General features: G+C 61.8%; 48 protein-coding genes, 1 tRNA gene and 2 pseudogenes. 25 read left to right on the top strand and 26 right to left on the bottom strand.

Annotation, left to right across the window (positions count from 1 at the left end; genetic code table 11):
• Positions 1-615: 615 nt before the first annotated feature.
• From AC1D3C_RS28505 to AC1D3C_RS28570, 14 genes are all read right to left on the bottom strand, one after another.
• Positions 616-1,674 carry a dienelactone hydrolase family protein gene (locus AC1D3C_RS28505; RefSeq protein WP_477485232.1) on the bottom strand — a complete coding sequence of 353 codons (1,059 nt, stop codon included), beginning with the start codon at positions 1,672-1,674 and terminating at the stop codon, positions 616-618.
• On the bottom strand, positions 1,671-2,405 hold the full coding sequence (locus AC1D3C_RS28510) for a FadR/GntR family transcriptional regulator (protein WP_038546177.1): 735 nt from the start codon (positions 2,403-2,405) through the stop codon (positions 1,671-1,673). The genes AC1D3C_RS28505 and AC1D3C_RS28510 overlap by 4 nt, the downstream gene beginning before the upstream one ends.
• Positions 2,406-2,436: 31 nt before the next feature.
• Positions 2,437-3,195 (bottom strand): ABC transporter ATP-binding protein, encoded by a 759-nt coding sequence (locus AC1D3C_RS28515; protein ID WP_477485233.1) that lies wholly within the window; start codon positions 3,193-3,195, stop codon positions 2,437-2,439.
• Positions 3,192-4,049, bottom strand: coding sequence for an ABC transporter ATP-binding protein (locus AC1D3C_RS28520; RefSeq protein ID WP_477485234.1), 858 nt, complete (start codon positions 4,047-4,049; stop codon positions 3,192-3,194). Before AC1D3C_RS28520 ends, AC1D3C_RS28515 begins: the two co-directional genes overlap by 4 nt.
• 26 nt (positions 4,050-4,075) lie before the next feature.
• Positions 4,076-4,960 carry an ABC transporter permease gene (locus AC1D3C_RS28525; RefSeq protein WP_477485266.1) on the bottom strand — a complete coding sequence of 295 codons (885 nt, stop codon included), beginning with the start codon at positions 4,958-4,960 and terminating at the stop codon, positions 4,076-4,078.
• Positions 4,961-4,982: 22 nt separating this feature from the next.
• A complete protein-coding gene (locus AC1D3C_RS28530) occupies positions 4,983-5,999 on the bottom strand; it encodes an ABC transporter permease (RefSeq protein WP_477485235.1) in 1,017 nt (338 codons plus the stop codon).
• Positions 6,000-6,071: 72 nt separating this feature from the next.
• Positions 6,072-7,676, bottom strand: coding sequence for an ABC transporter substrate-binding protein (locus AC1D3C_RS28535; protein WP_477485236.1), 1,605 nt, complete (start codon positions 7,674-7,676; stop codon positions 6,072-6,074).
• A 378-nt stretch (positions 7,677-8,054) separates the two neighbouring features.
• Positions 8,055-9,167, bottom strand: coding sequence for a sialidase family protein (locus AC1D3C_RS28540; RefSeq protein WP_477485237.1), 1,113 nt, complete (start codon positions 9,165-9,167; stop codon positions 8,055-8,057).
• Between the two features lie 52 nt (positions 9,168-9,219).
• Positions 9,220-10,152, bottom strand: a complete 933-nt coding sequence (locus tag AC1D3C_RS28545) for a carbohydrate ABC transporter permease (RefSeq protein ID WP_477485238.1) — start codon at positions 10,150-10,152, stop codon at positions 9,220-9,222.
• Positions 10,149-11,051 (bottom strand): carbohydrate ABC transporter permease, encoded by a 903-nt coding sequence (locus AC1D3C_RS28550; RefSeq protein WP_477485239.1) that lies wholly within the window; start codon positions 11,049-11,051, stop codon positions 10,149-10,151. Before AC1D3C_RS28550 ends, AC1D3C_RS28545 begins: the two co-directional genes overlap by 4 nt.
• Before the next feature lie 10 nt (positions 11,052-11,061).
• The gene (locus tag AC1D3C_RS28555; protein ID WP_477485240.1) at positions 11,062-12,363 is read right to left on the bottom strand and encodes an extracellular solute-binding protein; all 1,302 of its coding nucleotides are present in this window, start codon (positions 12,361-12,363) and stop codon (positions 11,062-11,064) included.
• Between the two features lie 31 nt (positions 12,364-12,394).
• The gene (locus AC1D3C_RS28560) at positions 12,395-13,489 is read right to left on the bottom strand and encodes an ABC transporter ATP-binding protein (protein ID WP_038546201.1); all 1,095 of its coding nucleotides are present in this window, start codon (positions 13,487-13,489) and stop codon (positions 12,395-12,397) included.
• 214 nt (positions 13,490-13,703) lie between these two features.
• Positions 13,704-14,387 carry a GntR family transcriptional regulator gene (locus AC1D3C_RS28565; RefSeq protein ID WP_038546205.1) on the bottom strand — a complete coding sequence of 228 codons (684 nt, stop codon included), beginning with the start codon at positions 14,385-14,387 and terminating at the stop codon, positions 13,704-13,706.
• A gap of 31 nt (positions 14,388-14,418) precedes the next feature.
• The gene (locus AC1D3C_RS28570; RefSeq protein ID WP_477485241.1) at positions 14,419-15,318 is read right to left on the bottom strand and encodes a dihydrodipicolinate synthase family protein; all 900 of its coding nucleotides are present in this window, start codon (positions 15,316-15,318) and stop codon (positions 14,419-14,421) included.
• Between the two features lie 251 nt (positions 15,319-15,569).
• Here AC1D3C_RS28570 and AC1D3C_RS28575 point away from each other — a divergent pair, with 251 nt between their 5' ends.
• The 8 genes from AC1D3C_RS28575 (at position 15,570) to AC1D3C_RS28610 (ending at position 22,809) form a co-directional block, all read left to right on the top strand.
• A complete protein-coding gene (locus tag AC1D3C_RS28575; protein WP_477485242.1) occupies positions 15,570-16,319 on the top strand; it encodes a hypothetical protein in 750 nt (249 codons plus the stop codon).
• A 225-nt stretch (positions 16,320-16,544) separates the two neighbouring features.
• Positions 16,545-17,423 (top strand): dihydrodipicolinate synthase family protein, encoded by an 879-nt coding sequence (locus tag AC1D3C_RS28580; protein ID WP_477485243.1) that lies wholly within the window; start codon positions 16,545-16,547, stop codon positions 17,421-17,423.
• A gap of 4 nt (positions 17,424-17,427) precedes the next feature.
• Complete coding sequence (locus tag AC1D3C_RS28585) at positions 17,428-18,108, top strand: GntR family transcriptional regulator (RefSeq protein WP_477485244.1); 681 nt, start codon at positions 17,428-17,430, stop codon at positions 18,106-18,108.
• A gap of 50 nt (positions 18,109-18,158) precedes the next feature.
• Positions 18,159-19,490: an ABC transporter substrate-binding protein gene (locus AC1D3C_RS28590; protein ID WP_477485245.1), complete on the top strand. Its 1,332-nt coding sequence runs from the start codon at positions 18,159-18,161 to the stop codon at positions 19,488-19,490.
• Complete coding sequence (locus AC1D3C_RS28595) at positions 19,490-20,425, top strand: carbohydrate ABC transporter permease (protein WP_038546220.1); 936 nt, start codon at positions 19,490-19,492, stop codon at positions 20,423-20,425. Before AC1D3C_RS28590 ends, AC1D3C_RS28595 begins: the two co-directional genes overlap by 1 nt.
• A complete protein-coding gene (locus AC1D3C_RS28600) occupies positions 20,425-21,291 on the top strand; it encodes a carbohydrate ABC transporter permease (protein WP_247135400.1) in 867 nt (288 codons plus the stop codon). Before AC1D3C_RS28595 ends, AC1D3C_RS28600 begins: the two co-directional genes overlap by 1 nt.
• Before the next feature lie 27 nt (positions 21,292-21,318).
• Positions 21,319-22,377, top strand: a complete 1,059-nt coding sequence (locus tag AC1D3C_RS28605) for an ABC transporter ATP-binding protein (RefSeq protein ID WP_477485246.1) — start codon at positions 21,319-21,321, stop codon at positions 22,375-22,377.
• A gap of 156 nt (positions 22,378-22,533) precedes the next feature.
• Positions 22,534-22,809: a DUF6522 family protein gene (locus AC1D3C_RS28610; protein ID WP_247033570.1), complete on the top strand. Its 276-nt coding sequence runs from the start codon at positions 22,534-22,536 to the stop codon at positions 22,807-22,809.
• A 59-nt stretch (positions 22,810-22,868) separates the two neighbouring features.
• Here the strand turns inward: AC1D3C_RS28610 and AC1D3C_RS28615 are convergent, their stop codons facing one another.
• On the bottom strand, positions 22,869-23,024 hold the full coding sequence (locus AC1D3C_RS28615) for a hypothetical protein (RefSeq protein ID WP_167551678.1): 156 nt from the start codon (positions 23,022-23,024) through the stop codon (positions 22,869-22,871).
• 121 nt (positions 23,025-23,145) lie between these two features.
• Between AC1D3C_RS28615 and AC1D3C_RS28620 the strand changes: the two genes are divergently transcribed.
• From AC1D3C_RS28620 to AC1D3C_RS28645, 6 genes are all read left to right on the top strand, one after another.
• Positions 23,146-23,691 carry a cytochrome c oxidase subunit 3 gene (locus tag AC1D3C_RS28620; RefSeq protein ID WP_477485247.1) on the top strand — a complete coding sequence of 182 codons (546 nt, stop codon included), beginning with the start codon at positions 23,146-23,148 and terminating at the stop codon, positions 23,689-23,691.
• Between the two features lie 9 nt (positions 23,692-23,700).
• On the top strand, positions 23,701-23,973 hold the full coding sequence (locus AC1D3C_RS28625; RefSeq protein ID WP_247033566.1) for a cytochrome C oxidase subunit IV family protein: 273 nt from the start codon (positions 23,701-23,703) through the stop codon (positions 23,971-23,973).
• Between the two features lie 259 nt (positions 23,974-24,232).
• On the top strand, positions 24,233-24,685 hold the full coding sequence (locus AC1D3C_RS28630; protein ID WP_038546246.1) for a c-type cytochrome: 453 nt from the start codon (positions 24,233-24,235) through the stop codon (positions 24,683-24,685).
• A 22-nt stretch (positions 24,686-24,707) separates the two neighbouring features.
• Entirely contained in the window at positions 24,708-26,054 is a 1,347-nt protein-coding gene (locus AC1D3C_RS28635; RefSeq protein ID WP_477485248.1) for a cbb3-type cytochrome c oxidase subunit I, read from the top strand.
• A gap of 66 nt (positions 26,055-26,120) precedes the next feature.
• Positions 26,121-26,933 carry an AAA family ATPase gene (locus AC1D3C_RS28640; RefSeq protein ID WP_477485249.1) on the top strand — a complete coding sequence of 271 codons (813 nt, stop codon included), beginning with the start codon at positions 26,121-26,123 and terminating at the stop codon, positions 26,931-26,933.
• A 9-nt stretch (positions 26,934-26,942) separates the two neighbouring features.
• Positions 26,943-28,841: a nitric oxide reductase activation protein NorD gene (locus AC1D3C_RS28645; protein WP_477485267.1), complete on the top strand. Its 1,899-nt coding sequence runs from the start codon at positions 26,943-26,945 to the stop codon at positions 28,839-28,841.
• Positions 28,842-28,904: 63 nt separating this feature from the next.
• Here AC1D3C_RS28645 and hemN read toward each other — a convergent pair whose 3' ends face one another.
• Positions 28,905-30,257, bottom strand: coding sequence for an oxygen-independent coproporphyrinogen III oxidase (gene hemN, locus AC1D3C_RS28650; RefSeq protein ID WP_477485250.1), 1,353 nt, complete (start codon positions 30,255-30,257; stop codon positions 28,905-28,907).
• A 200-nt stretch (positions 30,258-30,457) separates the two neighbouring features.
• Here hemN and AC1D3C_RS28655 point away from each other — a divergent pair, with 200 nt between their 5' ends.
• From AC1D3C_RS28655 to AC1D3C_RS28675, 5 genes are read left to right on the top strand one after another with little or no spacing between them, the layout of a single operon-like run.
• Positions 30,458-30,727: a DUF2249 domain-containing protein gene (locus AC1D3C_RS28655; RefSeq protein ID WP_477485251.1), complete on the top strand. Its 270-nt coding sequence runs from the start codon at positions 30,458-30,460 to the stop codon at positions 30,725-30,727.
• 12 nt (positions 30,728-30,739) lie between these two features.
• Positions 30,740-32,098: a hypothetical protein gene (locus AC1D3C_RS28660; protein ID WP_477485252.1), complete on the top strand. Its 1,359-nt coding sequence runs from the start codon at positions 30,740-30,742 to the stop codon at positions 32,096-32,098.
• The gene (locus AC1D3C_RS28665) at positions 32,095-32,616 is read left to right on the top strand and encodes a DUF2249 domain-containing protein (protein ID WP_247135410.1); all 522 of its coding nucleotides are present in this window, start codon (positions 32,095-32,097) and stop codon (positions 32,614-32,616) included. Before AC1D3C_RS28660 ends, AC1D3C_RS28665 begins: the two co-directional genes overlap by 4 nt.
• Positions 32,609-32,905 (top strand): metal-sulfur cluster assembly factor, encoded by a 297-nt coding sequence (locus AC1D3C_RS28670; protein ID WP_477485253.1) that lies wholly within the window; start codon positions 32,609-32,611, stop codon positions 32,903-32,905. Before AC1D3C_RS28665 ends, AC1D3C_RS28670 begins: the two co-directional genes overlap by 8 nt.
• Complete coding sequence (locus AC1D3C_RS28675; protein ID WP_477485254.1) at positions 32,902-33,102, top strand: hypothetical protein; 201 nt, start codon at positions 32,902-32,904, stop codon at positions 33,100-33,102. Before AC1D3C_RS28670 ends, AC1D3C_RS28675 begins: the two co-directional genes overlap by 4 nt.
• Positions 33,103-33,154: 52 nt before the next feature.
• Here AC1D3C_RS28675 and AC1D3C_RS28680 read toward each other — a convergent pair whose 3' ends face one another.
• Entirely contained in the window at positions 33,155-33,850 is a 696-nt protein-coding gene (locus AC1D3C_RS28680) for a Crp/Fnr family transcriptional regulator (protein WP_038546264.1), read from the bottom strand.
• 166 nt (positions 33,851-34,016) lie between these two features.
• On the opposite strand from AC1D3C_RS28680, the gene AC1D3C_RS28685 reads away from it, so the two are divergent.
• The gene (locus tag AC1D3C_RS28685) at positions 34,017-35,234 is read left to right on the top strand and encodes an NnrS family protein (protein ID WP_477485255.1); all 1,218 of its coding nucleotides are present in this window, start codon (positions 34,017-34,019) and stop codon (positions 35,232-35,234) included.
• Positions 35,235-35,290: 56 nt separating this feature from the next.
• Here the strand turns inward: AC1D3C_RS28685 and AC1D3C_RS28690 are convergent, their stop codons facing one another.
• The 7 genes and pseudogenes from AC1D3C_RS28690 to AC1D3C_RS28720 all read right to left on the bottom strand — a co-directional run.
• Positions 35,291-36,907 (bottom strand): copper resistance CopC/CopD family protein, encoded by a 1,617-nt coding sequence (locus AC1D3C_RS28690; protein ID WP_477485256.1) that lies wholly within the window; start codon positions 36,905-36,907, stop codon positions 35,291-35,293.
• 30 nt (positions 36,908-36,937) lie between these two features.
• Positions 36,938-37,480, bottom strand: coding sequence for a YcnI family copper-binding membrane protein (locus AC1D3C_RS28695; protein WP_477485257.1), 543 nt, complete (start codon positions 37,478-37,480; stop codon positions 36,938-36,940).
• Between the two features lie 306 nt (positions 37,481-37,786).
• On the bottom strand, positions 37,787-38,173 hold the full coding sequence (locus AC1D3C_RS28700; protein ID WP_477485258.1) for a hypothetical protein: 387 nt from the start codon (positions 38,171-38,173) through the stop codon (positions 37,787-37,789).
• Positions 38,174-38,379: 206 nt separating this feature from the next.
• Positions 38,380-38,955 carry a DUF308 domain-containing protein gene (locus tag AC1D3C_RS28705; protein ID WP_477485259.1) on the bottom strand — a complete coding sequence of 192 codons (576 nt, stop codon included), beginning with the start codon at positions 38,953-38,955 and terminating at the stop codon, positions 38,380-38,382.
• 369 nt (positions 38,956-39,324) lie between these two features.
• A complete protein-coding gene (locus AC1D3C_RS28710; protein WP_477485260.1) occupies positions 39,325-39,954 on the bottom strand; it encodes a hypothetical protein in 630 nt (209 codons plus the stop codon).
• Between the two features lie 72 nt (positions 39,955-40,026).
• Positions 40,027-40,617, bottom strand: a complete 591-nt coding sequence (locus AC1D3C_RS28715) for a TetR/AcrR family transcriptional regulator (RefSeq protein WP_477485261.1) — start codon at positions 40,615-40,617, stop codon at positions 40,027-40,029.
• A gap of 47 nt (positions 40,618-40,664) precedes the next feature.
• Positions 40,665-40,976, bottom strand: a pseudogene (locus AC1D3C_RS28720) (Rossmann-fold NAD(P)-binding domain-containing protein); the annotation flags it as partial.
• Between the two features lie 156 nt (positions 40,977-41,132).
• Between AC1D3C_RS28720 and AC1D3C_RS28725 the strand changes: the two are divergent.
• Positions 41,133-41,507 (top strand): annotated as a pseudogene (locus tag AC1D3C_RS28725) (SDR family NAD(P)-dependent oxidoreductase); the annotation flags it as partial.
• Between the two features lie 189 nt (positions 41,508-41,696).
• Here AC1D3C_RS28725 and AC1D3C_RS28730 read toward each other — a convergent pair.
• On the bottom strand, positions 41,697-42,674 hold the full coding sequence (locus AC1D3C_RS28730; protein WP_477485268.1) for a LysR family transcriptional regulator: 978 nt from the start codon (positions 42,672-42,674) through the stop codon (positions 41,697-41,699).
• A 171-nt stretch (positions 42,675-42,845) separates the two neighbouring features.
• Between AC1D3C_RS28730 and AC1D3C_RS28735 the strand changes: the two genes are divergently transcribed.
• Genes AC1D3C_RS28735 through AC1D3C_RS28750 form a run of 4 tightly spaced genes read left to right on the top strand, consistent with a single transcriptional unit; the run spans position 42,846 to position 46,321 of the window.
• Positions 42,846-45,026 carry a xanthine dehydrogenase family protein molybdopterin-binding subunit gene (locus AC1D3C_RS28735; protein WP_477485262.1) on the top strand — a complete coding sequence of 727 codons (2,181 nt, stop codon included), beginning with the start codon at positions 42,846-42,848 and terminating at the stop codon, positions 45,024-45,026.
• Positions 45,027-45,039: 13 nt separating this feature from the next.
• Positions 45,040-45,489, top strand: a complete 450-nt coding sequence (locus AC1D3C_RS28740) for a (2Fe-2S)-binding protein (protein WP_477485263.1) — start codon at positions 45,040-45,042, stop codon at positions 45,487-45,489.
• Positions 45,489-46,085, top strand: coding sequence for a hypothetical protein (locus AC1D3C_RS28745; RefSeq protein WP_477485264.1), 597 nt, complete (start codon positions 45,489-45,491; stop codon positions 46,083-46,085). The genes AC1D3C_RS28740 and AC1D3C_RS28745 overlap by 1 nt, the downstream gene beginning before the upstream one ends.
• A complete protein-coding gene (locus tag AC1D3C_RS28750) occupies positions 46,073-46,321 on the top strand; it encodes a hypothetical protein (protein WP_477485265.1) in 249 nt (82 codons plus the stop codon). Before AC1D3C_RS28745 ends, AC1D3C_RS28750 begins: the two co-directional genes overlap by 13 nt.
• 57 nt (positions 46,322-46,378) lie before the next feature.
• Here the strand turns inward: AC1D3C_RS28750 and AC1D3C_RS28755 are convergent.
• Positions 46,379-46,455, bottom strand: a tRNA-Met gene (locus AC1D3C_RS28755).
• Positions 46,456-46,558 lie beyond the last annotated feature (103 nt).

Below are 46,558 nucleotides of genomic sequence, written 5' to 3' on the forward strand. Positions count from 1 at the left end.
CGGCTCAACCGAACCGGACATGGCTGTCCGGGGGAGGCTTGATAGGAATGGTCGTCTCGCGACGCACACTCCATGGCTTTCACCTCTTCCACCTTTCCCGCACGTTACGGTTCTGATGAAAGCGCCGGCCTCCGCCTGCCCGCGAACGTCTCGCGAAACACTCCGGCGGCGGAAGCGAGGGGATTGTAGACATTGTTTGGGAGGGCGGGGATGATGATGCGGTTAAGTCATTGGAGATGCTGGAGGGCGGCGATGAATTGTCCACGGGTAAAACGTAAAGACCGCATTGGACGGCGCTCCCCGCCATACCCCCCTCTGTCCTGCCGGACATCTCCCCCTCAAGGGGGGAGATCGAAGGAGGCGTCCTCAGTTGTCCCTCTCTGATTTGTGCGACGGCAGGAAGCTGGCAGGGAGTGGAATTCGGCAAGCTCAAGGTTTTTTGACTGGATAGGACCTTGCTTCTGGCCGATCTCCCCCCTTGAGGGGGAGATGCCCGGCAGGGCAGAGGGGGGTGCCTCGCGGCATTCTCGCGGCCATTCAGGAAACCTTTAGAAGGAAACAGGCCTCGACCGATCCAACCCCGCTTTTCGCGAGGGACTTACCTTCCAACCCACCTCACATCACCCGATCGAGCCAGTCCATCGCATGGTCCTGCTGGTCAACCGGGAATGCATGAGCTGCGCCGGGCCAGAGACGTGTCTCGACACGCTCTTCGGCCCCCGCCACGCTCCAGATATCGTGAATCTGCCGGTGAGCCGCCAAGGCGGCAGGCACCGGAAAATGCCGGTCTTCGGCGCCGCTGAAGATCAGCGTGGGTTTCGGCGCGGCGAGGCCTGCAAAATGCGGATAATCGATCTTTCCCGCGATCGGCGGATGCAGCATGGAAAAGGCCGACTGGCCGCGAAGCTGGTTGTTGCCCGGCTGCATGAGGCCCTGCAGCGTCCCCATCCAGCCGCCGGCGATACAGACCCTCGCGTCGTCCGACAGTGCGGCCACCTGCCACGCGCGCGAGCCGCCCATCGAATACCCGAAGCTCGCCACACGGTTTCCATCGACGCCGGGGAATGCGCGAAGCCAGGCCATCGCCTCGAGGTCCTCAAGCAGGATAACGGAGGCGTAGGAAACGCCGAACTGCATGAGATTGGCCGCCAGCGCCTGCTGCGCTTCGTAACCATTGCCTTTCCGGCTGCCCCAGCCGAGCGCGTCGGCGCAAAGCACGGTGTAACCGCGTCGGGCGAGCTCGTTGCCGACATGCCGACCGCCGTAAAGTTTCGCCGCCCATCGATCCATGTCCGCTGCGACCTCGCAAGCTTCGCCGGAGCGGCGGATCATCTTCTCCTTGCCGATCGAGAACAACGAGCCGTGGTCGTGCAGAAGCAGCACGGCAGGTGTGACGCTGTTGGTATCCGGACGAAGGAGATAGGCTTTCGTCGTTTCGCCGTTCGAAAAGCCAAGTTCGAGCTCCTGGCCCGTGCAGCCGTCTTCAGCCCACTCCGTGAGGACGGACGCGCTTGCTGGCGCGATCCGCCCGACGCCGAGTGCGTGGCGCACCTTGTTCCGTGTGCGGTCCTGCCAGTCGGAAAAACCTTCCGCCGCCGGGTGGAAATTCCAGTCGAACGAGAGGTTGTCGCGCAGCCTCGCCGCAAGGCTGGACATGTTCTCGCTGTCGATCATTGCTGTTGCCGCAGCCGTTCGAGCATCCGGTCGCGGCTGTCGCCCAGGTGTTTGCGCATCGCTCCGCGCGCGCCTTCCACATCACGAGCCTCGATCGCCTTGAGAATGGCACGATGTTCTTCATTGACGCGCGCCAGATGCACGGAGAGGCTCGCGTCATCGACGGCATGGGTCGAAAGCCGCATGCGCGGCATCAGGGTCTCGCCGAGATAGTTGAAGATACGGAAAAAATGCTCGTTATGGCTGGCCGTGGCAACGGCGCGGTGGAAATCGAAATCCGCCTGCGTGTCCCGGCTCGCACGGCGAACGGCGACATCCATCGCCTTGCAGGCCGCGGTCATGGCCTGGATATCCGCCTGGGTTCGCCGGTCGGCGGCAAGTGCTGCCGCTTCCGATTCGATGCCGATGCGCAGTTCGAGGCCCTTTACCAGGTTTTCGACCAGCATCAGGTTTTCGTCGCCAAGGCGGAAAGGCGTCACACCCGCGTCCTGGCGAACGAAGACGCCGATACCATGATGGATCGAGACGAGGCCGCTTGCCCGGAGATTGGCGATCGCCTCCCGGACGACCGTCCGGCTGACGCCCAGTTCATCGATCAGCGCCTTTTCCGTCGGAAGCTTCGACCCACGCGGATAGTCGCCGAGCTTGATACGCTCGGCGATCGTGCGAACCACCTGCGAACTCAGGGTCTCCCTGCGGCGCCAGGTAGAAGATGGGGCTTCGGCTGTCATCGGGCACTCCATGGCGTCTCAGATGTGAAACTTAGACAGCGTGGTCGTATTCGAGGCTCGCCTGGATCAGTTCCCGGGCATAGGGATCCTGGGCCTGGCCTGTCGCCAGCACGTCTCGGCTCATCACCTCGACCACGCGACCATGCTGCATGACCGCCAGCCGCTCGCACATATGATCGATCACCGCAAGATCATGGGAAACGAAGAGATAGGTCAAGTTGCGTTTTGCACGCAGATCGGCGAGCAGATTGAGCACTTCCGCCTGCACCGAGACGTCGAGCGCCGAGGTCGGCTCGTCGAGAAGCAGGATGCGCGGCTCGAGAATGAGTGCGCGCGCGATCGCCACGCGCTGGCGCTGGCCGCCGGAAAGTTCGTGCGGATAACGCGACAGGAAGGCCGGATCGAGGCCGACATCGATCAGAGCCCGCTCCATGCGTTCGACCTGGCGGTCCATGCGGTGGATGCGGAGCGGCTCCTGAAGCGCCGTGCGGATCGACTGGCGCGGATGGAGCGAACCGTAGGGATCCTGGAACACCATCTGAACCGTGCGGCAATATTCGACAAAGGGCATGTCGTTGACCGACCGTCCCTCGAGCTGGATATCGCCCTCCCAGACGTTCAGGAGACGGGCGATGCAGCGCAGGATGGTCGATTTGCCGGAACCGGACTCGCCGACAAGCCCGAAGGATTCGCCAGCTTCGACCGAAAAGCAGACGTCGCCGAGAATGCGCTTCTTTGCCGGACCGTAGCCGAGATCGATCGAGAGATTGCGGACGTCGATGGCGGTCATGCGCGCACCTCTTTGGTCTCCTGGGAGATGATTTCACGGTTCAGGACCGGGAGCGGCTTCCGGCTACCGCCGATATGCGGCTGCGCGGCAAGCAAGCCTTGGGTATAGGGATGCGTGCAGTTGCGCATGTCCCGGGCCGCCCGTTCCTCGACGACCTCGCCGTGGCGCATGACCAGAACGCGGTCGCAGAAATTGCGCACCAGATTGAGGTCGTGGCTGATCATGATGAGGCCGAGACCCTTGTTAGTCACCAATTCGTTGAGGATGTTGAGGACCTGCATGCGCACCGTGACGTCGAGCGCGGAGGTCGGCTCGTCGGCGATGATGATCTGCGGCTCGGGGATCAGCATCATGGCGATCATGATGCGCTGGCCCATGCCGCCCGAGACTTCATGCGGATAAAGGCCGAACACCCGTTCCGGATCGCGGATCTTCACCGCCTCCAGCATTTCCAGCGTCTTCTGCTTCGCCGCCTGGGCCGATGCCCTGCTGTGGACGCGGTAGGCCTCGGCGATCTGGTCGCCGACGCGGTGCACCGGGTTGAGCGAGAATTTCGGATCCTGGAGGATCATCGAAATGCGTCGGCCGCGGATCGTCAGCATCTGTTTTTCGCTGGCCGAGAGAAGGTCGATGCCGCCGAAATCCATGCGGTCGGCCTCGATCTTCGCAGTCGGCAGCAGCTTCAGCAGCGCCCGGCCGATCGTCGACTTGCCGGAGCCGGATTCGCCGACGATGCCAAGCCGCTCGCGGCCGAGATCGAAGGAAACGCCCTTGACGACGGTATTGTAGACCTTGCCGGCGCGATAGCTGACGCGGAGATTTTCGACCTTCAGGAGTGCTTGGCTGTTGTCCATGGCGGAATCCTAACGCTGTTTCGGGCCTATCTTTGCTTGGGATCCAGCGCGTCGCGCAGGCCGTCGCCGAGAAGGTTGAAGGCAAGGCTGACAAGCAGGATGGCGCCGCCGGGGAAGGCGACCAGCCACCAGTTGTCCAGCATGTAGCGCCGGCCGGTGGCGATCATCGCCCCCCATTCGGGCAGCGGCGGTTGGGCGCCGAGCCCCAGGAAGCCGAGGCCGGCCGCCGTCAGGATGACGGTCGCCATCGAAAGCGTGATGCGGACCAGAACCGAAGGCAGGCACATCGGCATGATCGACTTGATGATGATGCGCAGTGACGACGCGCCCTGCATGCGCGAGGCCGAGATATAATCGGCGCCGCGGAAGGTCAGCGTTTCGGCGCGTGCGAGGCGGGCAATCGGCGGCCAGGTGGTGAGCCCGATGGCGATGATCGCATTTTCGAGGCCGGCGCCGAGGGCGGCCACGAAGGCGAGCGACAGGATGAGGCTCGGGAAGGACAGGAAGATATCGGTGATCCGCATCATGATCGTGTCGTACCAGCCGCCGAAATAACCGGCCGTCGTGCCGACCAGCAGCCCGATCGGGCCGACGATGACCGATACGATGGTGATGATCGTCAGGCTGATGCGCGTGCCGTATATGATGCGGCTCATGATGTCGCGGCCGAGCTCGTCGGTTCCGAACCAATGCTCGGCGCTCGGCGGCTTCAGCGTGTTGCCGAGATCGATGACATTCGGGTCATAGGGCGCGATCAGCGGCGCGACGATCGCCGTCAGCACCAGAATGGTGATGACCACGAGGCCGAAGCCCGAAGACGGGTTGCCGAGAAGCTCGCGGATGACGGCGAGCAGCCGGCGGAAGGCCGAATTTGGGTTTGCGCGAGTACCGTTCATGGCCACGTCCTGCATGTCGAGAGATTGAGCTGCCATGTCACCGCGTCCTCGGATCGAAGATCTTGTAAAGCGCGTCGGAAAGCAGGTTGAGCGCAATGAAGATGATGCCGACCAGCAGCACGCAGGTCATCACCGCGTTCATGTCGCCGATCAGCATGTTGTTGGTGATATATTGGCCGAAGCCCGGCCAGGAGAACACGGTCTCGATGAGCACCGCCCCCTCCAGCAGGCTGCCATAGGCGAGCGCCACGATCGTCACCAGTTGCACCCGGATATTCGCGAACGCGTGGTGCCAGATGGTGCGGCCCTTCGACAGCCCCTTCACCCGCGCCGTGGTCACGTATTCCTGGTTCAGCTGGTCCAGCATGAAACTGCGGGTCATGCGGGTGATATAGGCCATCGACGAATAGCCGAGGATGCTCGCCGGCAGCAGCAGATGGTTGACGGCATCCCGGAAGACTTCCCAGTCGCCGGCGATGATCGCATCGATCAGCAGGAAGCCGGTCGTTTCCGGAACGAGGCCGATATAATAATCCGACAGGCGGCCGCCGCCGCCGACCAGATCCAGCGCCGCGTAAAAGATGATCAGGCCGATCATCCCGGTCCAGAAGATCGGCATGGAATGGCCGATCAGGGTGAGGAAGCGGATGACGTGGTCGACCGGCCGGTTGCGGCGCACGGCGGCCAGAATGCCGAGCGGAATGCCGAGGCCCGCCCCGACGATGATCGCGAAGGTCGCAAGCTCGATCGTCGCCGGCATGACATGCAGGATGTCGTTGATGACCGGCTGCCCGGTCCGGATCGACGTCCCGAAATCGCCATGAGCCAAGTCGCTCACATACCGGAAGAACTGCTGGTAGAGAGGAAGGTTGGCGCCGATCCGTTCCGCGACCATGTTGTATGTGGCCTGGTCGGCCTCTTCGCCGACAATGGCGCGCACCGGATCGACCGGCATCAGCCGTCCGATGCAGAAGGTCAGGATCAGCAAGCCGAGAAGGGTTGCCAATATGGTGCCGGCCTGCCGCGTGAAAGCGGTGAGACGCTCGTTGTTCATGGGCTTCCTCAACATCGATCCGGACGCCGCGGCGCTGCCGGGCCACAGGGCCCACGCCGCGGCAGCCGACGATTATCGTTCTTTCTTGACGGTGCGAAGCTGGGTCGACCAGGACGGGTTCAGTTCGAGACCCTTGATGTCGGCCCGGAAACCGACGCTGTCGACCACTTCCGAGAAGGGCTGGATCGCCGGCACCATCTCCGCGTAATAGGTCTGGATGTCCTGATATTCCTTGATCTGTTTGTCCTTGTTGCCTTCGACGAGCGCGTCATCGATCATCTTGTTGATCTTCTCATCATAAAAGGACGTGCGCCAGCCCTGGAAGTTCGTCAGCTTCGCCTCATCCGCATTGTTGGGATTGTAGACGATGGCGCGGAAGTTCGAGTCCGGATGCGGCAACTGGCCGCCACCGCCACGGCCGACGACAAGCTCATATTTGCGTTCGCGCATCGCACCGTAGATCTGGTCGCCGGAGCCGGTGACGATCTCGGCCTTGATGCCGGCCTGGGCCAGCGTCGCCTGGATGGCGGTCGCGAGGCTCATGAACGGCACGTCGGAAATGGCGCGCAGCGTGGTCGGGAAGCCGTTCGGATAACCCGCCTCGGCAAGCAGTGCCTTGGCCTTTGCGACATCGAGCTTGTAGCCCGCATTCGGCAAGGCGCCGAAAATGCCCGCCGGAACGGGACGATCGCGCAGCTTGCCGAAATAGGGCAGTACGCTGTCGTTGAGGCCCTGGTAGTCGATCAGATAACGCAGCGCCTCGCGAACCTTCGGCTTCTGGAACTTCTCGTCCTTCATGGAGACGGCGAGATAATAGAAGCCGCTGCCGCCATTCGTCTGGATCTTGACGTCCTTGTTGGCTTCCAGAGCCTTCAGGTCGGCTGCGGACATGGAAAAGGCGATGTCGATGTCGCCCTTTTCGAGCATCAGCCGCTGGCTCTGCGATTCCGCCAGATGGCGCATCATGATCCGGCGCATGGCCGGTTTCTCGCCCCAGTATTTCGGGTTCTGCTCGAGCGTGACGCGCTCGTTCGACTGCCACTGGCCGAGCGTGAACGGACCGGAGCCGGCGGAGTTGTTGGTGAGCCACGCGGCGCCCATATCGCCGTTCTTGTCGTGCTCCATCACCGCCTTCATGTCCAGGATGGAGCCTGGACCGACAATCCCAAGCGTCTGCACGATGATCTGCGGATCGACCTTCTTCGGCAGCTTGATGACGACCGTGCCGTCGTCCGGAGCGGTGAAACTTGCGTCGGCATTGGCCGCGGAGAAGCCATGGGTTTTGAGGAACGACGCCTGGGCCAGGTTGAGCTTCATCAACCGCTTGAAGGACCAGACCACATCCGCAGAAGTGACCGGGTTTCCGGAAGCGAAGGTCGCCCCCTTGCGCAGCTTGAAGGTGATCGAGCCGTTGTCGTCGGCGATCGTCCAGCTTTCCGCCAGCTGCGGATCGACCTGAGCGCGATTGACGGCATCGAGCGCCACCAGGTTATCATATATGTTTGTGAGAACCTGTACGGTCTCCTTGCCGGTGATGGCAGCGGGGTCGAGCGTCAGGATATTGGTCATCGAGAAGCCGACAACCAGCATATTCGGCGGGGTTTCGGCGTGGGCAGGCTGGAAAAGCAGGGTGGAACCGAGCAATACCGGTCCCACTATTCTCAATAGCGGCTTCATGGCCGTCCTCCCTTGGATTGCCGGTCTCCTCCCGGCAGATAGATAATAGCGACCCAAGAGATATGATGTCTTACGACAGGTGTCAATCCAAAATGCCGCCTTCACCGACTCCTTGCGAAGTCGCCGCGAACAAGCACCAGACATGTATCGGAACCTGATTTCTGAAGCACAGGAGGATAATCGCATATGAGGATGTATGGCGGCGCGTGGAGCCCCTCCCCCTTGTGGGGAGGGGTTGGGGAGGGGACTTCACTCCGGCTCAAAACCCCTCCCGCCTGCCGGCCACCCTCCCCACAAGGGGGAGGGTTAAGAATGCTGCGCCGCCGCACGTTCCATATGCGATCGTCTGCCGGACGCTGGGCTTAGCCGCGCGGCTGATCAGCCGGCTATGTCGAAAATCGAGGCGGCGATGAAGCGCTCCTGATCGCTGCCGTAGTTGTAATAATAGACGCTCAGCAGCTTCCCATCCGGCCTGACGACCGTTCGCGGATAACCGAGGTCGGACATGCCGCCGTCGTCGCGGATGATGATATCCTCGCTCCAGGTCTTGCCCTCGTCGGAACTCACCCGGGCGCGCAGGCCAAAAGGCGCGTCGCGATAACCGAACACAAGCACCAGCCGGCTATCCTTCAACCGGTTCAGCGTCGGCGGATTGCCGGCGTAACCCGTATTCGGCACCGGCCGGCCGATCAATCCCCAGGTCTTGCCCTCGTCGCCGGAGGTATAGGCATCGATCCAGGCCTTGCGGTCCAGGCCGCGGCTTGCCGTCGAGCAGCGCACCAGCGTCAGCACCTTGCCGTTCATCAGCCGGATCGACGCGGGCATGATCGCAAAGCCTTCCGGCTCGTCGCCGACAAAACTTTCGAATGTAAAACTCTTGCCACCGTCGCGGGTGCGGACGCAGAAGACCTGGCCTTCCTTGCCGTTCGGCTTGGCGGCGCTCAACAGGAAGAGCGCGTCATGCTTGCCGAGCGGCACGATGTCGGTGCGCGCCGATATGCCCGGCAGGCCGAAATCGCCGAGCCGGTAGGGACCGCGCCAGGTCCGCGCCCGGTCGTTCGAGACATAGAACCAGCTGATCGCCCCACCCAGCAGGCCGGTGCGGGCGCACATGACGATCGTTTCAGGATCGGTGAAATCGATCGGCTGGTCGAGCGGGCGAAGATCCCGGTCGATGTCGATCTTCGGCTGCGCTTCGAGTTCAGGCAGGACATGCTCGTCGCCGGAAAGCGTCTGGCTGCCGGGCACGAAGGCGTTGAACCGCTCGATCGTCCAGGTCTCGCCCCCATCCATGCTGCGGGCCTGCACCGGAATGAACGGCCGTGTCTTGTCGCGCGCATGCAGGTTTTCCACCTCGCCGCGGAAACCCTGGACAAAGATCGTCACCGCTTCCTCGCCCCAGAGCCACAGGCCGTAATTGGCCGGCCATGCGGCGAATTCGCCCGGTTTGCGGTAGACTTCGACATTCCTGATCGCATCTGGCTTGGTCACGCGGTTCCTCCTTGCCGCCGAAGCGGTCTCGTTCGGTCTGATGTGTTTTCGATCAACCCTTGACGCCGCTCGTCACTGCGCCGTCGATCACGTGCCGCTGCGCCAGCAGGTAGACGATGATGACCGGCAGGGTGATGAGCGTCGCCATCGCCATGACGACGTTCCAGCGCGCATCCGGTCCGCTCTGCAGAAGCTGCAGGCCGATCTGCAGGGTGGCCATCTCCCGGTGCGAGTTGAGGATGAGCGGCCAGACGAAGTCGTTCCAGGCGCTCTGAAAGCTCAAGACGCCGAGCACGGCGAGCGACGGCCGGGCCAGCGGCAGCAGGATGCGCCGGAAGATTGTGAACGGCGACGCACCGTCGAGCTTGGCGGATTCCTCATATTCCATCGGGATGCGGGTGAAGAACTGCCGCATCATGAAGATGCCGAAAGGCGTCGCCGCAGTTGGCAGGATCATGCCCCAATAGGTATTGAGAAGGCCGGTGCCGCCATTGCCGAGCCAGTCGTTGCCGCCGGCGAAGGGGATCTTCTGGACGATCAGGAAGACGGGAACGATCTGGCTCTGCGCCGGCACCATCAACAGGCCGACGACCAGCGCGAAGATCAGGTTGCGGCCGGAAAACTGCATGCGGGCAAGCGCGTAACCCGCCAGCGAGCAGAAGATGAGGTTCGAAACCGTCGAGCCCAACGCGTAGATCAGGCTGTTCACCAGCTGCCGGCCGGCATCCGGCGAGGCCATCGCATCAAGGTAGTTCTGCCATCGCAGCCCGTCCGGAACGAAACTCGGCGGAAACCGGAAGATTTCCTGGTCGCCCTTGAACGAGGTCGAGACCATCCAGAGGAAGGGCATCACGGTGGCAAGCGCTGCAAACAGCAGCAGCAGGTAACCGATGACATTCATCACGTCGAAGCGCGGGAACTCCCGGCCACGGCGGCGGGCCATGATCTGTCGTTCCATCGCGGCGGGCTGTGCAAGGTCGGTCATGTGTCTTTCCTCCGCATGATCCTGGTGCCGATGATCGAGAACACCAGGATGGTCAGGAAGAGTATGGTCGACATGGCCGCGCTATAACCGAACTCGGTATAACCGAAGGCCGTCTGGTACATCTGGTAAACGACGGTTTCCGTCGAGCCGAGCGGCCCGCCCTGGGTCATCACGTAGATCGCGCCGAACACCTGGAAGGTCTGCACGATCAGGATGATCAGCAGGTAGAAGGTGACGGAACTCAGCATCGGCACGGTGATGCGCAGGAAGATGTCCTTGCCCTTCGCCCCATCGAGGCGCGCAGCTTCGTAGAGGTCGTTCGGGATATCCTGAAGACCCGCCAGATAGATGATCATCGCGGTGCCGAAGTCGCGCCAGATCGCCATGATGATCAGCGCGTTCATCGCAAGGCTCGGGTTCTGCAACCATGGCTGGGGCGGCAGGCCGACCCGGGTCAGGACACCGTTGAGCGGCCCGGCATAGGGCTCGTAGACATAAGCCCAGACGACAGCGGCCGCGATCAGCGAGGTCAGAACCGGCAGGTAGAAGATCGTCCGGAAAGCCATGCGCCCCGGCACTTTTTGATTGAGCGCGACCGCTGCCAGCAGGCCGAGCAGCATGGTCGGGAAGGTCACGCCGATCGTATAGTGGATCGTGTTGCCGACCGCCTGCTGAAAGCGGGTGTCATTGAACAGCTTGGTATAGTTGTCGAAGCCGATGAAACTCGTCGGCTTCAGGAACGAGACGTCCGTGAAGCTCATCAACAGCGTCGCCACCGCCGGCAGCAGCAGCGACAGGAAGAGGATGACGAGCGCGGGTGCGAGGAATGCGTAGGCGCTCCAGTTCTGATGAAAACTGACCGTTTTGACCGGTCTGGATGTCGAATTCTGAAGCGCCATAACCTGCTCCTCAGCTCTTTTTGAGCAATGCCTGCACTTCGTCCGCGGCCGCCTTCAGCGCCTTGTCGGGCGTGTTCTTCTGGAAAATGACTTCCTGAACGCCACGCGCGACGAGCGTCATCATGCGGGGGAAGACCGGCGTTGCCGGCGCGGTCGGCGGGGCGTAGCTCGCGGTCTTGATGAACTTGGAAAGATAGGGGTCGGCCTGCACGTCCTTGTTCTGCTGGGCGGACTTCAGGGCCGGCACGTTCTTGCTGGCGACCGCGAAGGCGATCTGCTGTTCCGGCGACATCGCAAACTCGACGAGCTTGAGGGCCGCCTCCTGGTTCGGCGCGCCTGCCCGGACGGCGAAGCAGAAGGGATCGACAAGCGATGTGAACCCGCCGCTCTCCTTCGGGAAGGGAACGACGTCGAATTCGACGCCGGCCTTCAACGCGTTATTGGTGGAGTAGTTGCCCGCGATCAGCATCGCGGCGCGTCCCTGGTTGAACGGGTTCGCCATGCCGCCGGGGCCGACGCCGAAGCCCGCATCGGTGATCTTGTCCGTGACGACGAGGTCTTGCAGGAAGGTCAGTGCCTTGACGCCTTCCGGACCGGCAAAACCCGGCGCCGACAGATCCGCCGTCAGCAGCGAACCGCCCGCGCCCTGCAGCAGCAGCGTGAAGAGCTCGAAGGCCTCGAGGTCGTTCTGGTAGAGCTGGATGCCGGACACCTGCAGCATGCCGCCGCCGGGGCGCTTGGTGACGGCCTTTGCCCATTCGCGAAGTTCGGCCCAGTTCTGCGGCCCCTTGTCCGGGTTGAGGCCTGCTTCGCTGATGAGCTTGCGATTGATGCCAAGACCGCGCGAGGTGCCGTAGAGCGGCATGGAATACTGGCCGCCGTCGGCACGGCCGTAGGCGAGCAGCGAGGGGTCCAGATCGGCCGTCTTCACATTCGGAAGCGCCTTGCCGAGTTCGACAAGCTTCTTGCCGGAAGCATAGGTGAGATTGTAGTCCCAGTGCTGAACGATCAGGTCCGGGCCGGTATTGCCGTTGATCGCCGTCAGCATCTTTTCATTGAGCTGCGACGGCTCGGCATAAAGGCTGGACTGCAGCGCGACTTCCGCATGTGCGGTCTTGAAGGCGGCTTCGAGCGCTTCACCGGCGGCCTTCTTGCTGCCCGCGAGCTGGGACCAGAAAACCAGTTGCTGGTCGGCCGCAAGCGCGCGGCCGGACGCCGACATCAGGATCGGCAGACTGGCGAGACCGGCAGCGGTGCCTGACAGAAATGCGCGGCGTGTGGGCTTCATGGCATGCATGACATCATTCTTCATCGTAAACTCCTCCCGATTTATCGACGACGATTTAGTTTCTGCTGACCGTAATCCCCGCGGCGTCAAAGACGTGGATATTCGCCGCATCGCAATAAACGTTCAGCGCCCGGCCCGGCTCGACGACCTGGTCGCCGGCAAACACGCAGGTGAAATTCTGACCCTCGATCGCGCTGTGAACGATCGTCTGGGCACCCAGCCTCTCGACCGATCGCGGCACGACGCCGATCTTCACCAGCGGCTCGCTGCCGGCCGGATGCGGCGCCAGGAATTCCGGACGAATGCCGAGAACGACCTCCTCGCCGATCTTGAGGCGCTTTGCCAGTCCGTCGATCACGATCGTCCCGATGCCGTTGGCTTCGAAGGAATAATATTCGCTTTCGATCGCCTTCACCTTGCTGCGCAACATGTTCATCGGCGGGCTGCCGATGAAGCCCGCGACGAAACGATTGACCGGCTTGTGATAAAGGTCCATCGGCCTGCCGACCTGCTCGACGCGGCCGCCGTTCAACACCACGATCCGGTCGGCCATGGTCATCGCCTCCAGCTGGTCATGGGTGACGTAGACCATGGTGGCGCCGAGCTCCTTGTGGAGCTGGGTGAGCTCTGTGCGCATCTCAATGCGCAATGCCGCGTCGAGATTGGAAAGCGGCTCGTCCATCAGAAAGATTTTCGGCTTGCGGACGATCGCTCGGGCGATCGCGACGCGCTGTCGCTGGCCGCCCGAAAGCTTCGACGGTTTGTCCTTCAGCCGGGTGGAAAGCTGCACCGTGCCGGCAGCCTTCTCGACCTGCTGGCGGATGTCGCCCTTCGAGCGGCGCTCCATCTGCAGCGGAAAGGCGATGTTGTCGTAGACGCTCATATGCGGATAGAGCGCGTAGGACTGAAACACCATCGCAACGCTGCGCGTGCCAGCCGGCCGGCGGGTCACGTCGTCCGGACCGATTCTGATCGCGCCGTCGCTGATCGGATCGAGCCCCGCGATCAGGCGCAGAAGCGTGGACTTGCCGCAACCGGACGGGCCGACGAAAACCGCAAATTCTCCGTCCTCGATGGCAAGCGATACGTCCGTAATGGCGTCGAACGCCCCGTAGCTTTTCGAAACGTTGGATAACTCCAGCCGCGCCAAGCTCGGTCCTCCCTGAATTGCCTCTCCCAAAGCGTCAGAATGCCTGACAGCTTCACCATGCAACAAAAATTCGAACCTGTAAACATGTTGTTCGACAACTTCTATGAAAACTGATATGATCAGTTATACATTAAGAGGGGCGCACATATGGAGATCGGCCACCAAGATGTATGATGGCGAAGGCAAAACGCCGATAAAATAAAGCAGAAGCTGATCAGAACTCGATCGCCCGTTCGCGGGCATGCATGATGTGGCGGTCGATGGCATCGCCTGCCGCATGCGGATCGCGGGATTTGATGGCGTCGATGATCGCCAGATGATCGGCGAAGGCCGGCGGCAGGACCTGCTCGGAAAGACTGATCCTGTCGAGCTTGATAAGCCGCATGCGGATCGCGTTGACCGCGTAGGCCTGGATCAGCAGATCGTTCTGGGTCGAATCGACGAGAAGGTTGTGAAATCCGTCGTCGACCTTCTGTCCGCGCTCGAAGACATCCGGCGAGGGAGCGTTGCGGACCTCGTCGAGGATCGACTGGTGAAGCCTGGCCTGTTCATCGAGGATAACGTCGGGCATCCGCCTGACAGCCGTCAGCACGGCCTCGCGCTCCAGCGCCATGCGCACCTGGAAAGCCTGGCGGATGATCGAGAGGTCGATCTGCGTGATCTGGATGCCTCGCTGCGGCATGACCACCAGCAGGCCTTCATATTGCAGGCGCGGCAGGAGTTCGCGCAGGGCGCCGATCGAAAGGCCGAGAAGGGCGACGAGCTCCCGCTGGGACACGAACTGGCCGGGCCGCAGCCGGCCATCGAACAGCGCCTCGCGAAACCGCTCATAGGCGACCTGTTTGACCGAGCGAAGGTCTGGCTGTCCAGTGCCGGGCGGTGCAGTAAGTACGCTCATCTGTCTCCTATCGCCGGCGGCACCGGGCGGGTCAAGCAGCGGCGCGATAACCCGTCCGCTCGAATAATTCAATGAGCATAGCACGATCGCACTGGTTGAGAGCAACCAGAGGCGGCACCGCATATGCCAGACTTTCGTCGTTGCGATAATGGGCAAGAGCCGCCTTGAGGGCAACGAGCGACCCGTAAGCATCCACTGCCTCGATGCGCCGCGACTGCTTCTCCAGAAGGCGGGCATCGTCGGGATTGTCGTAAAGCGCTCTCAGATCGCGGGCAAAGACATTCGGCATGCCGCCGATCATGCCGGCGCCTCCAGCCTTGACGAGCGTCGGCAGAACCCGGTCGTCGCCCGTAAAGACGGCAAGCTCCGGGAATGATTTCACCAGCATCAGTCCATTGTCGAGATCCCCGGTCGAATCCTTGATCCCGGCGATACGGCTGCCGTGCTTGCGCATCAGAGCCGCAATCAGCGGCTGCGTGAAGCGGACCCGGCTGAGCTGCGGGATGTTGTAGAGCACGAGAGCGATTTCCGTATGCGCCTTGGTCCGCTCGATCAGTGCATCGAAGAACGCCGCAACGCCGTCCTCGCTCGCTCCGTAATAGAAGGGCGGCAGGACGAGCGCGGCGCGACAGCCGAGCTCTCCATAGGCAATCAGCGAGGTTACCGCATCGTCGAAACTCGGCGTCATGATCGCCGGCAGCTGACGGCCCATCTCCACCCCGTCCGCCTTTAGTGCCTTGAGAGCTTCGACCTTCTGAGCGGTCGAAAAAGATGCGCCCTCGCCCGTGGTGCCGAACGTCGAGATGAAGCTGCAGCCATTTGCCAGGAGATGATCGATATGCGCCTTCAGACGGACGGTATCGATACGGAAATCGGCCGTCACCGGTGTGACGGAAGCGGCAACAATGCCCTTCAGCGCAGCATTCGACATAAATTGGCTCCTCGTTATAGAACTGATATAATCAGTGTAGGTATCAGTCGTCAAATATATATTTACATCAGTCACCGGCTGCGGCATGTTGCGAGCGGGCCTGGCGATGGAGGAGCGAATGCACGACTGCCGTCGGCATAATTTGAAGCGTGCAAAATCCATTGATTTTATTGGGATGCTTGAAAGCTCGGCTATTGGTACTAATTGCGAATGCCCCTGGGCTTCCACCTCAAACCAAGGAAACTGAACCTATGCCGGACATGCCTGCCGACACCCTCCCCGCCCGCCTCGCGAGTGCCATTCGCAATGCCATCCTGTCGAGGACCGTGCTTGATCCGGAGCCCTTTCTCGGGCTGCCGCTGGCGGATGCCTATGCCGTGCAGACGGACGTGTTTCGGGCGCTCGGCCAGCCGTTCAAGGGCGCCAAGCTGACCCTGAAGGGCGATTTCTGCCAGAGCGCACCGCTTCTGTTCGTCAACGAAGAAACCAGCCATGACCATCAGCCGGGCATCTCGCTGGAGGTGGAACTGGCCTTCGTGCTCGACAAGGATGTCGTGGCCCGCAACGGCGATGTGACGCGCCAGGATATCGTCGACGCGATCGGCTCAGTGCGGATCGGCGTGGAGCTTCTCCGCAGCCGTTACCAGGGCGGCTCCCGGGGCGATCCGGCCCTCGCCGCGGCCGACATGATGAGCAATGTCGGTTATGTCCTCGGCCCGCCGCTGGACCGGAGCCTGCTGGACGAAGGCGCGTCGATCGGTCAGCTGTCGGTTTTCATCGACGGTCAGTCCGGCTTCGACAAGCCCGCGGCGCATTCCGACGGCGATCCGCTGAAGACCATGGTCGTGCTGGCGAATCAGGACCAGCTCTCCTCCTTCTCCATGCTCAAGGCGGGACAGGTGATGACGACGGGCACATTGTGCGGACTGATCCCGGTCGCGGAACCGGGCAGGATCGAAGTCAACATGGGCGGACAGCGGTTCGTCCTCGACCTGCGCTGACGCCAATTTCGGCCTTTTTCGATCAAAAGCAGCTCTCGCGCGCAAGCTCGGTATCAAGGTCAACATCTGCGGCATAGGCCAAGTGCAGCTCGCGTGATCGCGCTCGGTAGTGCCGTTCGATCTACGCAAGCGCGCGCACTTCAATTTCAATCAAATTGCCTGATTGACTTCTAACATGTTAGTGTGCGAGCGTCGCGACAACACTGGGAGGATAAATAGTCTAACATGCGTTTCGGGCTCTCTGTCGCACTCGCGACCCCTTTTGACAAAGACGGCAAGATCGTGCTCGACGCGATGGTCGCCCAAGCTCGCCGCAGCCTCGATGCCGGTTGCGACAGCGTTACGGTTTTCGGCACGACCGGCGAAGGCGCCTCGATCGGCAACGGCGAACGGGAAAAGGTCCTCGCCGCCATGATTTCGAGCGGCATCGCGCCGCGCCAGATGGTAGCGGGTGTTCTCGTAGACGCGGCGGCGGACGCCGCGGAACAGGCCGCACACGCCCTATCGGCAGGTGCGCGCAACATTCTTCTGGCCCCGCCCTCCTATTTCAAGAATGTCAGCGACGAAGGCCTGTTCGGCTGGTTCTCCGCCGTATTCGCCCTGCTGGGCGACAAGGCCCGTGACATCATCGTCTACCACATTCCATCGGTCACGATGGTGCCGCTGAGCCACGCGCTGATTGGCCGGCTTCGCCAGGCGTTTCCCGGCATTGTCACCGGGGTGAAGGATTCCGGCGGAGAATGGGCCTTTACCGAAAAGCTGCTCAAGGACCATGGCGACCTCATCATCCTGATCGGTGACGAGCGGCATCTGGCCCAGGGCGTACGTCTCGGCGGGCAGGGTGCGATATCCGGCGTCGCGAATTTCGCCCCACGCGAAGTTCGGCGCATGGCCGTGGATGGCGAGGACGATCAGCGGGTCGTCGATCTCGTCGTGGAATTGCTGAAATATCCCGTCATTCCGGCGGTGAAGGTGATGATCGCCCATCTTTCGAACGACCCGTCGTGGCTGACGGTGCGGCCGCCGCTTCTTCGGATCGCTGATGAAGGCCAGCGCCTGTTGGCATCGGCCTTCGACGCTCTGTTCCGTTCGGAGGCGGCCTGAAGCCATGGATCAGGCGCGCCCCACGGAAAATCCGGTCGAGGAACAGCCGACGCTGAGGGAGAAGGCCTACGAGAGCTTCACGCGCCACCTTCTGGCCCGTGACGTACGCCCGGGCCAGTTCGTCTCGCAGCGCCGGCTGGTGGAACTGACCGGCCTGACGCTTGGCGCCATCCGTGAACTCGTTCCGCGGCTGGAGGCCGAGGGACTGATCAAGACCGTGCCGCAACGCGGGCTGCAGATCGCCCATATCGACCTCAACCTCATCCGTGAAGCCTTCCAGCTTCGCGTCTTCCTGGAAAAGGAAGCCGTTGCACTGTTCACCCAATCGGCCCCGGACCAGGCAATCGCCAGGCTTTTGAAGGAGCATCGTGAAATCCTCGAGGCGATCCAGGGCGGCAACGACAGCCGTGAGCTGGAGCTGCATGCGCAGGCGGTCGACTGGGGCATGCACGACGCCTTCATCGATGCGCTCGGCAACACCATCATTTCAAACGTCTACCGGGTGAATTCCATCAAGATGCGGCTGATCAGGCAGGAGCGGTTCCGCATCGACGGCCGGGTCGGCCCCGTCATGAGCGAGCATCTGAAAGTGCTCGAAGCGATCGAGCGGCGCTCCGTGGAGGAAGCGGTCGCGGCACTCGTCGCCCATATCAATCACGCGAGGGATCGCGCGATCAGACTTTAGAAAAAGAAGCCGGAGACAAGGGTATCCGGCGCATTAGGAGGAGGAATAGCATGTCATCTTCGTTCTGGAATCCCACCCGCCGCAGCTTCCTGGCCGGCTCGGCGGCGCTTGGTGCCGCCGGACTGGTCGGTTCGCGCCCGGCATCGGCCGCCGTCGAATGGAAGCGCTTCGCCGGCACCACGCTGGAAGTGAACCTCGTCAAAAGCCCGCGCAGCGACACCATCATCAAGTACCTGGCCGAGTTCGAAACGCTGACCGGCATCAAGGTCAATGCCGAAGCCACCCCGGAACAGCAGCAGCGCCAGAAGGCGACGATCGAGCTCTCGTCCGGCAAGCCGAGCTTCGACGTCATCCACCTGAGCTACCATGTCCAGAAGCGCCAGTTCGAAAAGGGCGGCTGGCTTGCCGATATCAGCGGCTTCCTGAAGGATCCGACGCTCACCGACCCGTCGCTCGCCGAAAGCGATTTCGCCGAAGCCGGCCTCACCTTTGCCAAGGACAAGGACGGCAAGCTGCGCTCCCTGCCCTTCTCGGTCGACTACTGGATCGTCTACTGGAACAAGGAACTCTTCGAGAAGAAGGGTCTCGCCTACCCGAAGACCTTCGATGAGATGGCGGCGGCGGCCGAAGCGCTGACCGACAAGACCACCAATACCTACGGCTTCGTCGCCCGCGGCCTGAAGAACGCCAACGTTCCGGTATGGACGGCGCTGATGCTGGGCTATGGCGCGACGGCGCTTGGGCCTGACGGCAAGCTGCGCACGACCTCCGACGAGGCGGTCGAGGCCGCCAAACTCTACCAGCGCCTGATGACCAAGTCGGCCCCGGCCGGCATCTCCGGCTTCAACTGGGCGGAAGCCCAGTCTGCCTTCCTGCAGGGCAAGATCGGCATGTGGCTGGACGGCGTCGGCTTCGCTCCGCCGCTCGAAGACCCGCAGAAGTCCCGTGTCGTCGGCAAGGTCGGCTACGGCGTTATGCCGAAGGGGCCGAAGGCGCAGGCAGCCGCCACCTTCGGCGACGGCATCGGCGTCACCGCAGCCAGCCAGAAGAAGGAAGCGGCCTATCTGTTCTGCCAGTGGGTCATCTCGAAGGAGATGGGCGCACGCCTGCTGCAGGCCGGCGCCGGCGTTCCCTTCCGCCAGTCGATCCTTGCCGATGCGGAAGTCCGCAAGGGCGTCACCATGCCCAGCGCATGGGTTGATGCAGTTGCCGCTTCCGGCAAGGTCTCGCAGCTTGCGCTGCCGGTCATCATTCCGGTCACCGAATTCCGCGACATCTACGGTGTCGGCCTGACCAACATGATCGGCGGCGCCGACCCGGCAACCGAACTCAAGACGGCAACGGCGCAGTTCGAACCGGTGCTTGCCAAGAGCGAGGGATAATGGCCTCCGTGAGCATCGAAACAGCACGGACGGAAACCGGTAACAAGAGGAGCAAGCCGAGCCGGCTTGCTCCCAACTACTGGCCTTTCGTCGTTCCCGCCCTGGTCGTCATCGGCGCGGTCATCGTCTTCCCCTGGGTTTTCACCCTCTGGATGAGCGTCAACAGCTGGACGCTGGGACAGGCGCAGACCTTCGCCGGACTGGACAACTACATCCGGCTTGCGACCGATTTCCGCTTCTGGGAATCGCTCTGGCACACGCTGATCTTCACGGTGCTGGCGGTCGTGGCGCCGCTTTTCCTCGGCACGCTCGCGGCGCTGATCTTCGATGCTCAATTTCCGGGGAGGGGCTTCCTGCGCGGCGTCTTCGTCATGCCGATGATGGCGACCCCGGTCGCCATCGCCCTCGTCTGGACCATGATGTTCCATCCGCAGCTGGGCGTCCTCAACTATCTGCTGTCGCTGGTGGGCATCGGCCCGCAGGAATGGATCTATAACCGCTACAGCGTCATTCCTTCGCTGGTCCTCGTCGAAACCTGGCAATGGACGCCGCTGATCATGCTGATCGTGCTCGGCGGCCTCGCCTCTCTTCCGCGCGAACCCTATGAAAGCGCGGAGATCGACGGCGCCAACGCCTGGCAGAAATTCCGCTACCTGACGCTTCCGATGATCGCGCCTTTCCTGATGATCGGCGTCATCATCCGTAGCATCGATGCGATCAAGAGCTTCGACATCATCTACGCGATGACGCAAGGGGGGCCGGGCACGGCGTCCGAGACGATCAACATCTACCTCTACAACACCGCCTTCTCCTATTACGACATCGGCTACGGCTCGGCCATGGCGGTCGTCTTCTTCGTCATCATCATCGCGCTCTCTTTCGCGCTGATGATGGTGCGCGCACGGGCAAACTGGTCGGACATGGAGACGCGCTGATGGAACACGCCCTCGTCGAACGCCCCCTCAACAAACGCCCACTCGTCAGACGCAAGACGCTCGATCGCATCGGCCTTCTGTTCGCAGCCCTCGTCATGGTGTCGCCGGTGGTGCTGTTCTTCCTCTGGATGATCTCGCTGTCGCTCAAATACGAAATCGACAACGGTGCCTATCCGCCGATCCTGATCCCGGAAAACTTCGCCTGGTCGAATTATGTGCAGGTGTTCCGCGAGAACAATTTCTTCCTGTATTTCTGGAACTCCGTGCTGGTGACGGGGGCCGCGACGCTGCTGGCGCTCATCATTGGCGTGCCGGCGGGATACGGTATCGCCCGGTTGAAGGCTGAGAAGGCAGCGATCGTCATCATGATCGCCCGCATGACGCCCGGCCTTTCCTTCCTCATTCCGCTCTTCCTCCTGTTCCAGTGGCTGAACCTGCTCGGCACGCTCTTGCCCCAGATCATCATCCATCTGGTCGTCACCGTGCCGATCGTCGTGTGGATCATGATCGGTTATTTCGAGACGACGCCGATGGAGCTCGAGGAGGCCGCCAGCATCGACGGCGCGACGCCCTGGCAGGTGTTCCGCCTCGTGGCGCTGCCGATCGCCAAGCCCGGTATCGTCGTCGCCTTCATCCTGGCGCTCATCTTCTCCTGGAACAACTTCGTCTTCGGCATCGTGCTCGCAAGCCGCACCACGCGGACGCTGCCCGTCGCCGTCTACAACATGCTTTCCTTCGAACAGGTCAGCTGGGGACCGCTCGCCGCGGCCGCGCTGATCGTCACCCTCCCCGTGCTGGTACTCACCCTGTTCGCCCAGAAGCAGATCGTCGCAGGCCTGACGGCCGGCGCGGTCAAGGGCGGCTGAGCAGGCTCACAAACAGGATCGAATTTCATGGCAACCGTCACCCTTCACAACATCCAGAAGCGCTTCGGCGCGGTCAACGTCATCCAGGACCTGAGCGTCGATATCGCCGACGGGGAATTCGTGGTTCTCGTCGGCCCGTCGGGCTGCGGCAAGTCCACGCTGCTGCGCATGGTCGCCGGCCTCGAAGAGGTCAGCGGCGGCGAGATCCGCATCGGCGCCCGCGAGGTCAGCAACCTGCCGGCCCGCGACCGCGACATTGCCATGGTGTTCCAGAACTATGCGCTCTATCCGCATATGACGGTGGAAGACAACATGGGCTTCGCGTTGAAGCTCAAGCGGGCGAACCCCGCCGACACCGCAGAGCGGGTCAAGAAGGCGGCCGCGATCCTCGGCCTGGAAAACCTGCTTCAACGCTACCCCCGCCAGCTTTCCGGCGGCCAGCGCCAGCGCGTCGCCATGGGCCGGGCAATCGTCCGCAATCCGCAGGTGTTTCTTTTCGACGAGCCCCTCTCGAACCTCGACGCCAAACTGCGCGTGGTGATGCGGAGCGAGATCAAGGCCATGCACCAGCGCATCGGCACGACGACGATCTACGTGACGCACGACCAGATCGAAGCCATGACCATGGCCGACAAGATCGTCGTCTTGCATGACGGCAATATCGAGCAGGTCGGCGCGCCGCTGGAACTCTACGACCGACCGGCCAACCTCTTCGTCGCCGGCTTCATCGGTTCGCCGGCCATGAACTTTCTGGACGGCAAGATCGAGGAAGGCGTTTTCCGTACAGAAAAAGGGCTGATCCTGCCTCTTCCGGCAGAAGGCTCGCCGGCGAAGGCTGGCGGCCGCCCGCTCGTCTACGGCATCAGGCCGGAACACATCCGCGCCAGCGACCAGGGCATCCAGGGCCGCGCGGCGATCGTCGAAGGCACCGGCTCGGAAATCTTCGCCAAGCTCGATTGCGGCGGCGAGCAACTCTCCTGCCTTTTCCGCGAGCGCATCGATGTCAGGTTCGGCGACACGGTCGGTATCTCGATCGACGCGAAGCAGGTTCATCTCTTCGACAAGGCGACGGGCCACAGGCTCTGAGTGAGAGCTGGCGCGTTTTGTCCTTTTTCGCGAGCGCAAAGATATGCATCTCGAAACCGAAGGACCGTTTCCGCGCTTTCAATCGATGTCGTAGAACGTAGATGAGGCGCTGAATCGGTAAACCCCGCCTCCGCCTCATCGGCCTGAGGAAGAGCAATGTATATCGAACGGGATCCGAACGGCGACTTTATCCTGGAATCCGGTGAGATCGCTGATCGGTTCGGGCTGTCGCGCGAAGATTTCCGGCGGAGAATTCGCCAGGGTCTCGTAACAAGCACAGTCGAGCGTGGCGAAGCTGAGGATATTGGAACTTGCCGCCTGAGCGTTCGTCTGGGAAACCGCATGTGGCGCGCCGTCCTGAATAACGAAGGCGAGGTTCAGAACGAAGCCGTGACCTTCGTTCGAGGAAGAGGTCATACTCCCAGATCTTGACGCCGATACGGCTGATCGGCCACGTGATTTCCGCAAAAAACCGCAGCATGGCAAGGCCGCTACTGTTGCCAGAAGAGGACGCCCGCGATGGCGACGGAAAAGACAACCGCCGCCAGCGAGCTGTAGCCCTGCAGGACACCCATCCGTTTCAGGGCGATGGCGAATATGACAATGATCGGGGCGGCCATCAGAAGGCCGACTTGTGCATCAGACATGGCAAATCCTTGGTTTGCCGTCATCCTAATCTCTCTATCTGCCGTTTCTTTGCGATATGACAAAGAGCCGGATCTGTATTGCCTCCATTTTCCGCGGCGGAAGAATACCGGAGGTTTCGGAATGGCGGCAATCTCGACCAGCGAAGAGAGGGATGAAGGCGGCGACCTTCTTCTCTGGGTGCTCGTCTGGGGCGAGCTTGCGGCGTTCGGCATCCTGCTGACCGGCTATGTCGTTACGTCCATGCTGCATCCGGAAATCTTTGCGCTCGCCAAGCTCCATCTTGCGCCACGGCTGGCGGGGCTCAATACTGTGGTGCTGCTGGCGAGCAGCTGGCAAGCGGCGCTTGCCGCCAACTCCCAGGGAAAACCTCGCCGGCAGCGCCTCTTCCTGCTCGGCGCAGCATTCCTGGGTTTGCTCTTCATCGCTCTCAAATTGACCGAATACAGTTCCGAATGGGCGGCGGCAGGGGACGAGAACCTGCAGAGCTTTTTCGAACTCTACTTTCTCATCACCGGCTTCCACCTCGCCCATGTCGCGTTCGTTGCCGTCCTCTTCGTATTGGCGGCGATTAGGCTGGAACGTTCGACGATCGTCACGCTGGCGACCATCTGGCACGTCATCGACATCGTCTGGCTGGTGATGTTTCCCCTGATCTACCTGAGCTAGGAGGCCGGAATGGACGGTTCGAAACTCTTCGGCAGCGCCAATTGGGTGATGATGCTCGGCATCGTCGGTGCATTGATCGCCGCACAATGGAAGCATGAGGTGATACCGGCAGCGGCACTTGCCGTCATCCTCGTCATGGCCATTGCAAAGATACGGCTCATCGTGCTCGACTTCATGGACCTGCGGGGGATGCGACCCAATCTGGCCCGTGCGCTGATGATCTGGCCTATCTTCTTCTCCGCCCTGTCGCTCGGCAAGGTCGTACTGATGGCCATCCTTTAAGTTCGGTTCTCACCTGCACTTTCCCCTCCGGCACCTGCCTGATCTCAGGCCGGTCCATGGTTGCCCGCGCGCCATCGGGAAAGCTAACGCTTACCTTTCAAAAAATAGCGGACCCCGCAGGGCAACGCTTTTTTGTTTGGTAAATCGCAAAGAGCGGCTCCGGAAAACCCCTCATAGAAGCTTCATGGGTCGTCGTCCGCTTTTCGCGGATTTGGCCCCGCAGCAACCCGCTAGGCATCCGCACAAAGGGGACATGAGGATGGCAGAACGCCTCACAAAGACCGGGGCACGTAACGTCTTTTACGGCGGCTCCGCGTTCTTCTTCGTAATCTTTCTCGGGCTTACCGCCCACAGCCACTACTACATGCGAACCACGTCCACGGACGAGAGCACACTCACGGATTCCGTCGCGCGCGGCAAACATGTCTGGGAAAAGAACGCCTGTATCAACTGCCATACGATCCTCGGGGAAGGCGCCTATTTCGCCCCCGAGCTCGGCAATGTGTGGAAACGCTGGGGCGGCGATACCGACCCGGACACGGCCCGCGCGACGCTGAAGGCCTGGATGGCCGCGCAGCCGAGCGGCATCGAAGGCAGGCGGCAGATGCCGCAGTTCAACCTCACGGAACGTGAACTCGACGACCTGGCCAACTTCCTCGAATGGACGAGCAGGATCAAGACCCAGAACTGGCCGCCGAACGACGCCGGCTGATCTCACGGGAAGGGAAAAACACATGAAATATCAAACCCAAAAGGTCGCCATGCTGTATTTTTACGGCGCGCTCGGCCTGTTCATTGCCCAGATCCTGTTCGGTGTTCTGGCGGGAACGATCTACGTCCTGCCGAACACGCTTTCGGAACTGCTGCCCTTCAACATCGTGCGGATGATCCACACCAATGCGCTCATCGTCTGGCTGCTGATGGGTTTCATGGGATCGACCTACTACCTGCTGCCCGAGGAGTCCGAAACCGAGCTGTTCAGCACCAGGATCGCGGTTGCGCAGTTCTGGCTTTTCCTCGTCGCGGCGGCGATCGCCGTGGTCGGTTATCTGTTCCACTATCATGAAGGCCGCGAATTTCTGGAACAGCCGTTCCTCATCAAGGTCGGTATCGTCATCGTCGCGCTGATGTTCCTGTTCAACGTGACGCTCACGGTGCTCAAGGGCCGCAAGACCGTCGTCACCAACATCCTGATCTTCGGCCTCTGGGGCGTCGCGATCTTCTTCCTGTTCGCCTTCTACAACCCGGCCAATCTCGCGCTCGACAAGATGTACTGGTGGTATGTTGTCCATCTCTGGGTCGAGGGCGTCTGGGAACTGATCATGGCCTCGGTGCTGGCCTTCCTGATGATCAAGCTGAACGGCATCGACCGCGAAGTGGTCGAAAAATGGCTCTACGTGATCGTCGGCCTTGCCCTCTTCTCCGGCATTCTCGGCACCGGCCACCACTTCTACTGGATCGGCGCCCCCGGCTACTGGCAGTGGATCGGCTCGCTCTTTTCGACGCTCGAAGTGGCTCCCTTCTTCACCATGGTCGTCTTCACTTTCGTGATGACCTGGAAGGCGGGGCGCAAACACCCGAACCGGGCCGCACTTCTCTGGTCGATCGGTTGCTCGGTCATGGCCTTCTTCGGCGCCGGTGTCTGGGGCTTCCTCCACACGCTGTCTTCGGTCAACTATTATACCCACGGCACCCAGCTCACCGCCGCCCATGGCCACCTCGCCTTCTTCGGCGCCTATGTGATGCTGAACCTTGCCGTCATGGCCTATGCGGTGCCGGAGCTTCGGGGCCGCAGCCCTTATAACCAGTGGCTTTCGATGGCCAGCTTCTGGATCATGTGCATAGCCATGTCCGTCATGACCTTCGCGCTGACCTTTGCCGGCGTCCTTCAGGTGCACCTGCAGCGCGTCCTCGGCGAAAGCTTCATGGATGTTCAGGACCAGCTGGCGATCTTCTATTGGGTCCGGCTCGGATCGGGCGCATTCGTGCTCATCTCGGCGCTGATGTTCCTCTGGGCCCTGTTCGTCCCGGGCCGCGAACGGCGTCCCGCCGGCATCGCGAGAATCCAACCGGCCGAATGATGCAGCGCGGCTCCGTTTCAACGACGGAGCCGCCTTTCTCGGTCCCTCCAAGATCAGGACATTCCAATGACCATGATTTCTCCGATAAAGCCGGCCCAGGCCGCACCGATTTCCCACTACATTCCCGCCGGCAACGAATGCGAGCTGTTCGAAACGGCCTGGAAGCGGCAGCTTCCGCTTCTCCTGAAAGGCCCGACCGGATGCGGAAAGACCCGCTTCGTTTGCCATATGGCCGAGCGTCTCGGACTGCCGCTTGCGACCGTCTCCTGCCATGACGATCTGGCCGCCGCCGATCTCACAGGCCGGTTCCTCCTGAAGGGCGGCGAAACCATCTGGGTGGACGGCCCCCTGACGAAGGCGGTACGCGGTGGCGGCATCTGCTATCTCGACGAAATCGTCGAAGCGCGGAAGGATGTCGCGGTCGTCATCCACCCCTTGACCGACGACCGCCGCATCCTGCCGCTCGAAAGAACCGGTGAGGTGCTGGAGGCGCCGCCGGAGTTCATGCTGGTCGTCTCCTACAATCCCGGCTACCAGAACATCCTCAAGGCATTGAAGCCTTCGACCAAACAGCGCTTCGTCGCCATAGAGTTCGACTTCCTTCCCCGGGAACAGGAAGTGGCGATCGTTGCCGCCGAAAGTGGCCTTTCCGAACGGCACGTCGTGCCGCTGGTAAACCTTGCCCATCGCCTGCGCGCCTTGAAGGGACACGACCTGGAGGAGGGCGTTTCGACGCGCCTGCTCGTCTACTGCGCCACGCTGATCGAAAGCGGGCTCGACCCGCGCCATGCTATTCGGGCTGCCATGATCGAGCCGTTGACCGACGATCCGGATGTGCGTGCGGCGCTGATCGAAGTGGCGAATGCCGTGGTTGCCTGAGGTGCTATGATGCTGGATTTTCTCGAGCTGGAAGAAACCGTCGGCAAGGTCTGGCATCGCCTGGTCGGCCAGACACGAAGCCTGCCGCGTTATCCCGAGCATGCAGTGGCGCTGGACGAGGTAAAACCCGTCCTCGCCTCCTGCTTCCGCGGCTTCGGGGGCCATCACGCGGCCCAGCTCGTGGCGGCCCATCAGCGCACCTCGAAACACCGCCTGAAGCTTCGCCAGCTTGTGGGGCTCGGCGAGGAGCGGATTGCCCAGTCGGGCCGGGATTTCGCCCGCGCGATGCTGCCTGATGTCATCGACTTCTTTCCGGACCGCAGCCTGAACCGAGCGCTCTACATCTGGCTGACGGCCGCCATCGCCACGCTGCCCGAAGCCCCGCTGACCGCCATGGATCCCCTCGCACGGGATCTCGAGCGGCTGCATATGGCGATCTCCAATGTGGACGAAACGCTTGCCGCATTTCCCGGCCTGCGCCAGGTCTATCGAAATTTATGTCAGGCAACACTTACCGAACGCCACCGCGGCAGGCTTCCCTCGGTGGAACGGCTGCTGGAAAGCAGGATCATCAGCCTGCTGCGGGCAGGCGCCGGCCTGCCAGACGACACGCCGAGCGCGATCTTCCCCCGCCATGCCCCACCGGGCTACCAGCCGATGATGGACGTGCCGCTCTGGCCGGAATTTTTGTCCCAGGAGGAAAGCCGTTCTTCGGCGGAGGACTCGGAAAACCCGCTCGGCGATCCGCAGGGTTCGGCTGGCAAGAGAAGGTTCAGCGCGAAGCGCGAGCGGGAAGACGAAAAGCGCTCCGAACGGAGCCCTTTTATCCTCAACCGCTTCGAGAAAATCCTGGCGATGACGGAAATGGTCAATGTCGACCGGCCGACCGACGACAAGCCCGAAGAAGACGGCAAGGCCGCCGAGGATCTCGACGAGATGGTTCTCGGGCGCCGCAAGGAACGCCCCTCCTCGCGTTTCCACTTCGATCTCGACCTTCCGCCGGAAATGGTCGACCTCCAGGAAATCGCTGCCGAACTCACCTATCCCGAATGGGATTACCGAAAGACCACCTATCTGAAGAACCATTGCCGGGTCCTTGCCGTCCCGACGTCGGCCAGCGGCGACCGCCTCGAGATATCGGAGGATACGAAGGCGCTGGCGAGGAAGGTGCGCAAGCAGTTCGAGATCCTGCGGCCGCGCCAGGAAATGCTCAAATCGCAGCTCGACGGCGTGGAGCTCGATCTCGACGCCGTCGTCCGGCGCCGGACCGATCTCTTGGCGGGAGGGCAGGCAACCGACCGTATCCATGTGGCAAGCCGGCCGCGCACGCCCGATCTTGCCGTCACCATTCTCGTCGATGTCTCCCTTTCGACCGACGCCTGGATCGACAACAGGCGGGTTCTGGATGTCGAGAAGGAAGCGCTGCTCGTCCTCGCGCAGGGCCTGGCCGCCTGCGGCACGGATCACTCGATCCTCACCTTCACCTCCCGGCGCCGCTCCTGGGTACGGGTCGAGACCGTGAAAGGCTTCGACGAGCGGCTTTCTCCGGTTGTCGAGGATCGGATCGCCGGCCTGAAACCCGGATATTACACTCGCCTCGGAGCCGCCCTGCGGCACGCCACCGCGGACCTCGCAAAACGTCCCAACCGGACCCGGCTGCTTCTCGTGCTGACCGATGGCAAGCCCAACGACATCGACCACTACGAGGGGCGTTTCGCGATGGAAGACAGCCGCCGCGCCGCGCAGGAAGCAAGGCGCCTCGGCGTTAACATCTTCGCCGTGACGGTGGACAAGGATGCGAAATCCTATCTTCCGACGATGTTCGGACGCAACGGTTATGCGGTTGTCGGAGATATCTCAAAACTTCCGGCGGCGTTGCCCGCCATCTATCGCGGCCTGACGGGATAGGGAGCCCGGCCGCATGGAGGTCCGGCTGGGCGGATTGCCGGACCTCCATTTTCCGTCTGAACCCTATGCCGCCTTGCTGAATGACCTGCCGCTCCTGTTCAGATAGGCATCGAACGCCGAGGCCGCGGCCCTGACGATAAACCGGTGATCCTCCGAGACGCGGATGATGCCGTCCCGGCGTTCGATCAGGCCGTCTCGTTCAAGCTCATCGAGCCGATCGTTGCCCCGCAGCAGAAGCTCGGCATCGAAGCCACGCGCTGCCGCAAGGGCCGCAACATCCACCGTAAAGTCACACATCAGCCTTTCGATCACCTCACTGCGCAGGCGATCTTCCGGCGTGAGGCGGTATCCCTTGGCGACCGGCAGCTCGCCTTTCGACACCCGGGTCGCATAGAGGCCGGGCGGAACCTCGTTCTGGATATACCCTTGCGGCAACCGGCCGATCGACGACGCCCCGAGCCCGATCAGGGCGTCGCAGGCGTCCGTCGTGTACCCTTGGAAATTCCGGTGCAGCCGGCCTTCGGTCTGCGCCAGCGAGAGGTCGTCGCCCGGCAGGGCGAAATGGTCGAGACCGATCCTGATATATCCTGCCGCCATTAAGGCCTCGGCGATCGCCGATGCCTGAAGCGCCCGCTCCCGTGCATCCGGAAGCGCCGCCTCGTCGATGAGCCGCTGGTGCTTCTTGAAGCTCGGGATATGCGCATAACCGAAGACGGCAAGACGATCCGGCCGCATGCTGACGGCCGCTTCGACGGTCTCGACGCAGGATTCGACCGTCTGAAACGGCAGCCCATAGATGAGGTCGAAATTGATCGCGTTGATGTTGTTATGGCGAAGATGCGCGACGGCATCCATCGTCGTCTCGACGCTCTGAACGCGGTTGATCGCCTTCTGGACCTTCGGATCGAAGCTCTGGACGCCAAGGCTTGCGCGGGTGACGCCCGACTGGCCGAGCGCAACTGCCATCTCCTCGGTCAAGGTTCGCGGATCGATTTCGACCGCGGCATTGACGGCGCCCGCAAAACCGAGACGGTCGCGAAACGCGTCCATCAGCGCGATGAACTCCTCTGGCCTGATAATGGTCGGCGTACCGCCACCGAAGTGGATTTCCCCGACGCTGAAGCTGTCGTTTCTGACGGATGCCAGAAGCTCGATCTCCCGGTGCAATGTCTCGATATAGTCGAGAATGGGCCTGTCGCGCTCGGTGATCGTCGTGTGACAGCCGCAATACCAGCACATCGACCGACAGAAGGGGATGTGGATGTAGAGCGAGGTTGGCTGTCCTTGGGGCAACGCCTTCAGCCAGGCCGGATAGTCGAGGGCGTCGAAATCCGAGCTGAAGTTCGGAGCCGTCGGATAGCTCGTGTAGCGCGGCAGCCGTGCATCGCCATATTTCTCGATTATCGCTGCGGACATGTCGGGCTCCTTTCAGTTTTCTTCAAAGAGCATTTAGCTGCCCGGCGCCTGCCTCTCTTTGTGCAAAATCAACGACAGCGTCCTCTTTCTGCAAAATATTTGTCCCGACGCAAATTCCGCCGATCGCGCCGCTGCTAAGCCATCGAGGCGGCCGGGATCGGCCAGGCCGCTGCACCAGCTCGAAAGGCCCAGAACAAACCATGTCGGATATTGAGATCCCCTCCATCGACGTCAGGACGCTCGCGCCCGCCGAACGTCACCCGAAGATTTTTGGCGTGCTGACGTCCCTCATTCCCGGCGGCGTCATGCATGTCACGAGCGACCATGATCCCCGGCCGCTGCACTACCAGATCGAGAGCCGGTATCCGGAAGAGTTCGACTGGCAATATCTCGAACAGGGTCCGGATGTCTGGCGCGTCGGAATCCAGCGGGCGCAAAGCTCCGGCTGCGATTGCTGCTGCGGACATTGAAAGACGAAAGCCATGCCCGGCGCCACTCTCTCCCCCTGGACGATGTCCTATTTCGCGACGGCGCTGGTCTGCCTGGTCGCCGGGCTGGCCTTGACGATATCGGGCTTCGGATATCCATCCGCTCCCATCAACGATCCGGCCTCGCTGGTGATCGTCCACCTGATCGCGGTCGGCTGGCTCGGTCTCCTGTTTGCCGGATCGCTGCTTCAGTTCGTGCCGGTGATCGCCTCGCAGCAGCTGCAATCTCCCCATCTCGCCTTGCCCGCGCTGCTGCTGACCATGATCGGGCTTCCCCTGCTGCTGACCGGCTTTCTGGGCCTGGCCGATATCGTGCCCCTCTGGATTTGGATGCTGCCGGCCGGAAGCCTCCTCCTGACGCTGGCATTTACAGGCCTCTGCTGGATGGTCGTAAGCACTCTCGCGGCAGCCCGGCCGTACTCGCTGCCGGCAAAGTTCGTCGCGCTCGGCTGCGTGCCACTGATCGCCACGGTGCTGGTCGGGCTGCTGTTTGCCCTTTCCCTCTCCGGCCTTACCGATAATCCGCATCTCGTCGGGCTGGTTCTGTCAGCCGGACCGGCGCACGCTTATCTCGGCTTGTTCGGATGGATGACCATCACCGCGATCGGCGTCAGCTACCGCCTCCTGACGATGTTCCTGCTGTCGCCGGAAAGAACCCGCGGGACAAGCCGGGCGATCGGCTGGCTGGTAGTCGCCGCTCTCGCGATAGCAAGCTCCGGCATCTTCCTCGATGGAGCCGGCGTGCCCGCGGACTGGCCGCTTTACCTGGCGATCGCCCTTTCAGGACTTGCCGCTCTTCTCTACACGCTCGATATCCACTCGATCTTCCGCGCACGGAAACGGAGGTCCGTGGAGCTGAACGTGATGGCGAGCCTGGTGGCGATCGGCATGCTGGTCTTTTGTTTCGTTCTTTTTGCCGCCGCGATCGTGATCGGTAAACTGCCTGAGATGGTGATGCCGGTCGCCTACCTCTTCACCTTCGGATGGCTGACCGGGCTCGGCCTCGGGCAGCTCTACAAGATCGTGGCATTCATGACGTGGCTGGAGTTTTACGGCCCTGTTCTTGGCCGCACAATCGTCCCACGCGTCCAGGACCTCGTCAACGAGCGGCGGGCATCCTTGTGGTTCGCGCTCTATTTCACCGCGACGGCAACGGCGACCGCGGTCCTGATCCTCGACATGCCGTACATGTTCAGGGCGGCTACATTCGCTCAGCTCGCGGCTGTTTGCGCTCTCGCCTTCGAGTTCATCCAGGCCCGCCGCCTCGCCATGGTTCCGGCCGCGACCCGGCTGCCATCGGCCATCGCCGCACGGCGGCTCATCTTACCAAGCTTCAACGGGAGGTCACGATGACCCAGGAATTCAAGGAACTTGATGTCAGGCCCATCCTGAAGAACGGCGGCGAGCCGTTCGAAGCGATCATGACGGCGGTCGGGGCGCTGCAGCCCGGTCAGGGACTGAAGTTGCTCGCGCCCTTCAAGCCGCAACCGCTCTATCGCGTCATGGATGCCAGGGGCTTCGATCACGCCGTTATCGAACTCGACAGCGGGGATTTCGAGGTCCGCTTCACGCCGCGCCAGCAAGAAGCGGTCGCGCTCTCCGAAAACGCGGTCTCGCCCGAACTCTGGGCGGAGCCGTCCGTGCAGCTCGATCTTTCCGACCTCGATCCGCCGGAACCGATGCAGCGAATTCTCGGCGCGGCCGAAGCCCTCGACGCGGGCGACGTGCTCTTCGCGGTGCTGGCACGCGAGCCCGTCTTCCTGTTCCCTGAACTGACGCGCCGGGGCCATCAATGGGTGGGCAATTTCGATCGGGACGGCAGCGCCTACCGCATCATGATCCGCATCGGCAAAGGGGTTGCCGATGCCTGACACGTCCGAGCAGGCCAACCTGATCGAACAGGTCAGGCAACAACTCTCCATGGTCATTGATCCGGAGATGGGACGCAGCGTCGTGGACATGGGCCTGATCTACCTCATCGAGGCCGATCATGCCGGCGACATGTACATATCGATGACGACCACGACGAAAGGGTGCCCCGCCTCGACCTTTCTGAAGGAAGCCATCCGGGCCTGTGCCGCATCGGTCGCCGGCGTAAAGAGCGTCGAGGTGGAGCTGACCTACGACCCGCCGTGGAACGCATCGATGATGACGCCATGAAGCTTCTAACGCTGTTCAGGCGCTGGGGAGGGGCCCGGCACCACGATAGGACGCCGCTCGTTTCGCATGCTGGAAATGTCCGGGACAAGCGCCTTGCGGTCTACGAGATTGTAGCATCCGGCGCTGCGGACGACCCGGCCTTGTTCATCATCGAGGAAATCGAGCGCCTGAGCGAGTCGATCACCCGGGAGATCTGAGGCATCTCGCCGGGTTGTCCGGCGCCCGTTTCAGAACGCCTATCCCGCTCCGTTACCCCTTCGTGCTTTCGGCCAGCGCCAGCAGGCCTTCGGCATCCTTCACCAGCAGCTTCTGGCGTCCGCCTTCGACCAGGCCTTTCGCCTCCCATGCGCTCATGATCCGTGAGACGGTATGCAGCGTCGTGCCGGTCATCTCGGCTATGTCCTGCCGGGAGATCGGGAAGTCGATCCGCACCGCGTCGCCCTCCTTGCGGCCCGCATGCTTGGCCAGCCTCAGAACCGCGTGGGCGACCCGCTGCTCGACCTCCTGCGTCGACATCTCCCGGATGCGGGCATGGGCTTCTTCCAGGCGCTGCCCGATCGTCTGCATGGCGGTCACCGCAAGGCGGGGATTGCGATCGACGAACTGCGGCCAGAGTTCCGTCGGCCAGCAAAGCGCGATGCTTTCCGCAACGGCCATCGCCGTGCCGGGATAGTCCATCCGTTGAAGCGCCTTGGCAAAACCGAAGAGATCGCCCGGGTGGACGACGCGCACGATGATCTGCTGGCCGTCTTCGGTGACCTGCGTGACCTTTAGCCTGCCATGCAGGAGCAGATAGAAATGCGCCGCGACCGCGCCCTGTTCAAAGACGGCTTCGCCCACGGGCACCCTGCGGGAGGTCGCGTGAGCAAGAAGCGCTTCCGTATCGGCATCCTCCATCCTTTCGAACAGGGGAAAACTTCTGACGAGGCTCTTATCGATCTTCAACGGCCTATGCTCCGCTACGGTCGGCACGAACCTAGCACAGCCCGCGGCGAGATCGAAGATGCGCTATTGCCGCGCCGGCAGCAAACATTCCCGCGTCTACTTGCGACGCCGCAATGAAGGGCGTCGCCGCCGCCGCTACAAGGGTGCCGAACAAGGAGTTCCGAAGATGACGACAATTCCGGCCGGGCGGCGACCTGGAAGCATCCCGAGGGGACTTTCCACAACCGCCCCCATCATATTCTCCTACGGCTTCCGGCCATTTTTTCTCTCGTCGGCCCTCTGGGCGGCTGCCGCGATGCTGTTATGGATGGCAAGCCTGGCCGGACTGATCGACGTGGCGGTTTCCTACGGCACCGTCCATTGGCATGCACACGAGATGCTGTTCGGTTATGCGAGCGCCGTGCTTGCCGGTTTCCTGCTGACCGCGGTTCCGAACTGGACCGGCGGGCTGCCGGTGTCCGGTTGGCCACTGGTCTTCCTGTTTCTCGTATGGGTCGCCGGCCGGCTGGCGCTGCTTCTGTCCGACTTTATCGGCACCATGGCCGCCATCCTGGCCGACAGCGCCTTTCTGCCCCTCCTCCTCTTCATCTGCGTGCGCGAGGTGGTCGCAGGACGGAAGTGGAAGGATCTGAAGGTCGTGGGCGGCCTGATCGCCCTCTCCGCCGCAAACATCCTGTATCATCTGGCGGTGGCCGGCGGGCAGCACCCATCCGTGGGTATCAAGCTCGCCCTCTCGGCCTATACCGCAATGATCCTCATAGTCGGCGGCCGAATTATCCCGAGCTTCACCCGCAACTGGATCAACAAGACCGGACGGACGGATTTCCCCGCCGCCTACGACCGGTTTGATACGGCGGCCATCCTGTGCGGGGTCGTCGCTCTGGCCGCCTGGGTCGTTCTAGGCGACGGAAAGCTCGTCGCGGGGACGGCAGGACTGGCGGCAGCCATGCACACAATTCGGCTCGCACGCTGGCGGGGCTGGACCACGACCGCTGAAATGCTGGTGACGATCCTGCATATCGCCTACCTGTTCATACCGCTGGGGTTCCTTGCGATCGGCCTTGCAGCCATGAACCTCTTCGACCAGACCTCGGCTATCCACGTCCTGAGTGTCGGAACCGTGACCACGATGATGCTCGCCGTTATGACGCGAGCAAGCCGGGGTCATACCGGACGGGTCCTGACCGCGTCGCGGACGACTGTCGCATCTTATGCGGCAATCGTGCTCTGCGCCCTTCTAAGGCCAAGCGCCGGCCTCTTTCCGGAATTTACGAGCCTGATCTACTCGCTGTCCGGGGCCGCATGGCTTGCCGCTTTCGGCCTGTTTGTCCTCGAATACGGACCGATGCTGACCCGCGTGCGGCGGCGGGTAGCGGAAGGATAAAAGAGCGTTGGCTTTACGGACGCTCCGCCCTGGAGAAGCGTCCGGCTGGCGTCGAGTCAAGGCACAATTTCGATCTCGCCTTCCATCCTGGTGATCTCAAAATCGCTGATGATCACGTCAAGGCGAAGTCGCCACCGCCCGGGTACGGGAAGCACGATATCGGGCACCGACCACCCGTCCTTGCCTTTCTCGGCGCGGCGTCTTATCGGCTCGATCTCCGCCCCCGGGTTCGACAGCACGACCGTCACCTCCTGAGGGTCGAGCAGCGACCGGTCGGTTTTGGCGATGACCGCGGATATCGCGACCTTCCCTACCCTGTCCGGCGTGATCCTGACGTCAGCCACGGCCTTGCTGGTCTCCAGGTGGACGACGGCAGTCCTCTGGACTTCGGCGATCAAGGTGCGTGGTGGCGGCGTGAAGCGCCACGTCGCAGCCACCGCGAAAATGAGGAGCAGGATGACGGTCTCCGCGGCGATCGAACGAACGAGCTGGCGGATCGCCGCAGGCTCCCCCTTCTTCGAACCGGAGGTGAGTCTCCACCGGTTGATGGCTGCCAGGGCAAACAGCAGGGCGAGCAGCCCGAGCTTGACGAGGAATACGATCCCATACGCCGTCGTGACCAGCCCAGCCGGAGTGCGGATCTGGACGACGGCAAGCACGCATCCGGCTACTGCAAGAACCAGGACGGCCCATGGTATGAAGACCGAGAAGCGGTGTAGTGCCGCGCCGCCCGCTTCTTTGTCTTGTCCGAACTCGGCCAGGAGCGGCAGCAGCGCACCGGCCCAGATAGCTATAGCCGCGACATGCAGGAAAACGGCCGGGCGCATCAGCCATTGCGGATCTGCCGCGCTTGCGTGCCCGCTAAGGCAGAGGGAAAATGCCGCGGTTGTGACGGCGGATATCGATATCCAGCGGGCATCCCTGCCCCGACCGCTGGCCAGAGCGAGCCCCGCAAGCGCCAGGGCCGCGATCGCAAAAATGACGGTCGGTCCAAAGCTCGTGGCCATTCCCGCCTTCCAGACGGCCGGCGTAAAGAGCTGCGAGATCGGCTCGCCCACCGTATCGAGCCCCTGAAAGCCAGCTGAAAGCAAGGCACCCGCAAAACCGATGCCGAGAGTGGCAAGCACCTGCCTCAGCGCATTGCGGGAACCGTCCGCGAACCAGTGGACGGCAAACGCGCCGCCGACCCCGAAGAAGAGACCGACATAAAGCGCCACCTTGCCGATCCAGAGGCCAGCGCGGACCGGCCAATCGATATCGGCAGCAGCGCCCCGGGCGCTGGCGTTCGGCTGCCCGATCGAGAAGACGACCGAGCCGCCGATCGGGTGACCATCTTCCGAAACGACCCGCCAGGAAAGGAGATAACTGCCGTCCTTGAGGTCTCCGGGTGGCGTGATCTCGACCGCCTTGTCCTTCAGGACGAAGCTTTTCAGAGGGGCGATACTGCCATCCGGCCGCGTGAGCTTGAGGCTGGTCGGCGAGACAGGCTCGCTGAATGTTAGAACCATCACACGCGGGGCCGTGGACACGACCGAGCCATCGCGCGGCTCGGTCGTATTGAGGGATGCATGGGCGGATGCCGCCGCCGTCATGACCAGCCACAGCAGGATCGCAGACACGAGGCGCTGCAGAGTACCGGTCAGTGAAAGTGCCTTGTGGCAAAGCGGCGTCATCGGCCTTCATGCTCCCGGGTGGATGGGTCGTTAATTGCCCGTCTTCTGAAGAAGCTTTATGCCGGGCGCCGGAAGTTCGAGGTCCGATGCCTTCTGGCCTGCAGCCGGCACTTCGATCCAGCGTTCCTTGAGGCCTTCCGGGCATTCCTGGATCACCGGGAAATAGAGCATGTCGCCGGCTTTCAGGTCGGCCGCAATCGTGCCCCGCAGCACGAACTCGTCATATTCGTCGTCGCCGAGGTTGCCGCCGCTCCAGACCACTTCCTTCACTCCTTCGGCGACGGGAGAGCCGTGATTGTCGTAGGCCTTGGCATAAGCTCCTTTGACCTTGTCGAGCGTCCAGCCCGCCTTCGGCTGGGGCTTGACGCCGTAGAACCCCTCCGGAATCTGGACCCGCACGGTGTTCGTGGGCTTGCCTTCGCAGCCATGCGGCACGCGCAGCACCGCCTTATAGGTCGAGCCGACGGGAGCGTCTTTTCCTTCCAGGGTGACATGCGCCAAGGCGGCGGTGCTGCCGAACACGAGGATGGCGGTGGTTGTGATGATTGTCTTCAACGTGATTGTCTTCAACATGTAACTCTCCATGCTTGGCCGCGCGTTGGGCGGCCTGATTTTCGGGCGACTGGCAGCCACGAGGGCGCCGGCCGGTATGGCTGATGGCTTGAAAAGGGCGGTCCTATCCGTGTTCCGGTCCGGCCGGCCGCGAGGGCGCGACACGCGGCTTCCGCCGCTTCGTTGCCGTTTAGCCAGGTGTGAACTCAGAAGATCGCAGGATTGCCCGACTTACAGCGGCCCGCGATCTCAATGTCGCGCGTCACGCTTAAGTCATTGTTCCGCATGTCGTGTTGCAAGACGGCGTTCGTTTTGCACGACAAGCCTTCAGGCCGCCTGAGGCGGCGCGCGGGGATTCCCGGGAGAGGTTTCGGGGCGTTCGAAGGGACCTGTATCCACTTCGATTGGAAGCAGTTTGGAGGTGGCCTCCAGCCGGTTGTTCAGAAAATTGTCGGAAAATTGCGGCGCGAGCGCTGGAGCGAGAACGCTGCATGCCTGCGTGCAGCACTCGGGCAGTTTTGAGCCGTCCTTGTGATCCGATTGGCCGCTACCGCCGGCATGGGTAATGCAAAGCGGGTTTCCAAAGTCATCGAGGACGGGAGCTGCGACCGCCGAACCGAGAAGGAAGGACCCAAGCAGCATCTGCACGACGAGCGCGTAGGCCGCGATCGACGCGAACACAACACTCCAGGCAGCTGCTTTGCGGTTCTTCACGGTCCCCTCATCAGTTGCGGCAAGCCGCGGATGTCCGATTTGGACATCCGTTATTGGCACGGCACGGTGACATCTGTCTATGCGCCCTTCCGCCACAGCGCTCTTTGATGCGCGTCAACCTCTCGGCTCAAGCTCGACCTTGATCGTTTACGGGACTCCGACAGCTTTCAAAAATTCCCGCCCGATGAATCAGAGAGAAAACTTCGTCAAGCAGTCTTCTGCCGCATTTGGCTGACTGTGAGCCAAACCGCCGAGACAAGAAAATAGAAAGCACCGAGACCAGCATAGCCGGCAACATTGGCAATTGAAGGCTCAACGGGCTTCAGCGCTTGGGCGATGAAGAACGCGCCTGCTATTGCCGACTGGCCGCCACTCAGGATCATTGCCCACTGCCCACCGCTCGTCTTCCAGCGCCGAACCGCTGTGGCAAGCTGTGACAGGCCGGAAAAGATTGCCCACAGACCAAAGCCGCCAAGGACCCAGTTCATGCTCATTGTGAGCGCGACAATGACTGCAACGGTCATAACCAAACTGACCGCAACGTTTATCGCCTGGCTCCGGTTGTTCGCCAGGCCGCCGTTTCGTGCGGCATCGACGTAATTGGCGGCCGCATCCCAGGCGGGGTAGATAATCAGCAGAATGGCCGCGATAGTGAAAGACTGGCGGCCGGCCGTCAGCGCTGCTGCGACCCAGATTATGGAAAACGCCGCTCGCGCAAGGTAGTACCGCTTCAGCCAGTAATGCCCGCCGTTTTCGGCGATGTCCGTTTGGTAGTTTGTCATGGTGAAATCCTAATTCTGGTTTGATTGAGTTGTTCTTCTGGTTTCAAGCATGTTGGAAAGCACACGTAGACGACGTGCTTTCCGAAGGGCGTCCTGTCCCCGATTGCCTTGCCCGATCCGAAACTCACGGGCCAGGGCATCGCGACCCTGAAGAAGCCTTTGCGCCTTCATGTCAGTTGTTCGGCTGAACGAAGAACAGTGGCGGCGGATAAATACTGTCCGAGGATATCGAACGTTATCGTTGGTGGCGGTCTCGTTCATGACGGCGTCCCTTCGTTGGTCGCGTCGGGTGCAGATTGAGCAGCATTTGCATGTTGTCGCCGGCCGAACCGGTATGGCGGCCGATCCAGCCAGCGACGGCGACGTGGTTTACATTGGGGGAACCACGCCATTCTTACCGACGATCACCTGATGCGCGATCGTGCCGGTTGCACCTTTCTCAGCGGCAATGAAGACAACGGCACCAGGAACTAGATCGTCATTGGTGGCTGGAGCGATGGTCACGACAGGTGTGCCGTCCGGGATGGCAATCTTCTTTTCCTTGCCATGATAGGTCACGGTCACCGTCCGGCCATCGACGCCTTTAACGGCATCCGCGACGGTCGCGTTGGTCATACTGCTATCGGGTTTAAGATCCCAACCGTAGCTACCCTCGCCGGCGCCTTTCATGGCCGGCGGGAAGATGAGGACTTCAAGCGCACCATCACCACCGCCGTCTTTTGGCATGGATGCGATGCCGACGAAGTCGCCCGGCTTGATGTCTGTGACTTTGGCGTTCGCGACGCTCGCAACTTTCCGGTCCGCAGCAAGGGCGACGTCGACGGTCTCACCTTCACGCGTCTTCACCTTCAGAGTGGATCCGCCAAAGTTGACGATGGTGCCGCGAACATGGATCTGAGCGGCCTTCTTATCTTCCGCATAGGCGGGCGTTACGAGGATTGCCATGGACGAGAGACTTGACAGCACCAGGGCAATGGTGGGGAGGTAGTTCTTCATCATTTCACTCTTCCTACTAGTTGGTAGTTGATGATGGCGCAGTTTTACCTGAGGAAGCCAAGGCCGCCCGCAGGATTAGTGAGTGGCGACGGGCGACAGCCGGTTGAGAGTGGGAGCCAGTATGGTGGCGAATACCTCCCCGTTGCCGTAAGCGCGGGCAGAAAGCATCGCGCCGTAAACAGTTGCCAGGAATGCCTCGGCTTCGACGCCGGGCTCGCTCGAAAGGTTGAGCGTCTTTTCCTCCGCGCCGCGCTCCATAACTGAGGTCAGCCATGAAGAGATGAAACGAAAGAATGCCGTGACCTCTTTCGCGACCTCTGGTGGCAGCGATGGCAGCTCGCTGGCAAGCAGAGCGCATACGCAAAAAGGCCTGCTCGAATCCTCGATGCACTTGGCCCAATGACCTGCATAAGCCCTCAGGATATCAAGCGGGTTCGAAACGTGTTGCTCAAGAGTTGCCACCCCTGCCACGCCAACTTCGCGGTATTGCTTGACCAGTTCTCGCACCAGGTCGACCTTGCTGGGGAAATGGTGGTGGATGCTGGCTTTGCGGATGCCGACAACCTCGGCAATATCAGCATAGCTGAAGCCATTATAGCCGCCGCTCATGATCAAGGTTCGCGCGGAGGCCAGGATTTCATCGGAGGTCGTAGAAAGATTGCTCACATCACTTTCTACCTTCTAGTAGRCAGAGCGTCAATAGCATAACGCGATCACATTGTTTGTCCGCCGTCGGTCGAGAGGGTCATGGATTTCCAAGCGTCGATTTCCTGCTGAAGGCGCTCTATCCTGGCCGACACGTGCTTGTAGGCATCACTGCCCAGGAGAAGTTGCGGCGGGGGATTATCGGATCCGACCAGGGTCAAGACAGCAACTGCCAATTTATCCGGGTCGCCGAGCTGCTTACCGCTCACGGCCTGTCGGGCCTCGCGGATCGGATCAAAAAGGCTGTCGTAATCCGCAATGGACCGCTCTGTGCGAACCATGGAGCGCCCCGCCCAGTCTGTCCGGAAGGAGCCGGGGCAGCTAACGTGATTTGCTTTCCAGGCACCCGCAAATAACGGGATTATCCGCGAATGAGAACCTGCGCGACGCCTATCGTCCGCGGTTTTCGATCGTCCACGTCGGAGCTTCCGCTCGCGATTCGAAAGCTACCAATGGGATGACAACTCAGCCGAACCCGAAAACTCATGCCTCCTCCTGTCAATCCAGATTATTCCGCCGCCAAGGCCGCAATGCTTGCAATGACCGCATCGATGGCGAAGGCCGTCGCCGGCGAAGGGGTGACAGTGAACGCTATCTCTCCGGGCACGATCCACAGCGCGAAGCTTGACATGAAGTTTCGCGAGGTCGCGGTCAAGCACGGTGTCGCCGCCGACGCACCTTGGTGGGACGTCGAGAAGGTCGTGTTGCCACTGTTTGCGGAGGTGCCAGTGAACCGGGTGGGAACGTTGCAAGAGATCGCGGATGCCATCGTTTTCCTTGTCAGTCCACGAGCAGCCTACATCACAGGATCAAATATTCGACTGGATGGCGGGATGCTCCCTACGGTCTAGGCTCAGGACTCGTTAAATCAAAGCCGGATCGTGCGGGATGACAACCTTTCGGCTTGCCCGAGATGGAATGCAGGCCGTAATCCTGCGTGCGGCCAAGACGTCTCGAAACCAGGATCCGCTCTAGCAGAAACAACTGGCGCGTAACGCGTCGATTGTGCATCCCCGGTAGCCTGTCATTGATCGGGCATATCACTTGTCAGCGCCATTCGCTTCGCCTTGCCCGATTGTGCTGCCGGCCTGCGGCGAGCCAGCGCACTCGATTATCTTTGCCGACAACCAATCCAGGCCAATGTCTGATGCCGATCTTACATGCCGCACGAGGCTGAACGTGAAGGGGTTGATGGCGAGCGGTGGTTCAAGCACCGCAAGCCCGAATTGATTGGCGTATTTGGCAGCGAGTCTGGCCGGAACCGTTGACGAGAGGTCGCTACTCGCGACAACGCCCATGGCGGTCATGAACATTGGAACGCTCGCGACGACCCGCCGCCGGAGCCGGCGCTTTTTCAAAGCCTGATCGACCATGCCATGAAAGCCGCCTCTGAATGAGACAAGCACATGATCGAGTGCCAGGTAGTGGTCGAGCGATATCGGGCCCTGCGCAACGGGATGGTCTTTCCTGACCACGACGACAAAGTCTTCCTCGAAGACCGGCACGGCCTGGAACTCATCCGGCAGATCCCAGACGCGCCCGATCGCCATCTCCATTTCGTTCGTGCGCAGGGCGTTCAGGCTTTCGGCTCCGACAGCGAATTGAAACGCGACCCGGCATCCAGGTGCTTCGGCGCGCAGCATCCCTATCAGCGGAGGGGCAATCACGGCGCCGACGAGGTCGTTGCTCGCAAGCCTGAAGGTGCGCGATGAAGATTCAGGTTCGAAATGCGTGGGAACGTCAAGGGCCTCGTGGGCAAGCCGAAGAATGATTTCAATCTGCGGAAGAAGCTGTGAGGCGCGAGGCGTCGGCTCCAGCCCGTTCGGGCGCCGGATGAAGAGGGGATCGTCGAACAGCTCGCGCAGCCGCGCGAGCGCATGGCTGACGGCGGACTGACTGACACCCAGCGTTGCCGCGACGAGCGTGGTTTTCTGCATCCGTACGAGATCGCGGAAGATTGCCAGCATGGTGAAGTCCAGCCGGCGCAGCTTCAGCTGATCGGCATTGGTTTTGCGCATCAACTGCATCTCCTCCTCGCAACGCGATCACCTGTTTCGGCGATGTGATATCACATTCGTTCATATCACATATCTAGCGATTTCAGTTGATCGAATAATGGCAAATCCTATGATCGATGGCTAGAGGCCGGTACTGGCATGGCCTGTGGAGCTTGGAGCGAATTGCTGACCATGATGCGTACCCCACTTGCGACAAAGCCCGTATCACTGGATCGAAGGCAGTTCCTGGGCATGGCCGGCGCGCTGGTCTTGTCGGCGAACTTGACCGTGAAAGCGCGGGCCGCATCCCCGGGCAAATTCGTGAATGCCTGGTTGCGCATCGATCCGGACGATCAAGTGACGATACTGCTGTCCCAATCGGAAATGGGACAGGGCATCCAGACCACCCTTCCCCTGGCGCTCGTGGACGAGCTCGGCGCAGACTGGTCGCGGGTCAGGCTGGAATGGTCCGATTTCGATCCCGCTTACCGGCATCCGCAATATCAGTGGATGTTCACCGGCAACAGCGAATCGATCTCGACCTTCTTCCCGATCATGCGGACCATCGGCGCGACCGCACGCGAGATGCTCGTCGAGGCAGCCGCGGCGCGCCTGAGTGTTGCGGCCGCCAGCCTTCGCGTCGACAAGGGCCGCATCCATCATGATCCGACAGGCCGGATGGTGACCTTTGGCTCGGTTGCCGCGGACGCGGCGAGGCTCGATGTCCCGAAAAAACCCCAGATCAAGCCGGCAAGCAGCTCGGACCTCATCGGCAAGCCGCAGCCCCGCGTCGACATACCCTCGAAGGTCGATGGATCGGCGATCTTCGGCATCGATGTGAAAGTGCCTGACATGGCGGTGGCCGCTATCCGCCGGGCCCGTTCGCAAGGGGGATCACTCGCGACATTCGATGCAACGGCGATCAAGGCCGAACGTGGCGTGCTTGCCGTCGTCGAAATTCCGTCCGGCCTCGCCGTCGTTGCCAATGACTACTGGACAGCAAAACAGGCTCTCGACCGGGCCGAGCTTACATTCACGCCTGGTCCGCTCGCCGGATATTCAACCGAGGGCCAGAAGGCCGAATATATCGCGCTGCTGAAATCCGCCTCGTTCGACGCCAAGGTCAAAGCAGGCGATGCCACCGCCGCTCTGGCGGCCGCGAACGACGTGCTGGAGGCAACTTTCGAGATCCCCGCTCAGGCGCATGCGACAATGGAGCCGATGAACTGCACGGCCCATGTGACGCGGGACCGGTGCGAGTTGTGGATTCCGACGCAGGGCGTCGAGATCACCCATGCCGTCGCTAAGCAGGTGACGGGCCTCTCGGACGACCAGATCATAATTCACCGGACGTTGCTCGGCGGCGGCTTTGGCCGGCGGCTGCTCGCGGATTTCGCCAAGATCGCCATCATGGTCGCTAAGGCCGCTGGCCGTCCTGTCAAGGTCATCTGGAGCCGGGAAGAAGATTTTCGCTACGACGCCTACCGCCCGCCAATGGTTCATGAGGTGAAGGCGTCTCTCGGCAGTGACGGCCTACCGGTGGCGATGACCCATCGTGTCGTCTCGCCGTCCCACATGCTCTATATATTCCCGCGCGGCGTTATCAAGGCAGAGGGCGACTGGGCGCGCCCGATCATGCCGCCGGCGGCCTATGACGGCATGGCGGTCGAAGGTCTGACGGAAACGCCTTACGCCATTCAAAACTACGCGGTCGAGCAGCATCGGGTCGGCACGCCGCTTGCCGTTTCCGTCTGGCGCACAACCGGCCACGGGCCGAACAACTTTGTCCTGGAAAGTGTCGTCGACGAATTGGCGTATCGCGCCAAGGATGACCCGCTTTCATATCGGCTGAAGCTTGCCGCTTCCGATCCTCGCGCGGTTGCCGTGCTGAAGGCGGTCGAGGCGCTGTGCGGCTGGTCGAACGCATTGCCGGCCGGGCGGTTCCGCGGCCTGGCGCTCGCCAAGGCATTCGGCGGCTATATCGCGCAAGTCGTCGAAATCTCCGTCATGGACAAGGACGTTAGGTGTCACCACGTCTGGAGCGCCGTCGACATCGGCCGCACACTCGACTCAGGCATTGCCACATCCAACATCGAAGGAGGCGTGGTCTGGGGCCTTTCCGGTCTGCGCACGGAGGTCACTTTCGCTAACGGCGAGATCGAGCAGACGAACTTCGATCAATTCGATCCGTTGCACCTGTCGGAAACCCCTAAAATCACGACGCGGTTCGTCGACAGCGGCGGCGAGCCGACCGGTGTTGGCGAATTAGGTCCGGTGCCGACGCACGCTGCTTTCTGCAATGCCGTGTTCGCCGCGACTGGCGAGCGCATCCGAACCCTGCCGATTTCGCGCAGCGGCTATCAGTTGGTCTGACGGGAGCCATACAATGACGCGATTTTTAGTTAATGGGGGTGCAGTCACGGTCGACGCCGATCCGGACACGCCACTGCTATGGGCGTTGCGCGACCACCTCGGGCTGACCGGCACCAAATTCGGCTGCGGCATCGCTGCGTGCGGCGCCTGTACAGTGCATGTCGACGGCCAGCCAGTACGCTCCTGTTCCTTTTCGCTCGCTGACGCGGAAGACAAGCAGGTCACGACGATTGAGGGGCTATCGGACGATCGCTCGCATCCCTTGCAGCGGGCCTGGATTGCGGAACAGGTTCCGCAATGCGGCTATTGTCAATCCGGCATGATCATGGCCGCCGCCGCGCTGCTCAAAGACAGGCCGCATCCAACCGATGACGACATCGATGCGGCAATCACCAATCTGTGCCGCTGCGGCACCTATGCCCGCATCCGCGCCGCAGTGCATCGTGCAGTGCGAGGTGCGTGATGATTGGCCGTTTGCTTCAGGCGCGAACACTCGCCGGTGTGACGCTCGGCGTGATGGTAGCCTTGGCCTTCGTGCCGCCTGTGTGGTCGCAAACGACGGGCGACGGTACGTCGGCGGCCGACGCCTTCGACACGGTTGGACGCGTCATGGCCAGCCCCCGCTGTCAGAATTGCCATACCCTGACGGGCTTTCCGCGCCAGGGCGACGACCGGCATCGACACATGTTCCATGTGATGCGTGGACCCGCAGATGATGGTGCGGCCGGCCTGCCTTGTTCCACCTGTCACGGACGATCGAACAACGCAGCCAGTGGCGTCCCCGGCGCCAACGACGAATGGCGGCTCGCGCCACTCACCATGGGTTGGGACGGCCTTTCCCAACATGAGCTTTGCGAACACCTGAAGGATCCACAACACAACGGAAACCGCAATGGTGGTCAGGTCATAGATCATCTCAGATCGGCTCTCGTCAGATGGGCCTGGTCGCCAGGCGTCGACCGGACCGGGAAGACACGAACAACCCCGCCCGTCCCCTATGAGGAATTCATGAAGGATGCCGAAAGCTGGGTGAGCAGCGGAGCCGCATGTCCGAAATAGCCGAAGCTCAGGACTTGCCGGATCGCGGCGCATCAAGCAAAGACGACACCGATCGACGCCGCCACTTCCTGCAATCTGTGGCCGCAGCGACGGTCGCGCCGGCCGGGTTTTGCGGGTGCGGACTTCATCCGGCGCTCGCGGCCGGCGGCACCATCGCGGCGTCCGGCACAGGCCCTCTGGTCGATCCCGGCAAGGGCTACCTCATCCAGCAGATTGACGACCGGCTCCAGGCGTAGAAACGACTACGGCCTCCGTGGGGATGCCGCGAAGTTATTGAAGTTGTGGGAAGAATTTGGTTGCGGGGGCAGGATTTGAACCTGCGGCCTTCAGGTTATGAGCCTGACGAGCTACCGGGCTGCTCCACCCCGCGTTAAGCGCAAAACCCTTTGGGTTTTGTCGCGGTGCGTAAACTGCAAAGCAGTTTACGCTTCTGCCGGAGCAAATTGCCGAAGGCGATTTGTCTCCTGTAAGGG

The sequence above is a fragment of the Neorhizobium sp. P1_A6 genome (genome assembly GCF_056406795.1).

What these genes read in the sequence shown, in the direction of transcription:
- AC1D3C_RS28580 (WP_477485243.1), top strand. Translation starts at nt 16,545, where the DNA reads ATGCGTTTCGGGCTCTCTGTCGCACTCGCGACCCCTTTTGACAAAGAC.
- AC1D3C_RS28555 (WP_477485240.1), bottom strand. Translation starts at nt 12,363, where the DNA reads ATGAAGAATGATGTCATGCATGCCATGAAGCCCACACGCCGCGCATTT.
- AC1D3C_RS28630 (WP_038546246.1), top strand. Translation starts at nt 24,233, where the DNA reads ATGGCAGAACGCCTCACAAAGACCGGGGCACGTAACGTCTTTTACGGC.
- AC1D3C_RS28645 (WP_477485267.1), top strand. Translation starts at nt 26,943, where the DNA reads ATGCTGGATTTTCTCGAGCTGGAAGAAACCGTCGGCAAGGTCTGGCAT.
- AC1D3C_RS28640 (WP_477485249.1), top strand. Translation starts at nt 26,121, where the DNA reads ATGACCATGATTTCTCCGATAAAGCCGGCCCAGGCCGCACCGATTTCC.
- AC1D3C_RS28565 (WP_038546205.1), bottom strand. Translation starts at nt 14,387, where the DNA reads ATGAGCGTACTTACTGCACCGCCCGGCACTGGACAGCCAGACCTTCGC.
- AC1D3C_RS28510 (WP_038546177.1), bottom strand. Translation starts at nt 2,405, where the DNA reads ATGACAGCCGAAGCCCCATCTTCTACCTGGCGCCGCAGGGAGACCCTG.
- AC1D3C_RS28685 (WP_477485255.1), top strand. Translation starts at nt 34,017, where the DNA reads ATGACGACAATTCCGGCCGGGCGGCGACCTGGAAGCATCCCGAGGGGA.
- AC1D3C_RS28530 (WP_477485235.1), bottom strand. Translation starts at nt 5,999, where the DNA reads ATGAACAACGAGCGTCTCACCGCTTTCACGCGGCAGGCCGGCACCATA.
- AC1D3C_RS28550 (WP_477485239.1), bottom strand. Translation starts at nt 11,051, where the DNA reads ATGGCGCTTCAGAATTCGACATCCAGACCGGTCAAAACGGTCAGTTTT.
- AC1D3C_RS28740 (WP_477485263.1), top strand. Translation starts at nt 45,040, where the DNA reads ATGACGCGATTTTTAGTTAATGGGGGTGCAGTCACGGTCGACGCCGAT.
- AC1D3C_RS28520 (WP_477485234.1), bottom strand. Translation starts at nt 4,049, where the DNA reads ATGGACAACAGCCAAGCACTCCTGAAGGTCGAAAATCTCCGCGTCAGC.
- AC1D3C_RS28590 (WP_477485245.1), top strand. Translation starts at nt 18,159, where the DNA reads ATGTCATCTTCGTTCTGGAATCCCACCCGCCGCAGCTTCCTGGCCGGC.
- AC1D3C_RS28745 (WP_477485264.1), top strand. Translation starts at nt 45,489, where the DNA reads ATGATTGGCCGTTTGCTTCAGGCGCGAACACTCGCCGGTGTGACGCTC.
- AC1D3C_RS28505 (WP_477485232.1), bottom strand. Translation starts at nt 1,674, where the DNA reads ATGATCGACAGCGAGAACATGTCCAGCCTTGCGGCGAGGCTGCGCGAC.
- AC1D3C_RS28675 (WP_477485254.1), top strand. Translation starts at nt 32,902, where the DNA reads ATGAAGCTTCTAACGCTGTTCAGGCGCTGGGGAGGGGCCCGGCACCAC.
- AC1D3C_RS28735 (WP_477485262.1), top strand. Translation starts at nt 42,846, where the DNA reads ATGATGCGTACCCCACTTGCGACAAAGCCCGTATCACTGGATCGAAGG.
- AC1D3C_RS28525 (WP_477485266.1), bottom strand. Translation starts at nt 4,960, where the DNA reads ATGCAGGACGTGGCCATGAACGGTACTCGCGCAAACCCAAATTCGGCC.
- AC1D3C_RS28660 (WP_477485252.1), top strand. Translation starts at nt 30,740, where the DNA reads ATGCCCGGCGCCACTCTCTCCCCCTGGACGATGTCCTATTTCGCGACG.
- AC1D3C_RS28635 (WP_477485248.1), top strand. Translation starts at nt 24,708, where the DNA reads ATGAAATATCAAACCCAAAAGGTCGCCATGCTGTATTTTTACGGCGCG.
- AC1D3C_RS28575 (WP_477485242.1), top strand. Translation starts at nt 15,570, where the DNA reads ATGCCGGACATGCCTGCCGACACCCTCCCCGCCCGCCTCGCGAGTGCC.
- AC1D3C_RS28750 (WP_477485265.1), top strand. Translation starts at nt 46,073, where the DNA reads ATGTCCGAAATAGCCGAAGCTCAGGACTTGCCGGATCGCGGCGCATCA.
- AC1D3C_RS28615 (WP_167551678.1), bottom strand. Translation starts at nt 23,024, where the DNA reads ATGTCTGATGCACAAGTCGGCCTTCTGATGGCCGCCCCGATCATTGTC.
- hemN (WP_477485250.1), bottom strand. Translation starts at nt 30,257, where the DNA reads ATGTCCGCAGCGATAATCGAGAAATATGGCGATGCACGGCTGCCGCGC.
- AC1D3C_RS28625 (WP_247033566.1), top strand. Translation starts at nt 23,701, where the DNA reads ATGGACGGTTCGAAACTCTTCGGCAGCGCCAATTGGGTGATGATGCTC.
- AC1D3C_RS28655 (WP_477485251.1), top strand. Translation starts at nt 30,458, where the DNA reads ATGTCGGATATTGAGATCCCCTCCATCGACGTCAGGACGCTCGCGCCC.
- AC1D3C_RS28705 (WP_477485259.1), bottom strand. Translation starts at nt 38,955, where the DNA reads ATGACAAACTACCAAACGGACATCGCCGAAAACGGCGGGCATTACTGG.
- AC1D3C_RS28665 (WP_247135410.1), top strand. Translation starts at nt 32,095, where the DNA reads ATGACCCAGGAATTCAAGGAACTTGATGTCAGGCCCATCCTGAAGAAC.
- AC1D3C_RS28670 (WP_477485253.1), top strand. Translation starts at nt 32,609, where the DNA reads ATGCCTGACACGTCCGAGCAGGCCAACCTGATCGAACAGGTCAGGCAA.
- AC1D3C_RS28570 (WP_477485241.1), bottom strand. Translation starts at nt 15,318, where the DNA reads ATGTCGAATGCTGCGCTGAAGGGCATTGTTGCCGCTTCCGTCACACCG.
- AC1D3C_RS28605 (WP_477485246.1), top strand. Translation starts at nt 21,319, where the DNA reads ATGGCAACCGTCACCCTTCACAACATCCAGAAGCGCTTCGGCGCGGTC.
- AC1D3C_RS28535 (WP_477485236.1), bottom strand. Translation starts at nt 7,676, where the DNA reads ATGAAGCCGCTATTGAGAATAGTGGGACCGGTATTGCTCGGTTCCACC.
- AC1D3C_RS28610 (WP_247033570.1), top strand. Translation starts at nt 22,534, where the DNA reads ATGTATATCGAACGGGATCCGAACGGCGACTTTATCCTGGAATCCGGT.
- AC1D3C_RS28595 (WP_038546220.1), top strand. Translation starts at nt 19,490, where the DNA reads ATGGCCTCCGTGAGCATCGAAACAGCACGGACGGAAACCGGTAACAAG.
- AC1D3C_RS28695 (WP_477485257.1), bottom strand. Translation starts at nt 37,480, where the DNA reads ATGTTGAAGACAATCACGTTGAAGACAATCATCACAACCACCGCCATC.
- AC1D3C_RS28730 (WP_477485268.1), bottom strand. Translation starts at nt 42,674, where the DNA reads ATGCGCAAAACCAATGCCGATCAGCTGAAGCTGCGCCGGCTGGACTTC.
- AC1D3C_RS28585 (WP_477485244.1), top strand. Translation starts at nt 17,428, where the DNA reads ATGGATCAGGCGCGCCCCACGGAAAATCCGGTCGAGGAACAGCCGACG.
- AC1D3C_RS28690 (WP_477485256.1), bottom strand. Translation starts at nt 36,907, where the DNA reads ATGACGCCGCTTTGCCACAAGGCACTTTCACTGACCGGTACTCTGCAG.
- AC1D3C_RS28710 (WP_477485260.1), bottom strand. Translation starts at nt 39,954, where the DNA reads ATGATGAAGAACTACCTCCCCACCATTGCCCTGGTGCTGTCAAGTCTC.
- AC1D3C_RS28515 (WP_477485233.1), bottom strand. Translation starts at nt 3,195, where the DNA reads ATGACCGCCATCGACGTCCGCAATCTCTCGATCGATCTCGGCTACGGT.
- AC1D3C_RS28600 (WP_247135400.1), top strand. Translation starts at nt 20,425, where the DNA reads ATGGAACACGCCCTCGTCGAACGCCCCCTCAACAAACGCCCACTCGTC.
- AC1D3C_RS28545 (WP_477485238.1), bottom strand. Translation starts at nt 10,152, where the DNA reads ATGACCGACCTTGCACAGCCCGCCGCGATGGAACGACAGATCATGGCC.
- AC1D3C_RS28620 (WP_477485247.1), top strand. Translation starts at nt 23,146, where the DNA reads ATGGCGGCAATCTCGACCAGCGAAGAGAGGGATGAAGGCGGCGACCTT.